The 55,699-nt window shown below is 72.2% G+C and carries 52 protein-coding genes and 1 riboswitch (2 of these 53 only partly in view); of the genes, 38 read left to right on the top strand and 14 right to left on the bottom strand.

From position 1 onward, the window contains the following. On the top strand, window positions 1-1,252 hold the 3' portion of the coding sequence (locus IM697_RS15360; RefSeq protein WP_194048243.1) for a tetratricopeptide repeat protein. It extends 764 nt beyond the left edge of the window; the window shows 1,252 of its 2,016 coding nt (coding positions 765-2,016); the start codon falls outside the window, past its left edge; its stop codon occupies window positions 1,250-1,252. 19 nt (window positions 1,253-1,271) lie between these two features. Here the strand turns inward: IM697_RS15360 and IM697_RS15365 are convergent, their stop codons facing one another. Continuing rightward, window positions 1,272-3,032: a translation initiation factor 2 gene (locus IM697_RS15365; protein WP_228044680.1), complete on the bottom strand. Its 1,761-nt coding sequence runs from the start codon at window positions 3,030-3,032 to the stop codon at window positions 1,272-1,274. A 148-nt stretch (window positions 3,033-3,180) separates the two neighbouring features. On the opposite strand from IM697_RS15365, the gene IM697_RS15370 reads away from it, so the two are divergent. The 4 genes from IM697_RS15370 (at window position 3,181) to IM697_RS15385 (ending at window position 7,498) form a co-directional block, all read left to right on the top strand. Further along, window positions 3,181-3,624 (top strand): hypothetical protein, encoded by a 444-nt coding sequence (locus tag IM697_RS15370; RefSeq protein ID WP_228044682.1) that lies wholly within the window; start codon window positions 3,181-3,183, stop codon window positions 3,622-3,624. A 156-nt stretch (window positions 3,625-3,780) separates the two neighbouring features. Then, window positions 3,781-5,223: a GuaB1 family IMP dehydrogenase-related protein gene (locus tag IM697_RS15375; RefSeq protein WP_194048244.1), complete on the top strand. Its 1,443-nt coding sequence runs from the start codon at window positions 3,781-3,783 to the stop codon at window positions 5,221-5,223. 342 nt (window positions 5,224-5,565) lie between these two features. After that, window positions 5,566-7,035, top strand: a complete 1,470-nt coding sequence (locus IM697_RS15380; RefSeq protein WP_194048245.1) for an amino acid permease — start codon at window positions 5,566-5,568, stop codon at window positions 7,033-7,035. Between the two features lie 10 nt (window positions 7,036-7,045). Beyond that, window positions 7,046-7,498, top strand: a complete 453-nt coding sequence (locus IM697_RS15385; protein ID WP_030947984.1) for an Lrp/AsnC family transcriptional regulator — start codon at window positions 7,046-7,048, stop codon at window positions 7,496-7,498. Here the strand turns inward: IM697_RS15385 and IM697_RS15390 are convergent. Next, window positions 7,491-7,910 carry a hypothetical protein gene (locus IM697_RS15390; RefSeq protein WP_194048246.1) on the bottom strand — a complete coding sequence of 140 codons (420 nt, stop codon included), beginning with the start codon at window positions 7,908-7,910 and terminating at the stop codon, window positions 7,491-7,493. The genes IM697_RS15385 and IM697_RS15390 overlap by 8 nt on opposite strands. Before the next feature lie 78 nt (window positions 7,911-7,988). Continuing rightward, window positions 7,989-8,729 (bottom strand): GntR family transcriptional regulator, encoded by a 741-nt coding sequence (locus tag IM697_RS15395; protein WP_194048247.1) that lies wholly within the window; start codon window positions 8,727-8,729, stop codon window positions 7,989-7,991. Between the two features lie 238 nt (window positions 8,730-8,967). Here IM697_RS15395 and IM697_RS15400 point away from each other — a divergent pair, with 238 nt between their 5' ends. The 6 genes from IM697_RS15400 to IM697_RS15425 all read left to right on the top strand — a co-directional run bounded on the left by IM697_RS15400 (window position 8,968) and on the right by IM697_RS15425 (window position 15,658). Continuing rightward, window positions 8,968-10,125, top strand: a complete 1,158-nt coding sequence (locus IM697_RS15400) for an ABC transporter substrate-binding protein (RefSeq protein WP_194048248.1) — start codon at window positions 8,968-8,970, stop codon at window positions 10,123-10,125. Then, a complete protein-coding gene (locus tag IM697_RS15405; protein WP_194048249.1) occupies window positions 10,122-11,015 on the top strand; it encodes an ABC transporter permease in 894 nt (297 codons plus the stop codon). Before IM697_RS15400 ends, IM697_RS15405 begins: the two co-directional genes overlap by 4 nt. After that, window positions 11,003-11,815, top strand: a complete 813-nt coding sequence (locus IM697_RS15410; RefSeq protein ID WP_194048250.1) for an ABC transporter permease — start codon at window positions 11,003-11,005, stop codon at window positions 11,813-11,815. Before IM697_RS15405 ends, IM697_RS15410 begins: the two co-directional genes overlap by 13 nt. A gap of 3 nt (window positions 11,816-11,818) precedes the next feature. Continuing rightward, window positions 11,819-12,874, top strand: coding sequence for an ABC transporter ATP-binding protein (locus IM697_RS15415; protein ID WP_194048251.1), 1,056 nt, complete (start codon window positions 11,819-11,821; stop codon window positions 12,872-12,874). A gap of 45 nt (window positions 12,875-12,919) precedes the next feature. Continuing rightward, window positions 12,920-14,341 (top strand): HAD-IA family hydrolase, encoded by a 1,422-nt coding sequence (locus IM697_RS15420; protein ID WP_194048252.1) that lies wholly within the window; start codon window positions 12,920-12,922, stop codon window positions 14,339-14,341. Window positions 14,342-14,461: 120 nt separating this feature from the next. Continuing rightward, window positions 14,462-15,658, top strand: a complete 1,197-nt coding sequence (locus tag IM697_RS15425; protein WP_194048253.1) for an MFS transporter — start codon at window positions 14,462-14,464, stop codon at window positions 15,656-15,658. Here the strand turns inward: IM697_RS15425 and IM697_RS15430 are convergent. Next, window positions 15,627-16,169, bottom strand: a complete 543-nt coding sequence (locus IM697_RS15430) for a Repetin (protein ID WP_194048254.1) — start codon at window positions 16,167-16,169, stop codon at window positions 15,627-15,629. The genes IM697_RS15425 and IM697_RS15430 overlap by 32 nt on opposite strands. A gap of 308 nt (window positions 16,170-16,477) precedes the next feature. Here IM697_RS15430 and IM697_RS15435 point away from each other — a divergent pair, with 308 nt between their 5' ends. Both IM697_RS15435 and IM697_RS15440 read left to right on the top strand, forming a co-directional pair. After that, the gene (locus tag IM697_RS15435) at window positions 16,478-17,266 is read left to right on the top strand and encodes a carbon-nitrogen hydrolase family protein (RefSeq protein WP_194048255.1); all 789 of its coding nucleotides are present in this window, start codon (window positions 16,478-16,480) and stop codon (window positions 17,264-17,266) included. Between the two features lie 45 nt (window positions 17,267-17,311). Continuing rightward, window positions 17,312-19,012, top strand: a complete 1,701-nt coding sequence (locus tag IM697_RS15440; protein ID WP_194048256.1) for a flavin monoamine oxidase family protein — start codon at window positions 17,312-17,314, stop codon at window positions 19,010-19,012. A gap of 15 nt (window positions 19,013-19,027) precedes the next feature. On the opposite strand, the gene IM697_RS15445 is transcribed toward IM697_RS15440, so the two are convergent. Both IM697_RS15445 and IM697_RS15450 read right to left on the bottom strand, forming a co-directional pair. Beyond that, on the bottom strand, window positions 19,028-19,957 hold the full coding sequence (locus IM697_RS15445; RefSeq protein ID WP_194048257.1) for an LLM class F420-dependent oxidoreductase: 930 nt from the start codon (window positions 19,955-19,957) through the stop codon (window positions 19,028-19,030). A gap of 119 nt (window positions 19,958-20,076) precedes the next feature. Next, the gene (locus IM697_RS15450) at window positions 20,077-20,763 is read right to left on the bottom strand and encodes a DUF5995 family protein (protein ID WP_194048258.1); all 687 of its coding nucleotides are present in this window, start codon (window positions 20,761-20,763) and stop codon (window positions 20,077-20,079) included. A gap of 173 nt (window positions 20,764-20,936) precedes the next feature. Here IM697_RS15450 and IM697_RS15455 point away from each other — a divergent pair, with 173 nt between their 5' ends. From IM697_RS15455 to IM697_RS15470, 4 genes are all read left to right on the top strand, one after another. After that, on the top strand, window positions 20,937-22,070 hold the full coding sequence (locus tag IM697_RS15455) for a glycoside hydrolase family 6 protein (RefSeq protein WP_194049722.1): 1,134 nt from the start codon (window positions 20,937-20,939) through the stop codon (window positions 22,068-22,070). 66 nt (window positions 22,071-22,136) lie between these two features. Continuing rightward, entirely contained in the window at window positions 22,137-23,282 is a 1,146-nt protein-coding gene (locus tag IM697_RS15460; RefSeq protein WP_194048259.1) for a molybdopterin-dependent oxidoreductase, read from the top strand. Further along, window positions 23,279-23,689 (top strand): hypothetical protein, encoded by a 411-nt coding sequence (locus IM697_RS15465; protein ID WP_228044684.1) that lies wholly within the window; start codon window positions 23,279-23,281, stop codon window positions 23,687-23,689. Before IM697_RS15460 ends, IM697_RS15465 begins: the two co-directional genes overlap by 4 nt. A 406-nt stretch (window positions 23,690-24,095) precedes the next feature. Next, complete coding sequence (locus tag IM697_RS15470; RefSeq protein WP_228044686.1) at window positions 24,096-24,698, top strand: hypothetical protein; 603 nt, start codon at window positions 24,096-24,098, stop codon at window positions 24,696-24,698. 35 nt (window positions 24,699-24,733) lie between these two features. Here the strand turns inward: IM697_RS15470 and IM697_RS15475 are convergent, their stop codons facing one another. Together IM697_RS15475 and IM697_RS15480 are read right to left on the bottom strand one after the other, a co-directional pair. Then, entirely contained in the window at window positions 24,734-25,846 is a 1,113-nt protein-coding gene (locus IM697_RS15475; protein WP_194048261.1) for a sensor histidine kinase, read from the bottom strand. Then, window positions 25,836-26,561, bottom strand: coding sequence for a response regulator transcription factor (locus IM697_RS15480; RefSeq protein WP_194048262.1), 726 nt, complete (start codon window positions 26,559-26,561; stop codon window positions 25,836-25,838). Before IM697_RS15480 ends, IM697_RS15475 begins: the two co-directional genes overlap by 11 nt. A 116-nt stretch (window positions 26,562-26,677) precedes the next feature. On the opposite strand from IM697_RS15480, the gene IM697_RS15485 reads away from it, so the two are divergent. The 4 genes from IM697_RS15485 to IM697_RS15500 are packed head-to-tail and all read left to right on the top strand — an operon-like array spanning window position 26,678 to window position 30,451. Then, on the top strand, window positions 26,678-27,394 hold the full coding sequence (locus IM697_RS15485; RefSeq protein ID WP_407699653.1) for a glycosyltransferase family 2 protein: 717 nt from the start codon (window positions 26,678-26,680) through the stop codon (window positions 27,392-27,394). 11 nt (window positions 27,395-27,405) lie between these two features. After that, window positions 27,406-28,047 carry a TIGR04282 family arsenosugar biosynthesis glycosyltransferase gene (locus IM697_RS15490; protein ID WP_194049723.1) on the top strand — a complete coding sequence of 214 codons (642 nt, stop codon included), beginning with the start codon at window positions 27,406-27,408 and terminating at the stop codon, window positions 28,045-28,047. Further along, window positions 28,044-28,967, top strand: coding sequence for a class I SAM-dependent methyltransferase (locus IM697_RS15495; RefSeq protein WP_194048264.1), 924 nt, complete (start codon window positions 28,044-28,046; stop codon window positions 28,965-28,967). The genes IM697_RS15490 and IM697_RS15495 overlap by 4 nt, the downstream gene beginning before the upstream one ends. Then, window positions 28,964-30,451: a glycosyltransferase 87 family protein gene (locus tag IM697_RS15500; protein ID WP_194048265.1), complete on the top strand. Its 1,488-nt coding sequence runs from the start codon at window positions 28,964-28,966 to the stop codon at window positions 30,449-30,451. The genes IM697_RS15495 and IM697_RS15500 overlap by 4 nt, the downstream gene beginning before the upstream one ends. Before the next feature lie 17 nt (window positions 30,452-30,468). Here the strand turns inward: IM697_RS15500 and IM697_RS15505 are convergent, their stop codons facing one another. Next, window positions 30,469-31,680: an MFS transporter gene (locus IM697_RS15505; RefSeq protein WP_194048266.1), complete on the bottom strand. Its 1,212-nt coding sequence runs from the start codon at window positions 31,678-31,680 to the stop codon at window positions 30,469-30,471. Between the two features lie 150 nt (window positions 31,681-31,830). Between IM697_RS15505 and IM697_RS15510 the strand changes: the two genes are divergently transcribed. Continuing rightward, window positions 31,831-33,105 carry an ROK family transcriptional regulator gene (locus IM697_RS15510; protein ID WP_194048267.1) on the top strand — a complete coding sequence of 425 codons (1,275 nt, stop codon included), beginning with the start codon at window positions 31,831-31,833 and terminating at the stop codon, window positions 33,103-33,105. 319 nt (window positions 33,106-33,424) lie between these two features. Here IM697_RS15510 and IM697_RS15515 read toward each other — a convergent pair whose 3' ends face one another. Beyond that, window positions 33,425-34,180, bottom strand: coding sequence for an SDR family oxidoreductase (locus tag IM697_RS15515; RefSeq protein WP_194048268.1), 756 nt, complete (start codon window positions 34,178-34,180; stop codon window positions 33,425-33,427). A gap of 91 nt (window positions 34,181-34,271) precedes the next feature. Next, entirely contained in the window at window positions 34,272-35,159 is an 888-nt protein-coding gene (locus tag IM697_RS15520) for an RNA polymerase sigma-70 factor (protein ID WP_194048269.1), read from the bottom strand. A gap of 318 nt (window positions 35,160-35,477) precedes the next feature. Continuing rightward, window positions 35,478-35,608: riboswitch (FMN riboswitch) on the top strand. Window positions 35,609-35,754: 146 nt separating this feature from the next. Between IM697_RS15520 and IM697_RS15525 the strand changes: the two genes are divergently transcribed. The 9 genes from IM697_RS15525 (at window position 35,755) to IM697_RS15565 (ending at window position 43,194) form a co-directional block, all read left to right on the top strand. Continuing rightward, on the top strand, window positions 35,755-36,372 hold the full coding sequence (locus IM697_RS15525) for a riboflavin synthase (protein ID WP_194048270.1): 618 nt from the start codon (window positions 35,755-35,757) through the stop codon (window positions 36,370-36,372). Next, window positions 36,369-37,010 (top strand): nicotinamide mononucleotide transporter family protein, encoded by a 642-nt coding sequence (locus IM697_RS15530; RefSeq protein ID WP_194048271.1) that lies wholly within the window; start codon window positions 36,369-36,371, stop codon window positions 37,008-37,010. The genes IM697_RS15525 and IM697_RS15530 overlap by 4 nt, the downstream gene beginning before the upstream one ends. Then, window positions 37,007-38,362 (top strand): bifunctional 3,4-dihydroxy-2-butanone-4-phosphate synthase/GTP cyclohydrolase II, encoded by a 1,356-nt coding sequence (locus tag IM697_RS15535; RefSeq protein WP_194048272.1) that lies wholly within the window; start codon window positions 37,007-37,009, stop codon window positions 38,360-38,362. Before IM697_RS15530 ends, IM697_RS15535 begins: the two co-directional genes overlap by 4 nt. Before the next feature lie 25 nt (window positions 38,363-38,387). Next, window positions 38,388-38,873, top strand: a complete 486-nt coding sequence (gene ribH / locus IM697_RS15540; protein WP_194048273.1) for a 6,7-dimethyl-8-ribityllumazine synthase — start codon at window positions 38,388-38,390, stop codon at window positions 38,871-38,873. 34 nt (window positions 38,874-38,907) lie between these two features. Then, window positions 38,908-39,180 carry a phosphoribosyl-ATP diphosphatase gene (locus IM697_RS15545; RefSeq protein ID WP_031486114.1) on the top strand — a complete coding sequence of 91 codons (273 nt, stop codon included), beginning with the start codon at window positions 38,908-38,910 and terminating at the stop codon, window positions 39,178-39,180. 48 nt (window positions 39,181-39,228) lie between these two features. Then, on the top strand, window positions 39,229-40,080 hold the full coding sequence (gene hisG, locus IM697_RS15550; protein WP_194048274.1) for an ATP phosphoribosyltransferase: 852 nt from the start codon (window positions 39,229-39,231) through the stop codon (window positions 40,078-40,080). Window positions 40,081-40,091: 11 nt separating this feature from the next. Beyond that, window positions 40,092-40,547 (top strand): PH domain-containing protein, encoded by a 456-nt coding sequence (locus tag IM697_RS15555; protein WP_194048275.1) that lies wholly within the window; start codon window positions 40,092-40,094, stop codon window positions 40,545-40,547. 236 nt (window positions 40,548-40,783) lie between these two features. Continuing rightward, window positions 40,784-42,109, top strand: coding sequence for a hemolysin family protein (locus tag IM697_RS15560; protein WP_194048276.1), 1,326 nt, complete (start codon window positions 40,784-40,786; stop codon window positions 42,107-42,109). Next, window positions 42,106-43,194 (top strand): hemolysin family protein, encoded by a 1,089-nt coding sequence (locus tag IM697_RS15565; protein ID WP_194048277.1) that lies wholly within the window; start codon window positions 42,106-42,108, stop codon window positions 43,192-43,194. The genes IM697_RS15560 and IM697_RS15565 overlap by 4 nt, the downstream gene beginning before the upstream one ends. A gap of 61 nt (window positions 43,195-43,255) precedes the next feature. Here IM697_RS15565 and IM697_RS15570 read toward each other — a convergent pair whose 3' ends face one another. Together IM697_RS15570 and IM697_RS15575 are read right to left on the bottom strand one after the other, a co-directional pair. Further along, window positions 43,256-45,121: an AAA family ATPase gene (locus IM697_RS15570; RefSeq protein WP_194048278.1), complete on the bottom strand. Its 1,866-nt coding sequence runs from the start codon at window positions 45,119-45,121 to the stop codon at window positions 43,256-43,258. Window positions 45,122-45,551: 430 nt separating this feature from the next. Then, on the bottom strand, window positions 45,552-46,205 hold the full coding sequence (locus tag IM697_RS15575) for a uridine kinase family protein (protein WP_194048279.1): 654 nt from the start codon (window positions 46,203-46,205) through the stop codon (window positions 45,552-45,554). A 209-nt stretch (window positions 46,206-46,414) separates the two neighbouring features. Between IM697_RS15575 and IM697_RS15580 the strand changes: the two genes are divergently transcribed. From IM697_RS15580 to IM697_RS15600, 5 genes are all read left to right on the top strand, one after another. After that, a complete protein-coding gene (locus IM697_RS15580) occupies window positions 46,415-47,368 on the top strand; it encodes a hypothetical protein (protein ID WP_194048280.1) in 954 nt (317 codons plus the stop codon). Between the two features lie 124 nt (window positions 47,369-47,492). Then, window positions 47,493-48,947, top strand: coding sequence for an amino acid permease (locus tag IM697_RS15585; protein ID WP_228044688.1), 1,455 nt, complete (start codon window positions 47,493-47,495; stop codon window positions 48,945-48,947). A 248-nt stretch (window positions 48,948-49,195) separates the two neighbouring features. Continuing rightward, a complete protein-coding gene (locus IM697_RS15590; RefSeq protein ID WP_194048282.1) occupies window positions 49,196-50,554 on the top strand; it encodes a peptidase C39 family protein in 1,359 nt (452 codons plus the stop codon). A gap of 61 nt (window positions 50,555-50,615) precedes the next feature. Further along, window positions 50,616-50,756: an SCO1431 family membrane protein gene (locus tag IM697_RS15595; RefSeq protein WP_194048283.1), complete on the top strand. Its 141-nt coding sequence runs from the start codon at window positions 50,616-50,618 to the stop codon at window positions 50,754-50,756. Window positions 50,757-50,903: 147 nt separating this feature from the next. Next, a complete protein-coding gene (locus IM697_RS15600; protein WP_194048284.1) occupies window positions 50,904-51,563 on the top strand; it encodes a TetR/AcrR family transcriptional regulator in 660 nt (219 codons plus the stop codon). Window positions 51,564-51,627: 64 nt separating this feature from the next. Here IM697_RS15600 and IM697_RS15605 read toward each other — a convergent pair whose 3' ends face one another. Then, window positions 51,628-52,872: a glycoside hydrolase family 18 protein gene (locus IM697_RS15605; protein WP_194048285.1), complete on the bottom strand. Its 1,245-nt coding sequence runs from the start codon at window positions 52,870-52,872 to the stop codon at window positions 51,628-51,630. A 335-nt stretch (window positions 52,873-53,207) separates the two neighbouring features. On the opposite strand from IM697_RS15605, the gene IM697_RS15610 reads away from it, so the two are divergent. Both IM697_RS15610 and IM697_RS15615 read left to right on the top strand, forming a co-directional pair. Beyond that, window positions 53,208-54,380 carry an acyl-CoA dehydrogenase family protein gene (locus tag IM697_RS15610; protein ID WP_194048286.1) on the top strand — a complete coding sequence of 391 codons (1,173 nt, stop codon included), beginning with the start codon at window positions 53,208-53,210 and terminating at the stop codon, window positions 54,378-54,380. A gap of 417 nt (window positions 54,381-54,797) precedes the next feature. After that, a protein-coding gene (locus IM697_RS15615) for an Rv3169 family protein (protein ID WP_194049724.1) crosses the window boundary here: on the top strand, window positions 54,798-55,699 show its 5' portion. 139 nt of this gene lie beyond the right edge of the window; the window shows 902 of its 1,041 coding nt (coding positions 1-902); the start codon lies at window positions 54,798-54,800; its stop codon lies off the right edge, out of view.

Genomic DNA, 55,699 nt, shown 5'->3' on the forward strand with positions numbered 1-55,699 from the left:
CCGGGCGCTGAGCGACGAGTCCGCACGGTTCTACCGGCTGCTCGCCGGCTTCCCCGGCCCCTCCCTCACCCTCGCGGCGGCCGACGCGCTGCTCGGCCGCGGGGCCGATGCCGCCGAGGACGCGCTCGACGAGTTGCGCGAGGCCGGGCTGCTGACCGGCGGAGAGCACGACGACGGCCGGGTCCGGCTCCCCGAGCCGCTGCGGGCGCACGCGCGGCGGCGGGCGGAGGCCGACGGCGACCCCCGGGAGCGGGCCTCGGCGCGGCGGCGGATCGTGCGGTGGTACCTGCGCCAGGCGCAGCGCGCCGACCTGGTGGCCGCCGGGCCGAGGCTCGCCGTGGCCGCGCGGGTTCCTCACGTGCCCGGCACGCATGACGTGCTGTTCGAGCGCGACGGCGACTCCGGTACGAGGGCCGGGCGCCGGGCGTACCAGTGGCTGGAGGCCGAGCGGCACGCGCTGTTCGAGTGCGTCCGCATCGCGTACGCGGCCGGGGTGGCCGAGGACTGGGGGACGACCGAGGCATGGGCGCTGTGCGAGCCCCTGTGGACCCACTTCCTGGACCACCCGCACTACGCCGACCACATCGACGCGTTCCGCACGGGCGTGGCGGCGGCACAGCGCGGCGGTGACGTCCGTGCCGTCGTCCGCCTGCGCTGCCAGCTGGCCCGCCCCCTGTGGGAGCAGGAGGACTTCGAGGCGGCGGAGGAACAACTGACGGCCGCGCTCGATGCCGTACGGGCCGGTCTCGGAGGCTCCGAGCAGGAGCGGAAACTCGCGGCGAGCGCGACCGAGTTCCACGGGATGCTGCGGGCCGCGCGGGGCGACTGGGCGGCTGCGGCGGCGGACTTCGAGGCATCGGGCGCTGTGCACACGGAGATCCGGAACGCCTACGGCGTGACGCTCCAGACCTACCGCCTGGGCGAGGCCCTGTCCCACCTCGGACAACTGCCGCGGGCGGCGGAACTGCTCACGCGTGCGCGTGCCGAGTTCGCGGCGGGCAACCGGGCGCGCCTCACGGCACGGGCGGAGTTCGCGCTGGCCGGCGTCCTGGCCCGCCTCGACCGGGCCGACGAGGCCCGTGAGCTGTACCGGGCCGCGTTGGAGGGGACGCGGGGCCGGGGCGGTTCCCGCGACGAGGCACGCGTACTGGACGCACTCGCCGACCTCGACGAGCGGGAGGGACGGGACGCGGAGGCGCGGGAGCACCGTGCGGCGGCGGTGGCCGCGCGGGAGCGGAGCGGGCTGGGGTGAGCTCACCGGGGCCGCGGGGCTATACCGGCAGCGCGGCCTCGTCCTCCGTCGCGGGAGCGAGGCGTACGGCGAAGGACCGCTCGCCCAGGGCGCAGGTCAGGGTGCTCGGCGGGCCGTCGGCCTCGGCGGTGACGAGGGCGGCGTGGACGGCGGAGAGGATCGCCGCCGGGTCGGCGTACACCGGGCCGTCCCGCTCCGGGCAGGGCGAGATGTGGGCGGAGAGCAGCGGGCCGGTGCGGGTGCGGAGCAGACACTGCGTGGCCGAGACGATCACCGCAGCGGTACGGCGGCCTCCGGGATGGGCGGTCAGGGTGCGGTCGGTCCAGGCGTCCGCGGTCAGGGTGGTCGCGCCGCCTTGCGCCGTGCCCGGGCGGTCGGCCCTGCGGTGGATGACGGCGGCGCTCTGGAGGTAGCGCCGGTTGGCCGTGCCGGCGTCGGCCGCGAGGTGGTGCGCCGGGGCGGGCGGGGTCAGGTGGGCCGGGTGGCGGGCCACGTGGATGCGGCCCTGCGCATCGTGGTGGACGCGTACCGCGAAGGCCGACGGAGGGGAGGGGGCCGCCGGCGGGGTGGGGAGCAGACGCGGGACGGCGGGGGCGGTCGGGGGTTCCAGGCCGAGGACGGCGTAGAGCTCCTCGCGGAGCCGGTGGAGGCCGTTGCCCTGCTCGGCGAACGCGGTGTCGGCCACGGCGCGCACGCTGCCCGGGCGGTGGGAGCGGAGCGCCTCCGCGAGGGCGGCCGGGGCGGCGGAGACGTCGGTGCCGAGGCGGGGGGAACGGTCCAGCAGGGCTGCCATCGGGCTGCCCGGGAGCAGCTCCTCGCCGCCGTCGTAGGCCGCGAGCAGCGGGCGGTCCAGGGCGGCCGCGTACAGGGCCGCCGAACCGTGGTCGGAGACCAGCACGTCCGCGGCGACGACGACCGAGGCCCACTCCTCGTACGCGGCGGGCAGGAGCAGGCCCGCCCGGCGCGCCGGCTCCAGGTACTGCTCCAGGTCGAAGGTGCCGAGCCGGACCCGCTCGTTCGGGTGCAGGACGAGGGCGAGCTGGTACTCGTCGTACGGCAGCACGGCGGCCAGGTCGGCGGGCAGCGACGGGCGGCGCCTGAGCAGTGACTCCGGGCCCCAGGTCGACACGAGCACGACCAGGCGGCGGGCGCCGGTGCGCAGGGCGGTGCGGAAGTGGTCGCGGCGGTCCGGGGAGGCGGAGTCCAGGAAGCGGTCCAGCAGGGGGTCGCCGACGACCGTGGCGCGGGCGGCCGCCTCCAGGCTGACGGCGGCCAGCCGGGAGACCTGGCTGGGGTGGGCGAACGCGTACAGGTCGGCGAGGAGAGCGCCGTCGGGCCGCAGCAGATGAGCGGGGTCGAGGCCGGACGCGGAGTCCGCGGTGCCCTCGTCGGGGAGCGCCTTGTTGAAGCCGGCGCCGTGCGGGAGGAGGACGCGGGGGCCGCGCAGGGCGTGGAGGTCGCCCTTCGGGCCGGCGGCGAGGACCAGGTCGAAACGGCGGGCCAGGGCCTGGGACCAGGGGAGGGTGCGGGCGCCGGCCCGCTCTATCGCGGTGAGGGCGTCGAGGGAGAAGTCCGAGCCGGGGACCAGGGTGAAGCAGTGCCGGATGCGCCGGTCACCGGCGAAGACGGGGAGCGTGTCGAGCAGCCGGTGCAGTGCGTTCTGCGACCGCGCGGCGAACAGCACGCACCGCTCGACGGCGGCAGCGTCAGCTCCGCGATCGCCCGTCGCCCGTCGCCCGTCGCCCGTCGCCCGTCGCCCGTCGCCCAAGTGTTCGTCCATTCTATTCGTCGTGTACCTGCCGTGTATCGCGTTTGCGCAGATCGGCGGCGCTTTCGCGGGTGCGGTCAGGTGCAGCGTGGCGATGGTATCCGGGGCTCCGTCGGCCCTTCCCGCCCCCCGTCTGATGCGGACATGCAGAATGCGTCCCATGAGTGAGTGGCTGGTCGCGGTTCTCGCCGCGCTGATCGGGGCCGGCGCCGCGCTCGCCGGCAGTGTGATCTCCGCGAGGTCGACGCGCGGGGCGGGGGAGCGGCAGGCCGAGGCGGCGTTGCACACGCTGCGGCTGACGATCGAGGAGCAGCGCGCCACGCGCGTCCACGACCAGCGCCGTCAGGCCTACGTGCGCTTCCTCGAGGCCGCCGACGCGGGCGCCCGCGCGGGCAGGGCATGGGAGGGCCAGCCGACCGATCGGCTGGAGCTGGAGCGGGCCTACACCGTCGTACTCCTGGAGGGGCCGGCGGAGCCGGCGGCCGCTGCCGGTGCCCTGATGCGGTCCCTGCGCGCGGAGCGCGTCGTCCTCGACGAGTTCGACGCGCGCAGGGACGAGTTCCTCGAAGCGGCGCGGGACGCCCTCGCACGGGAACGCGGCTGACTCTCGGCTTGGAGGTTCCTCCCAGAGGGCCTCTGACCTGCTTGGACGATATGACCGTGCATCGCAATCCGGTCAGCATGGGACAATGAAGTACGTGCTCTTCCCCCTGGCTGACCTGTCCGGGGGCCACCTCTGATCGACTGGGATGTGCAGCACGTGCGTTTCCTCAATGACATCCAGCCCGCGTACGACCTGACGTACGACGACGTCTTCATGGTCCCGAGCCGCAGCGCGGTCGGCTCGCGGCAGGGCGTGGACCTCAGCTCCCCGGACGGCACGGGCACCACGATCCCGCTGGTCGTCGCCAACATGACCGCCATCGCGGGGCGGCGGATGGCCGAGACGATGGCCCGGCGCGGCGGCCTCGTGGTCATTCCGCAGGACATCCCGATCGACGTCGTCACGGACGTCATCTCCTGGGTGAAGAGCCGCCACCACGTCCTCGACACCCCGATCATCCTGGCCCCGCACCAGACCGTCGCCGACGCGCTGGCCCTGCTGCCCAAGCGTGCGCACAACGCCGGTGTGGTCGTCGACGAGGACCACAAGCCGATCGGCGTGGTCACCGACTCCGACCTGTCCGGCGTGGACCGCTTCACCCAGCTCGAAGTGGTCATGTCCCGGGACCTGCTGCTCCTCGACGCCGACCAGGACCCGCGCGAGGCCTTCAACACCCTCGACCACCACAACCGGCGCTACGCCCCGGCCGTCGACGCCGATGGCCGCCTCGCCGGCATCCTCACCCGCAAGGGCGCCCTGCGCGCCACGCTGTACACGCCGGCCGTCGACGCGAACGGCAAGCTGCGCATAGCGGCCGCCGTCGGCATCAACGGCGACGTCGCGGGCAAGGCCAAGCAACTGCTCGACGCCGGCGTCGACACCCTCGTCATCGACACGGCGCACGGCCACCAGGAGTCGATGATCGCCGCGATCAGGACGGTGCGGGCGCTCGACCCGCGGGTGCCGATCGTCGCCGGCAACATCGTCGCCGCCGAGGGTGTCCGCGACCTCGTCGAGGCCGGCGCGGACATCGTCAAGGTCGGTGTCGGCCCGGGCGCCATGTGCACGACCCGCATGATGACCGGCGTCGGCCGGCCGCAGTTCTCGGCGGTGCTGGAGTGCGCGGCCGAGGCCAGGAAGTACGGCAAGCACGTGTGGGCCGACGGCGGTGTCCGGCACCCGCGCGATGTCGCCATGGCGCTGGCCGCCGGTGCGTCCAACGTGATGGTCGGGTCCTGGTTCGCCGGCACCTACGAGTCGCCGGGCGACCTCCAGCAGGACGCCGGCGGTCGGCTGTACAAGGAGTCGTTCGGCATGGCGTCGGCGCGGGCGGTGGCCAACCGCACGTCGGAGGAGTCGGCGTACGACCGCGCCCGCAAGGCGCTGTTCGAGGAGGGCATCTCCACCTCCCGTATGTTCCTCGACCCGGCCCGCCCGGGTGTGGAGGACCTGATCGACTCGATCATCGCGGGCGTGCGGTCGTCCTGCACCTACGCGGGCGCCGGCTCCCTGGAGGAGTTCGCCGAGAAGGCCGTCGTCGGCATCCAGAGCGCGGCCGGTTACGCGGAGGGCAAGCCGCTGCACGCCAGCTGGAGCTGATGTCGACGCCCTTGCCCGCGGCCCCCGTTGTTCCCTTCGCCGGGAAGATCGGGGGCCGTTTCGCATGCCGGGGACAGCAGGTGTCCGATCCCGTGGCTGGAGGGCGGAGAGGCCCTGCGCAATGGTCGAAAGCCGTCCTGCAACGAACACCCACCAAGGCCCGAGGAACGCAATGATCTTGCGGCCACGCGCAAGGTTGCTGCATTACAACGGCAACGCCGCTCCTCATAGGCTGTCGCCTCGTACGTAGCGTGGCGGGGACCCCGCTCGGTGGGTTCCTGCTGTCACAGGAGTGCCGCCGGTCCCCGTCGCCCTGAGAGGCAGCGACGAAGGAGTCAGCGCGTGCTCGACCAAGGCGCACCCCCGCAGAACCGCAACCGGACAGGCCCACCGTCCCAGGGCCTGGGCGCGCGGCTGATGCGTCGCAAGCCCGTGGAACGCCTGGTCGCGGAGGGTGGCCAGGGCGAGGGAGGGTCCCTGCGGCGCTCCCTCGGCCTCTGGCAGCTCACCATGATCAGCATCGGTGCCACCCTCGGCACCGGCATCTTCGTCGTCCTCGGCGACGCCGTCCCGGAGGCCGGTCCCGCGGTCACCCTGGCCTTCGTGACAGCCGGTCTCACGGCGCTCTTCTCGGCCCTGTCCTACGCCGAGCTGGCGGGCAGCATCCCGGTCGCCGGCTCCTCGTACTCGTATGCGTACGCAACGATGGGCGAGCTGGTCGCCTGGGTCTGCGGCTGGTGCCTGGTGCTGGAGTACGGGGTGTCGGTGGCCGCCGTAGCCGTCGGCTGGGGCGAGTACCTCAACGAGCTGCTCGACGGGACCATCGGCGTCACCGTCCCGTCCGTGCTGTCCTCCGCGCCCGGCGAGGGCGGGATCATCAACCTGCCCGCGCTGATCGTCGTCCTGCTGGCGATGGTGTTCCTGCTCGGCGGCGTCCGCGAGTCCGCCCGCGCCAACACCATCATGGTCGCCGTCAAGATCGCCGCGCTGGTGCTGTTCTGCGCGGTCGGCTTCATGGGCTTCAAGTCCGGCAACTACGAGGACTTCATGCCGCTCGGCATGGCCGGTGTGAGCGCCGCGGGCGCCACGCTGTTCTTCTCCTACATCGGCTTCGACGCCGCCTCCACCGCCGGTGAGGAGGCCAAGGACCCCAAGCGGGACCTGCCGCGGGCCATCATGCTCTCGCTGATCATCGTGACGGCCCTGTACGTGCTCGTCGCGGGTGTCGCCGTCGGCGCCTGGAACTGGACCAAGTTCGAGGGCTCCGAGGCCTCCCTCGCCGCGATCATGAACGATGTCAGCGGCCAGACCTTCTGGGGCACCCTGCTCGCCCTCGGCGCGGTCATCTCCATCGCGAGCGTCGTGCTGACGGTGCTCTACGGCCAGACCCGCATCCTCTTCGCGATGTCCCGCGACGGCCTGGTGCCGAAGGCGCTCGGCAAGGTCGACCGGAAGACCGGCACCCCGCGCCTGAACACCGTCCTGGTGTCCCTGTTCTGCGGTGTCCTCGCCGCCCTCATCCCGCTGGGCAAGCTCGTCGACGCCACCAGCATCGGCACGCTGTTCGCCTTCGCGCTGGTCAACATCGCGGTGATCGTGCTGCGCGTGAAGCGTCCGGAGCTCGAGCGCACGTTCAGGGTGCCGTTCGGGCCGGTGCTGCCGGTGCTGGGCTTCCTGTTCTGCGCGTACAACATGTTCAGCCTGGACACCGTCACCTGGGTCGTCTTCGGGTTCTGGATGGCCGCCGGTCTCGTGTTCTACTTCGTGTACGGCTATCGCCGTTCCCGTCTCGCCGTGCCAGAAGTGAAGTGAACCACCCGCAGTGCTGAACGATCTCGACGAACGCATCGTGCACGCCCTCGCCGAGGACGCCCGCCGCTCCTACGCGGACATCGGGCAACTGGTCGGCCTGTCCGCGCCCGCCGTGAAGCGGCGCGTGGACCGGCTGCGTGCGACCGGGGCCATCACCGGGTTCACCGTACGGGTGGATCCGTCGGCCCTCGGCTGGGAGACGGAGGGGTTCGTCGAGATCTACTGCCGGCACAACACCTCGCCGGAGACCATCCGGCGGGGGCTGGAGCGGTACCAGGAGGTCGTGGCCGCGTCTACCGTCACCGGGGAGGCGGATGCGGTCGTGCAGGTTTTCGCCTCTGACATGCGGCATTTCGAGCGGGTGCTCGAGCGGATCGCCGGGGAGCCGTTCGTGGAGCGGACCAAGTCGGTGCTGGTGCTTTCGCCTTTGTTGCGGCGGTTTTCTTCTGGGTCGCCTACGTAGTGCTTTGTCTGCAGGTCGGTGGGGGCTGGTCGCGCAGTTCCCCACGCCCCTGTGGGGCGCGTTTGCGGACCCTTCTCAGCATGTGCCGTACGACCAGTGCATGGCCTCCCGTGCCTATGACCAGCCGCCGGTAGAGGGTGCCCGCCCGGCCGGGGAACCTTGCCCGGGTCTGGGCCGTCAAGCGCGTGTGTCCCGAGGTCGCCTCGTCCAGATGGAAGATCAGCGCGTACGTCGAGAAGGGGTGGTGGCCGACCAGGGCCAGTTCGTGGCCCGGGGTCGACACCGCCACCCGGAATCCGCGTGCGCCGTGCATCAGGGCGTCCAGCTCGCGCCAGACGGCGGCGGCGTTCGCCTCGACGGTCGTCGTGTGTTCGTCGATGAACGGCAGGGTGGGGATCTCGGTGGCGTCCATACCCGCAATCCTGGGCGCCGGCCCTCGCGGCGGCCTCCTCCGTCAGGCGGAGCCGGGTAGCCGTTCGGCGGAGGCCGGTCAGTCGGCCGTCTTGCGGGCCAGCGCGTTGTTGCCGATCGAGTTGTGCACGCTGAAGCTCACCGCGTCCGAGCGGTAGCGGTCGTCCGACCACTCCACGGGCCGGCCCTCGCGCGTCGTCGTCACCCGCCGCACCCTCAGCAACGGGCTCGTGCGGCGGATGCCCAGCAGCTCGGCGTCCCGCGCCCCCGCCGCCACGGCGTCGATGACATGCTCGCCGTAGGCGAAGACCAACCCCGTGTCCTCGTAGAGCCGTTGAGTCACGGAGGCGCAGTCGGGCTCGATCGGCTCGACGGCCGGGGAGATCCAGTCGGCGTACACGGTCCGCTCCAGCAGCACCGGCTCGCCGTCCAGTCCGCGCACCCGCAGGACGTGCAACACCGGGGTTCCGGCGCTCAGTTGGAGGCGGACCGCGTCCTCCTTCGTCGCCGGGCGGTACTCCTGCGTCACCACGTGCCCCGTCGCCTCCCGGCCCATCGCCCGCGCCCACTGGGCGAAGCTGCGCAGCTCCGCGAAGCTCTGGCTGCGGCGGCTGGCCAGCACCACGCGGCGGGCGCCCTGGCGGGAGCCGATGAGGCCCTCGGCGGTCAGGGCGGCGACGGCCTGCCGGACCGTGCCGCGCGAGACGCCGTAGTGGGCCGCGAGGTCGGTCTCGGCGGGCAGCAGGCTGCCGACCGTGTACTCCTCGCGGTCGATCGCCCGGCGCAGTTCGTCGGCGATCTCCTCGTGTCGCGCCGTCATGCTTCCCCTCTGAGTCGGTTGCTGTGCACAGCGTGACCAGCCTAATCGAGATCGTCCGGTGCTCCGTGTCAGCCGGGAGTGTGCCAGGAGTGTGCACGAATTCAGGGCGGAGGCTTTCGCCAGTGTTAACGAACGTGTCACCATCGGCGGGCCTACTGGGGCCAACTTGTTCAGACAAGTTCGAGACCTTTCCTGGGCAAGATCCTCCCGCACCCTCGCGCGTCCCCCTGGAGCAACCGTGTCCGTCTCCCTGCCGAGAACCGCCGCCCGCGGCGGTGCCCTCGCCGTCGTAGCCGCGCTCGCCCTGAGCGCCTGTGGCGCCGCCCCCGACAACGCCTCCACCACCGCCGACGGCAAGAGCGCCGCCACCGCCACCTCCGCAGCCGACTTCGGCGGCATGGACAAGCTGGTCGAGGCGGCGAAGAAGGAGGGCACGCTGCACGCCATCGCGCTGCCCCGCGACTGGGCCAACTACGGCGCCCTCATCGACGGGTTCCAGAAGAAGTACGGCATCAAGATCGAGGTCGAGAACCCCGACGGCTCCAGCCAGGACGAGATCAACGCGGTGACCTCGAGGAAGGGGCAGGACCGCGCCCCCGATGTCCTCGACCTCGGCAGCTCCTTCGCGATCAGTGCCGCCCAGCAGGGACTGCTCGCGCCGTACAAGGTGCGGGCCTTCGGCGACATCCCCGAGGAGCAGAAGGACGCGCAGGGACGCTGGTTCAACGACTACGGCGGCTACATCTCCATCGGCTGTGACGCCAAGCGGGTCAAGGAGTGCCCGAAGACCTTCGCCGACCTGCTGAAGCCGCGGTACAAGGGACAGGTCGCCCTCAACGGCAACCCCACCAAGTCCGGCGCGGCCTTCGCCGGCGTGTACGCGGCCGCCCTCGCCGGCGGCGGCTCCTTCGACGACATCCAGCCCGGCGTCGACTTCTTCGCCAAGCTGAAGAAGAACGGCAACTACACGCCCGTCGAGGCGACCCCGGCCACCGTCGAGAAGGGCGAGACGCCGATCACCCTCGACTGGGACTACCTGAACGCCGGGTACGCCGAGGAGTTCAAGTCCAAGGGCGTCGACTGGCAGGTGTCGGTGCCCAGCGACGGCAAGTTCTCGCAGTACTACTCCCAGGCCATCAACAAGGACGCCCCGCACCCCGCGGCCGCCCGCCTGTGGCAGGAGTACCTCTACAGCCCCGAGGGCCAGAACCTGTGGCTCAAGGGATTCGCCCGGCCGGCGCTGATGACCGCCATGGAGAAGGCCGGCACCCTCGACAAGACGGCCGCGGCCAAACTGCCCGAGGTCTCCGGGACGCCCTCCTTCCCGACCGAGGCCCAGCAGAACAAGGCCAAGACGGTCCTCGGGCAGGGCTGGGCGAAGGCCGTCTCCGGATGACGGCCACCGCCGTACGGGTCGACACGGCGCCCGCCGCCGCGGTGCGGCGGCGCCGGTCGCTCGGCTGGCTCGCCGTCGTCCCGCTGCTCGTCCTCACCGCGCTCGCCTTCGGGCTGCCCGCCCTGGCCATGCTGAACGGCGCCTTCAGCGTCAAGGACCCGGCCACGGGGGCGACTTCGTACAGCGCGGAGAACCTGACGGCCTCGCTGCAGGGCGCCTACCTCACGGCCCTGCTCGGCAGCGTCAAGCTGTCCGCCGTCTCCGCCGCGCTCGGGGCGCTGTTCGGTCTGCCGCTCGCCCAGGCCGTGGTGACCTCCCGCTTCCGCGCGCTGCGCGAGGCCGTGCTCACCGCGTCCGGGGTGCTGGCCAACTTCGGCGGTGTCCCGCTGGCCTTCGCCTTCGTCGCCACGCTCGGCAACGCCGGTGTGCTGACCCGGCACCTGGGCCTGACGGACAAGGGCTGGGACCTCTACAGCTTCTGGGGACTGGTCCTGGTCTACCTGTACTTCCTGATCCCGCTGATGGTGCTGACCATCACCCCCGCCCTGGAGGGGCTGCGCGTCCAGTGGCGCGAGGCCGCGCAGAACAACGGCGCCACCACCGTGCAGTACTGGCGGCACGTGGCCCTGCCCGTCCTGCTGCCCACGCTGCTCGGCGGGTTCGTCCTGCTCTTCGGCAGCGCCTTCGCCGCGTACGCCACCGCCGCCGCCATGGTGGGCAGCTCCGTCCCGCTGGTCACCCTGCAGATCGCCGACGCCCTCTCCGGCAACGTCCTGGTCGGGCAGGAGAACGTGGCGCTCGCCCTCAGCCTCGACATGGTCCTGGTCGCCGGACTCGTCATGGCCGTGTACCTGCCCCTGCAACGACGGAGTGCGCGATGGCTCGCCTGAACCTGTGGCGGTGGGGCGTGCTCGGCCTCGCCGGGCTGTACTTCCTGGTGCCGCTGGCCGCGTCGGTCGTCTTCACGGTCGACGTGCCCGGCCGGGGCCTCACCTTCGACGCCTACACCCGGATCTTCTCCACCGAGGGCTTCGTCTCCAGCCTGCTGCTCTCGCTGGAACTGGCCGCCGCCACCATCGCCCTGGTCCTGCTGCTGATGGTGCCCGCCATGGTCGCGCTGCGGCTCGGCGCGCCCCGGCTGCGGCCGGTCGTCGAGATCGTCTGCTCGCTGCCACTGGTGGTGCCGCCGATCGCGTTCGTCGCCGGGATCGGCACGGTCCTCAAGTGGGGGCCCGAGCACCTCTCGCGCACGCCGCTGTTCCAGACCTTCGTCGCGATCCAGAACCCTCACTTCCCGTTCGTGCTGGTCCTGGCCTACGTCGTGATGGCATTGCCGTTCGTGTACCGGGCCCTGGACGCCGGGCTGCGCGCCGTCGACGTCCGCACCCTCGTCGAGGCCGCCCGCAGCTCCGGCGCCGGCTGGCCGCAGGCGCTCGCCCAGGCGGTGCTGCCCAACCTCCGAGGCGCCCTGCTCAACGCCTCCTTCCTCACCCTCGCCCTGGTGCTCGGCGAGTTCACGGTCGCGCAGCTGCTGGGCTTCCAGCCGTTCGCGGTGTGGATCGTGAACGTCAGCGGCTCACAGGCCCAGCTGTCCGTGGCCGTGTCCGTGCTGAGCCTGCTCGTGACCTGGGTGCTGCTGCTCGTGATCGCCGGCTTCGGCGGCCGTACCCGTACTACCTCCCGGGGATGAACCATGACCACGATCGAGAACGCCGCGACCGTCGAATTCCGTGGACTCAGAAGGGAGTTCGGGCCGACCGTCGCTCTCGACGGCCTCGACCTGACCGTCCGGCCGGGTGAGCTGATCGCCCTGCTCGGCCCGTCCGGCTGCGGCAAGACCACCGCCCTGCGGATGCTCGCCGGCTTCGAACACCCCGACTCGGGCGAGGTGTTGGTGGACGGCGAGGACGTCACCCGGGTCCCGGCCCACCGCCGGGACGCCGGCATGGTCTTCCAGTCCTACAGCCTCTTCCCGCACCTCGACGCACTCGACAACGTCGCCTTCGGACTGCGGATGCGGAAGATCCGCACGGCCGAACGGCGGGCGCGTGCCGCCGAGTTGCTGGAGATGGTCGGCCTCGCCGACAAGGGCGGGCGGTTCCCGCACCAGCTCTCCGGCGGCCAGCAGCAGCGCATCGCCCTGGCCCGGGCCCTCGCCCTGCGCCCGCGCGTGCTGCTCCTCGACGAGCCGCTGTCGGCGCTCGACGCCAAGGTGCGGCTGACGCTCCGCGAGGAGATCCGGCGGCTCCAGCGGGAGCTCGGCATCACCACCCTCTTCGTCACCCACGACCAGGAGGAGGCCCTGTCCATGGCCGACCGGGTCGCCGTCATGCGCTCCGGACGGCTCGAGCAGTGCGCTGCCCCGGCCGAGCTGTACGGCCGCCCGGCCACCGCCTTCGTCGCCGAGTTCGTCGGCACGATGAGCCGGATCCCGGGCAAGCTCGTCGAGGACGGCGTGGAGGTGCTGGGACGGCGGCTGCCCGTCGACGGCGACGTGCCCTCGGCCTCCGAGGCCGATGTGCTGGTGCGGCCGGAGGCCGTGGAGGTCCGCGCCGACGACGCCTCCGACGCGCGCGTCGTCGCCACGGCGTTCCTCGGCGCCACCACCCGGCTGACCGTACGGCTCCCCGACGGCACCGAGGTCAAGGCCGACCTGCCCGCCCACGAGGGCGCCGCGCTGGGCGCCGGGGCCGCGGTGAGCGTGTCGCTGCCGGAGCGGCCGGTACTGGTGGCCGAACGTAGCCGCTGACCCCCGTACGACCCACCGAACCCCCCACGCGAGAAAGAGACGACCGTGACTCGACTCCCGCTCCAAGCCGTCCTGTTCGACATGGACGGCACGCTCGTCGACACCGAGCGACTGTGGTGGGAGGCGGTGGAGCGGGTCGCCGGCCGGACCCTGACCGAGGCGGACGAGCCGGACGTGCTCGGCCGGCCCGTCGAGCACACCGCCCACTGGCTGGCCGCGGCCACCGGCGCACCGGCCGCCGCCCTGGCCGACACCCTCCACCGCGAGTTCGCCGACGCCGTCCGCGCCGGCATCGTCCCGCGCCCCGGCGCCCTCGACCTGCTCGACGCCCTGGCCCGCGACGGCATCCCCACGGCCCTGGTCACGGCGTCGCCCCGAGCCGTCGCCGACACCGTCCTCGAAGCCCTCGGCGCGAGCCGCTTCGCGGTCTCCGTCACCGCCGACGACACCGACCGCACCAAGCCCGCCCCCGACCCGTATCTGGCCGCCTGCCACATCCTGGGCGTCGACCCGGCCGGGTGCGTCGCCGTCGAGGACACCGCGACCGGTGTCGCCTCCGCCGAGGCCGCCGGGTGCACGGTGCTCGCGGTGCCCTCGCTCGCGCCCATCGAGGCGGCGCCCGGACGGACCGTCGTGGCGGGCCTGGAGGGCGTGACCCCCTCGGCGCTGCGCTCCCTGCCGCCGCACCGCCTCCGCGTCATGACCTGGAACCTCTGGTACGGCGGCACGAAGATCCACGACCACCGGGCCAAGCAGCTCAAGGTCATCGCCGAGACCGGCGTGGACGTGGTCGGACTCCAGGAGACGTACGGCACGGCGGCGCAGGAGCTCGCCGACGCCCTCGGCTGGTATCACCACCGAGCGGGGGAGAACCTCGGCGTCATCAGCCGGTACCCGATCACGGCCCGCTTCGGGGACCCGGACGTCGGGTTCTACGGGGCGGCCGGTGTGCGGGTCCGCGTGCACGAGGGGGCCGAGGCGGACGTATGGACGGTCCATCTGGACTGCCAGGAGTACGGGCCCTATGTGACCGACGGTGATCCGACCGCCCACGAGGACGTGCGCCTCGCCCAGATGCGGGACGTGCTCGGCCGCGTCGACGACACCGTGCCCGTCGTCCTCGTCGGCGACTTCAACAGCCCCTCCCACCTCGACCGGCCGGACGTCGAGTGGCCGGTGACGAAGGCCGCCGAGGACGCGGGGCTGCGCGACTCCTACCGCGAGGCCCACCCTGATCCGACCGCCCGTCCCGGCCACACCTGGTCGCCGGTCCACCCCGTGCACGAGGACGGCAGCGGGCGCCCGGAGCCGCAGGACCGGATCGACTTCGTCCTGCACCGGGGCCTGCGGGTGCTCGGCTCCGAGACGTACGTCAGCGGTCACCCGCGCCCGTGGCCCGACGTCGAGCACAACGAGTGGCCGTCCGACCACGCGGCCGTGATCACCACATTCTCCCTGCGCGAATGAGCCGGATCCGCCTACCATCGATGCCATGACCTGGCGACATTGATCCACCAGCCGTGCCTCCCGAGGGCCGCCTCGGACGCCGTACCCCCGGCGTCCGAACAGTCCCTGCGGGAAGGCCTCATGACACTCTCACCTGCACGCGTGCCCGCCACCGGTGTCCGGCGGCTGACGACCACGCTGTACGGCTACTCGTTCCTCGACGACTTCGTCCTGCTCTACCCGGTGTACGCGCTGCTGTTCGCCGACACCGGCCTGTCGCTGTGGCAGATCTCCTCCCTGTTCGCCCTGTGGTCGGTCACCGCGGTGGTCCTTGAGGTGCCCTCGGGCGCCTGGGCCGACACCGTGTCGCGTCGCCGGCTGCTGTGGATCGGCCCGCTGCTCACCGCCGTCGGCTTCGCGCTGTGGGTGGTCGTCCCGTCGTACTGGGCCTTCGCGGCCGGCTTCGTCCTGTGGGGCGCCGGCGGCGCGCTCGGCTCCGGTGCGCTGGAGGCGCTGGTGTACGACGAGCTGGACCGGCTCGGCGCCGCCGGGCGGTACGCGCGGATCATGGGCCGGGCCCGGGCCGCCCGGCTGCTGGGCACCGTGGCCTCCATCGGCCTGGCGGGGCCCGTGTTCGCCCAGGGCGGCTACCGGGCCGTCGGTGCCGCGAGCTTCGTGGCCTGTGTGCTGACCGCCGCCATCGCGACGCGGTTCCCCGAGCACCGGATGCGGGCGGAGACCTCCGACGACGGCTGGGCGACGACCCTGCGGACCGGACTCGCCGAGGTCCGCAGGGACCGTACGGTGCGTGGCGCTCTGCTGCTGATCCCCGCCGTGGCCGCGGTGTGGGGCGCGCTCGACGAGTACACCCCGCTGCTGGTCCGGGACATCGGGGTGGCCGAGGCGACGGTGCCCTACCTGATCATGCTGATCTGGGCCGGCGTCACCGCCGGCAGCCTTCTGACCGGACCGGCCGAGCGCCTCGGCACGACCGGGCTCGCGGCGCTGCTCGCGGGCGCCGCACTCGCCCTGGCCGTCGGTGCCGCGGCCCGCTCACTGGCCGGCATCGCCCTGGTGAGCCTCGCCTTCGCCGGGTTCCAGCTGGCCGAGGTGCTCGCCGACGTCCGCCTCCAGCACCGTATCGACGAGTCCCGCCGGGCCACCCTCACCTCCGTGGCGAGCCTGGGCACGGAGCTCGCCACGGTGGCCACATTCGGCGGGTACGCGCTGCTCGGCACGGACGCGGCACACAGCACGGTCTTCGCGGTGCTCGCGGTGCCCTATCTGGTGACGGCCCTGGCGCTGGTCAGAGCTCGGGCTGCCACGGCACGACCGTGAAGTCGCCCGTCCCCTTCGCGACCTTCTCGAAGGGGGCGGAGCTCACGCACCTGGGCGGCTCGCCGCCCGCGCCGGGGCGGCCCGTGGCGGCCCAGCTGTAGCCGAGACGGTCGTGGCGGCCGAGGTCGTGGACGGTGACCCCGACCCGCTTGCCCTTGGCGCCCGGCAGGTCGGAGTCGGTGATGACGCCGGAGACCACGGCGACCTTCCCGCCGGTGACCACGCAGTCGACCTCGGCCCTCGCCCAGGCGCCCCAGTCGTTCAGATAGTGGCTGAACTCGAAGGTGCCGGTGGCCTTCGTCGGGTCGTCGCCGTCCTTCGCCGCCAGATGCGCGTCGAACAAGAACGTGATGTCGTCCCCGGCCGAGCGGTACAGCTTGGCCGTGCCGGTGACCGCGGCGGCCTCGCGCTGCCGCGGCCCGTCCGTCGCGGTGGCGGCGGGGCCGACCGTTCCGGCGGTGAGCAGCAGCAGCGCACAGCACAGCACGACGGTCTTCGTACGGCGGTTCATGGTGGTCCTTTCCGCAGGTCAACCGGACAGCCACCACTCTCGCGGCGGGGCGCCCCGGCCACATCGCACCGAGGACGGGACCGCGCCTCCGCCGCACGGCGGGGACACCCGTGCGCCCCTCCGCTCCGGGGAGGACGCGACCTCCGCCGGAGGGCGCGCAACGAATCGCCGCCGGACCCGTGGCCGACGCAACGAACCGCTCACCGGCGCGCAACGGCTCCTTCTTGTCCGCCCTCGTCAGCCGCCCGTACCGTCTACATGGCCCCAAGTGGTCCCCCTCCGCCCCCTCCGCCCGGTGAGGAACACGCATGCGCACCGCCCTGCTCCAGAGCTCCGGCCGCCCCGGCTCGACCGTCGAGAACCTCAAGGTCCTCGACGAGGCCGCCGGCCGTGCCGCCGCCGCGGGCGCTGGGCTGCTGGTGACGCCGGAGATGTTCCTGACCGGGTACGCGATCGGCGACGACATCGCCCGCCTCGCCGAGCCCGCCGACGGCGACTGCGCGGACGCGATCGCCGAGACCGCGACGCGGCACGGCCTGGCGATCGCCTACGGCTACCCCGAGCGGGCCGGCGAGAGCGTCTTCAACTCCGCCCAGCTGATCTCCGCCGACGGCACCCGGCTCGCCAACTACCGCAAGACCCACCTCTTCGGCTGCTTCGAGCGCGACCACTTCACGCCGGGCGACCAGCAGATCGTCCAGGCCGAGCTCGGCGGCCTCCGGGTCGGCATCCTCATCTGCTACGACGTCGAGTTCCCGGAGAACGTCCGCGCCCACGCCCTCGCCGGCACCGACCTGCTGCTCGTCCCGACGGCGCAGATGCACCCGTTCCAGTTCGTCGCCGAGTCGATGATCCCGGTACGGGCCTTCGAGAACCAGCTGTACGTGGCGTACGTCAACCGGGTCGGCCGGGAAGGGGAGTTCGAGTTCGTCGGGCTCTCCACGCTCGCCGGGCCCGACGGAGTCGCCCGCACCCGCGCGGGCCGCGACGAGGAACTCGTCCTCGCCGACATCGACCCCGTCCTCCTCGCCGCCTCCCGCGAGGCGAACCCGTATCTGAAGGACCGCCGCCCCGGTCTCTACGGGTCCCTCGTCTGAATCCCCCAGCCTTCCCAGCAGCACTCGCAAGGAGTCCGTACCCCCATGACGTCCATGGTGCCCAACGCCGTCCAGCACGCCGACGAGCAGCAGCCGCCGATCACCATGTTCGGCCCGGACTTCCCGTACGCGTACGACGACTTCCTCGCCCACCCGGCGGGGCTCGGCCAGATACCGGCGACCGAGCACGGCACCGAGATCGCGGTCATCGGCGGCGGCCTCTCCGGTGTCGTCGCCGCGTACGAGCTGATGAAGATGGGCCTCAAGCCCGTCGTGTACGAGGCCGACCGGATCGGCGGCCGGCTGCGCACCGTGGGCTTCGACGGCCCGGGCACCGAGGGCCTCAGCGCCGAGATGGGCGCGATGCGGTTCCCGCCGTCCTCCACGGCGCTCCAGCACTACATCGACCTGGTCGGGCTCAAGACCAGCCCCTTCCCCAACCCCCTCGCCGAGGCGACGCCTTCGACCGTCGTCGACCTCAAGGGCGAGTCCCACTACGCCGAGACGATCGACGACCTGCCGCAGGTCTACCGCGATGTCGCCGACGCCTGGAACAAGTGCCTCGAAGAGGGCGCCGACTTCTCCGACATGAACCGTGCGATGCGCGAGCGGGACGTGCCGCGCATCCGCGAGATCTGGTCGAAGCTCGTCGAGAAGCTCGACAACCAGACCTTCTACGGCTTCCTCTGCGACTCCGAGGCCTTCAAGTCCTTCCGGCACCGCGAGATCTTCGGCCAGGTCGGATTCGGGACGGGAGGCTGGGACACCGACTTCCCGAACTCCATCCTGGAGATCCTGCGGGTCGTCTACACCGAGGCCGACGACCACCACCGCGGCATCGTCGGCGGCTCCCAGCAGCTGCCGGTCCGCCTCTGGGAGCGCGAGCCGGAGAAGATCGTCCACTGGACCCACGGCACATCGCTCGCGAGCCTGCACGAGAACGGCGCGCCGCGCCCGGCCGTGACCCGGCTGCACCGCGCCGCCGGCAACCAGATCACCGTGACCGACGCCGACGGCGACATCCGCACCTACAAGGCGGCCATCTTCACCGCCCAGTCCTGGATGCTGCTGTCGAAGATCGCCTGCGACGACTCGCTCTTCCCGATCGACCACTGGACGGCGATCGAGCGCACCCACTACATGGAGAGCTCGAAGCTGTTCGTGCCCGTCGACCGGCCGTTCTGGCTGGACAAGGACGAGGAGACCGGCCGTGACGTCATGTCGATGACGCTGACGGACCGGATGACGCGCGGCACCTACCTCCTCGACGACGGCCCGGACAAGCCCGCGGTGATCTGTCTGTCGTACACCTGGTGCGACGACAGCCTGAAGTGGCTGCCGCTGTCCGCGCACGAGCGGATGGAGGTCATGCTGAAGTCGCTCGGCGAGATCTATCCCAAGGTCGACATTCGCAAGCACATCATCGGCAACCCGGTGACGGTCTCCTGGGAGAACGAGCCCTACTTCATGGGCGCGTTCAAGGCCAACCTGCCCGGCCACTACCGCTACCAGCGGCGCCTGTTCACCCACTTCATGCAGGACCGGCTGCCCGAGGACAAGCGGGGCATCTTCCTCGCCGGCGACGACATCTCGTGGACGGCCGGCTGGGCCGAGGGCGCCGTCCAGACCGCGCTCAACGCGGTCTGGGGCGTGATGCACCACTTCGGCGGCACGACCGACGCGACCAACCCCGGTCCGGGCGACGTCTACGACGAGATCGCCCCGGTCGAACTGCCCGAGGACTGAGCCGGGGCGGGGCCGTCAGATCCCGGCGGCCCGCACCGCCTCGTACACCTCGGCGGCGACGTCCTTGAGTTCCTGGGCGTCGCGTGCCTGGCCCTGGAGCTCGAAGAAGAACTCCTCGAGGCCGTCCACGGCATGCGCGGCCAGGTCCTCGACGATCTGCTCGACGCTGCCCTGGAACGCCGAGCGGTCGGCGCCGTCGTACGCCTTGGGGGTGTACTGGGCGTTGACCCGGACCACGGACCGGATCGGCTCGGTGCGTCCGCGTTCGGCCGCGAGGTCCTGCAACTGCCGCCACTGCGCGGCGAGTTGCTCGGCGCCCATGGCGATCGGCATCCACCCGTCGAGGCGGTCGACGAGCCGGGTCATCGCCTTCTTGCTGTTGCTGGGCACCAGGATCGGGATCGGCCGGGCGGGCTTGGGCGCGACCACGGCCGAGGCGACCTTGGAATGGCGGGTCTCGTAGGACACCGGGTCCGGGCCCCACACGGCCCGGCACACGTCGATCACCTCGTCGAGGGCCTTGCCCCGCTCCTCGAACGGCGCCACGCTCGCCGCCGCGTACTCGTCGAGGGACCACCCGGTGCCGAAGCCGGCCACGACCCGGCCGCCGCTCGCCGCGTCCAGCGTGCCCAGCGCCTTGGCGAGCTGGAACGGGTTGTGCAGCGGGGCGACCAGAACGCTGGTGCCGAGCCGGGCGCGCTCGGTCGCCGACACCGCCAGGGTCAGGGTCACCAGGGGGTCGGGGACGCCGCGGTACATCTGAGGCCACGGCATCCCCTCGATGCCGTACAGGCCCTGGGTCTGGGGTTCCGGGAACAGGGCCCGCTCATAGACCCACAGGCTCTCGTAACCGATCCGCTCGGCCGTGCGCGCCACGTCCGGCACGTCGCGGCCGATGTCGTACTGCTGTGCTTGGGGAAGGCTGAGCCCCAGCCGAATGGGCATCCGTACGCTCCTTTGCGTCGGTCCGTCACAGATTCTGGGCGGCTCGTCACAGACGGTTCAATCGTCAACTTAGCCCGAGTACCCGCGGGGGGCGGGTGTACCGCGCGGTGTGGCCGAGATCAGTCCGCCAGTGGCGTGAGCAGCATGCGTCCCGCGAACCCCACCGCCGCGTCCAGCCGCTCGGTGAACCCCTGCGCGACGTCCGGGAGCCCGCGCAGCGCCCACAGCGCCCGCGCCGCCGACCAGGTGGCGTCCCGGGCCCGCTCCAGGCTCCACGAGCCCAGCAGATGGGTCAGCGGGTCGGCGATCTGGAGCAGATCGGGGCCCGGCATCAGATCTTCGCGGATGCGCTCCTCCAACGAGACGAGGAGATCACCCACCCGGTCGAACTCGTCCTCCAGCTCGACGGGTTCGCAGCCGAGGCTACGACAGGCGTCCACCACGGCGAGCGCCAGATCGTGGCCGATGTGCGCGTTGATGCCCGCGAGCGCGAACTGCAACGGCCGTACCCCCGGATGCCGGCGCATCTGGAACAGCGGCCGCCAGCAGGCGGGCGGGCGACGCTCGTCCTCGGCCGCCGCCACGGCCGCGAGATACCGCTCCGCGAACCGCACGTCCAGCGTGATCGCCGCCCGCGCGTCCGGGAACCGGGCGCCGTCGACGTGCCGGTCGACCTCCTCCGTGACGGTGAGGTAGACGCGGTTGAAGACGGCGACGCCGTCACGCTCGGGCAGGGTCGCGTCGAGGGCGCGCATACGGGAGATGACGGCGTCCACGGCTGTGGTGAATTGTTCGCATTGCGCCATGGGGGCAATGTCCCAGCTTTAGGCTGGCCGCGCTGTCGGCGGGCCCGGCGCTTCCCCAGAACGGGGGAACGCGCTCGCTGTGGGGGAGGGGGAGCAGGACCGTGCCAGGCTTACGTGCCCAGCGACGGGCCGCGCGCAGGGCCGAGCGCAGGAGGGCGGCCCGGCGCGGCGCCATGGTGGTGGCGGCCTCGGTCGTCGTCGCCGTCGGCGCGGTGACCGGGACGCTGTCGGCGCTCGACGACACAAGGCCCACCGACGAGGCGGGGCCGCCCCGGGTGACCCGCTCGCCGAGCCTGGACTCCCTGCCGCTCCCGCCGTCCGCCTCCCCGTCGGCCCCACGGTCGCCCTCGCCGACGTCCGTCTCGCCGACCCCCACGCCGAAGCGGAGCACCGCCACGCCCTCGCCGGCCGGCACCGAGCGGAAGCAGCGGACGGCCGTGGCGTCCCCCCGCCTCTACCGCCACCCCGACTCCCAGGTGCTGGAGTGGGTCCGCGACAACCCCGCCGATCCGCGCCACGCCGTCATCCAGTCCCGTATCGCCGCCCAGCCGGCCGCGGTGTGGTTCGCCGACTTCACGCCGGACACCATCACCGCCCGGGTCCGCGCGGTCACCTCCGGAGGGTCGGCGCTGGGGCGGGTGCCGGTCGTCGTGCCGTACGCGATACCGGACCGCGACTGCGGCGGCTACTCCGAGGGCGGGGCGCCGAGCCTTGACGCCTACGACGCCTGGATCGACCGGTTCGCCGCCGGGCTCGGCTCCGGCGACGTCATCGTCGTCCTGGAGCCCGACTCCATCGCCCAGTCCGAATGCCTCTCCGCCGGTGCCCGCGCCGACCGCTTCGCCTCCCTCGCCCGCGCGGGCCGCGTCCTCAAGGAGGCGAACCCCAAGGCGCGCGTGTACTACGACGCCGGGCACTCCGGCTGGAACGCGCCCGGCAAGCAGGCGGAGCTGCTGCGGCAGGCCGGCGCCGCCTCGACCGCGTCGTCCGACGGCGTCTTCAGCAACGTCTCCAATTTCCACACCACAGCCGACGAGATCGCCCACGACCGTCAGGTCCTCGACGCCCTCGGCGGCCCCGCCTCGCTCGGCGCCGTCATCGACACCAGCCGCAACGGCGCCGGGGCCCCGGCCGACGGCGAGTGGTGCGACCCCGCCGGCCGCAAGCTGGGCCGGGCACCGACGACGGCGACCGGCGAGGCGCGGATCGACGCCTACCTGTGGGTGAAGCTGCCGGGGGAGTCGGACGGCTGCAAGGGGAAGCCGGGGACCTTCACGGCGTCGTACGCCTACGACCTGGCGCGGTGACCCCGGCCGTGACGTCCCTGGTCCGTAAGGGTTCGTTTGTTCCGCCACGGCCGCGCGCCGGGTGGGATGGAGGGCATGAAACTGCGTGTCTCCCCACCGGTGTTCCGCGGCAGACTGCATGACGCCCGCACGGCGACCGTGCTCGGCCGCTGGCTGGGACCGGCGTTCGTCGTCTGCTTCGCCACCGGTCTGATCAGCCACTTCATGCAGCACCCGCCGGGCTGGCTGGCCAACGACATCCCGAGCCGCCCCGCCTGGGGATACCGGCTCACCCAGGGCCTGCACGTCGCCTCCGGCATCGCGGCGATCCCGCTGCTGCTGGCGAAGTTGTGGACGGTGTATCCGCGGTTGTTCCAGTGGCCGCCGTTCACGTCGGTCAAGCACGTCCTGGAGCGGCTGTCGGTCGCGGTGCTGGTGGCCGGCGCCGTCTTCGAGCTGGCGACCGGGCTGCTCAACGCGGCCCAGTGGTACCCGTGGCCGTTCTCGTTCGTGCCGGTGCACTATGCGGTGGCGTGGGTGGTCGTCGGGGCGCTGGTGCTGCACATCGCGGTCAAGGCACCGGAGATCAGGGCGCACTGGACCCGCCGGTCGCCGGGGACGCTCGCCCTGCCCGCGCAGGACGGCCCCGACCGGCGTTCGCTGCTGGCCGCGGTGGGTGCGGCCGTGGGGGCCGTCACGCTCACCACCGTGGGGCAGTCGTTCACCCCGCTGAAGGACTTCCTGCTGTTCGCGCCCCGGCACCCGGACGAGGGGCCGCAAGGGCTGCCGGTCAACCGGACCGCCGCCGCGGCCGGCGTCGGCCGGATCGCCGACGAGGAGTACCGCCTGGTGGTGGCCGGACCGCGGCCGTACACCGTGACGCTGGACGAGCTGCGCGCGCTGCCGCAGCACGAGGTGGAGCTGCCGATCGCGTGTGTGGAGGGCTGGAGCAAATCGGCGCGCTGGACCGGCGTACGCGTCGTGGACCTGCTGGAGCGCGCGGGCGCGCCGACGCGGGCGCGGGTGCGCGTGGTGTCGCTGCAACTGCGCGGCGGATACCGGGTCTCGGAGATGGGGCACGAACACGCCGGCGATCCGCTGACGCTGCTCGCCCTGCGGCTGAACGGCGAGGAACTCGACCCCGACCACGGCTATCCGGCGCGGCTCATCGCCCCCAACCGGCCGGGTGTGCTGCAGACCAAGTGGGTCGGCCGGCTGGAGGTGCTGGCATGAAGGCGCTGCGGGTGGCGGTGGGCCTGGCCGGTGTGGCGCTCATGGGCGTCGGGGTGTCCCTGCTGACGGAAGTCCGGGCCCTGTGGGACGTGTTGGTGTGGCTCGGCGGGGCGGTCGTCCTGCACGACGCGGTGATCGCCCCGCTGGTGCTGCTGGCCGGGCTGCTGCTGGTGCGTGGCGGCCTGCGCGGGCCGGTCCGCGGCGCCCTCCTGGTCGCGGGCGCGCTGACGGCGGTGGCACTGCCAATGCTGCTCCGTCCGGGGAGGACGGCCAACCCGTCGGTGCTGCCGCTGGACTATCCGCGCAACTGGCTGATCGCGCTGGTGACGGTGGCCGCGGTGGCGGGGTTCTGGGTGGCCGTGCGGGGGTTGGTGGGGAGGGGGCGTCGGCCGTCTGATGATGGGTGACGCCTTTCCTCTGGCCGTCCGGCTGGGGTGTCTTGCGGGTGTTTTACGGGTTGCGGACGGGTGGGTCGGGGTGGTGCGGTGGCGGGGTTCTGGGCGGCTGTGCGGGGGTTGGTGGGGTGGGGGTGCCGGCGGTCTGATGGTGGGTGACGCCTCTGGCCGTTCGGTGGGGTGTCTTGCGGGTGTTTACGGGTTGTGGACGGGTGGGTCGGGGTGGTGCGGTGGCGGGGTTCTGGGTGGTTGTGCGGGGGTTGGTGGGGTGGGGGTGCCGGCGGTCTGATGGTGGGTGACGCCTCTGGCCGTTCGGTGGGGTGTCTTACGGGTGTCTTACGCGTCGCGGACGGCCCCGTCAGCGCGGTGGGTGGCCGCCTAGCGTGACCGGATGCGATCCTTCCGTACCCTTCGCGTGATGGCCGTGGTGACGGCCGCTCCGCTGCTGCTGGCCGCCGCGGGGGTGATACATCCCCGGCATCTGACGGCGACGACGGCAGACGACTGGGCGGGACTGCACATCGTCCTGCTGCCTGTCTTCCCCTTCCTCGTGCTCGGACTGCTGGTCCCCTTGTGGGGCAGGCCGCGGCGCGATGCGGAGGGGGCACTGACGGTGCTCTCCTGGGCCGGATCCCTGTGCTTCGCCGCGTACTACTCCGGCCTGGACGCGGTGGCCGGCATCTCCGCCGGCACCGTGGTGGAACACGGCGTCCGCGGGGCGGCCGGACGACTGTTCGCCACCGGCGACGAGTTGGGGCGGATCGGGGTGTACGGGCTGGCCGTGGCCTCGCTCGCGACCTGCGCGGTGCTGTGGCGACGGCACGGGGTGCGGGTGCTGCCGGGTGCTGTCGTGCTGCTCGCCGCCTGTTGGTCGTTCGTCGACAGCCACATCTTCTGGCCGAGGGGCGTGTACACCATGGTCGGCTTCGCTGTGGCGTTCGCCCTGCTGACGGTGGCGGGGGCGCACCGCCCCGCCGAGGACGCGCGGACGGCGGGAAGCCCTCGTCGGAGCCGGGCATGACGTGGCCCGGCCCTCGGCGCTGTTCCCCGGCCTGATCAGAAGGCCGCCGGCAGATGCACCTCGAACCGGCAGCCGCCCGGTACGTTGCTCACGGCCGCGCGCCCCTGATGGGCCTCCACGATGCCGCGCACGATGGCCAGCCCGAGCCCCGCGCCGGCCGGCGGCGTCCGGGCGTCGGTGCCGCGCCAGCCGGTGTCGAAGACCCGGGGGAGGTCCTCCGGGGGGATGCCGCCGCAGCCGTCGGTCACCGACAGCACGACCCGGTCGGCCGTCCGGCGCGCCGCCACGGCGACCGTGCCGTCGGCGGGCGTGCGGCGGATCGCGTTGACCAGCAGGTTGGCCAGGACGCGGGACATCTCACGACCGTCCACCTCCACCGGCACGGGTTCGACCCCGTCGCCCACGAGCCGTACGCCGTGTTCCCTGGCCAGGGCGTCGACGCCGGAGATGGCGTCGCCGACGAGGTCGTAGACCGACATCCGGGCAGGGGACAGCGTGAGCACACCGGCCTGGATGCGGGAGAGTTCGAACAGGTCGCTGACCATGGCGCTCATCCGGCCGACCTCCGTACGGATGCGGGTGTGGTAGACGCGCGGATCGGCGACCATGCCGTCCTCGAGGGCCTCGGTCATCGCCTGCAGACCGGCCAGCGGGGTGCGCAGGTCGTGGGAGATCCAGGCGACCAGTTCGCGCCGTGAGGCCTCCAGGGTCCGCTCCCGTTCCCGGGAGGCGGCGAGCTTGGCGCTGGTCGCGGCCAACTGACGGCTGAGCTCGGCGAGTTCGGCGGTGGGCGCGGCGGTGGGCGGGCTGAAACTGCCGTCGTCCCCGAGGGCGCGGGTGGCCTCGGCCAGCTCCCGGCTGCCCTTCACGACACTGCGGCCCAGCAGCAGGGCCACGGCCAGCGAGACGACGGCGGCCATGAAGCACACCGTCGTCACCACCCACAGGTCGTGGTCGGACAGGAACATCGCCCACGACACGAGCAGGGTTCCGGCGAGCATCGCCGCCACGGTGACGGCGGCGACCACGGCCAGGGACACGGCGACGGACCGGTTGCGCAGCGCCCGCAGGACCGCGACGCCCAGCAGCCCGGCGCCCGCCGCGCCGATCGCCGAGAGGAGCGTGATGAGAAGCACGTCAGTGACCACGGCCGGCCTCGCCCTCTTGCGGCAGGGGAGCGTCGAAGCGGTAGCCGAGACCCCACACGGTGCTGATCAGTCGAGGCTGGGCCGGGTCGTCCTCGACCTTCTCGCGCAGCCGGCGCACATGCACGGTGACGGTCGACAGATCGCCGAACTCCCACCCCCAGACCCGCTGCATCAGCTCCTCCCGGCTCGTGGCCTGCCCGGGGTGCCGGAGGAAGAACTCCAGCAGGTCGAACTCCCGGATCGTGAGGGCGAGTTCCGCGCCGTCGCGGGCGGCGCGCCGGGCGGTGGGGTGCAGCGCGAGCGGCCCGGCCCGCAGCCATGGCTCCGGCTGCTCGGCCCGGACGGACGTGGCCGCGCCGGCCCGGCGGAGCACGGACTCGACCCGCAGCACCAGTTCCCGGGGGCTGAACGGCTTGGTGACGTAGTCGTCCGCGCCGACCTCCAGGCCGAGGACGCGGTCCTCCTCGTCGCCCCGTGCGGTCAGCATGATCACCGGGAGCGGGCCGGCGGTCCGGATACGGCGGCAGACCTCCAGCCCGTCCATGCCGGGCAGCATCAGGTCCAGCACCACGAGGTCGGGTGGCAGGGCGGAGGCCTGGGCCACCGCGGTCGGGCCGTCGGCGGCCACGTCGACGCTGAATCCCGCCCGGTCCAGATAGCCGGCGACCACCTCGGAGACGGTCGGATCGTCGTCCACGACGAGTATGTGTTTCATCTGACCGAGTCTCACGGCAGGAGAGCGCCGCGATCGGAGGCTGCGCGCGACGTCAGTGATCCGTAAGGTCATGGGATCCCTTTTGTCTGTTTTATATCCGTAGGGTGAGTGAGGTGATCGAGACTTCCCCCTCCTCCGTGGACGTCGTGCTCCCCTGCCTCGACGAGGCCGAGGCCCTGCCGTGGGTGCTGGAACGGATCCCGCCCGGCTGGCGCGCGATCGTCGTCGACAACGGTTCCACCGACGGCTCTCCGGACCTCGCCCGCAGTCTGGGGGCGCATGTGGTCCATGAGCCGCGGCGCGGCTTCGGCGCCGCCTGCCACGCGGGCCTGACCGCCGCCACGGCCGACGTCGTCTGCTTCTGCGACTGCGACGCCTCCCTCGACCCCGCACTGCTGCCCACCGTGGCCGGCCCCGTCCTCGACGGTTCCGCGGACCTCGTGCTCGGCCGTCGCCGGCCCACCGCCCGCGGCGCCTGGCCACTGCACGCCCGGCTGGCCAACCTGGAGTTGGCCCGTCTCGTCCGCCGCCGCACCGGCCTGCGCCTGCACGACCTGGGCCCGATGCGCGCGGCCCGCCGGGAGTCCCTGTCGGCCCTGGGCCTGACCGACCGGCGCTCCGGCTATCCGCTGCAGATGGTGACGCGCGCCGCCGACGCCGGCTGGCGGGTGGCGGAGACCGACGTGCCCTACCTGCCTCGTACCGGCCGCTCGAAGGTCACCGGCACCTGGCGCGGCACCTGGCAGGCCGTACGCGACATGCGGGCCGTCCTCGCCGAGCAGCCGCCCGCCGCCCCCGCCCCCGCCCCCGCCCTCGCGGGAGGCGCCCGATGAACTCCCTCCGTATGAACGCCGGTTCGCTCACCGTGCTGGTCATCGCGAAGGAGCCGGTGCCCGGCCGGGTCAAGACCCGCCTCACCCCGCCGTACACCCCGCGGGAGGCCGCCGCCCTGGCCGAGGCCGCCCTGACCGACACGCTCCACACCGTGCTCCGGGTCCCCGCCCGGCGCCGGATCCTCGTCCTCGACGGCACCCCCGGCCCCTGGCTGCCGCCCGGCTTCGAGGTCGTGCCCCAGACGTCCGGCGGCCTCGACGAGCGCATCGCCGCCGCCTTCGAACTCTGCGACGCCGGCCCGGCGTTGCTGGTCGGCATGGACACCCCGCAGTTCACCGCCGACCTGCTGGCCGAGGTCGGCCGCGACGGGTACGACGCCTGGTTCGGCCCGGCCGCCGACGGCGGATTCTGGGCCCTGGGCCTGACGGACCCGTCCCGCGCCGGGGCCCTCGTGCGGGGCGTCCCGATGTCCACCGACCGCACCGGGGCCCTGCAACGCCGCAGGCTCACGGAGGCGGGGCTGACGGTCCGTGACCTGCCGCCGCTGCGTGACGTGGACACCGCCGCCGACGCCGCCTCGGTGGTCGCCGGCTGCCCGCCCGGATCCCGCTTCGCCGCCGCCATGGCCCGGCTCGCGGAGCCCGTCCGATGAGCGGCACGGCGCACGGGACGCGCACAGCCGTCGCCGGGCGGACCGAGCCGGCGCAGCGAACCAGGCCGGAGGAGAACCTCGTGCACGCCACGCTGCCCTCCCATCTCCAGCGGCCCGCGCACGCGGAGCGCACCGACCGCCGCACGCCCGTCGACGCGGGCAGGCCCTGGACGGACGACCCCTACGACCGGGCCCTGCGCACCGGCCGCGGCCCGCTGTACCTGCGCCGCATGGCACCGCACACCGACGGGGCGGCCGAACTGCTGCCGCTGGACGTGGAGCGCTTCTGCGCCCCGCCCGACGCCGCCGACACCCGTGTGCTGCACCAATGCACCGGCCCCGTCCTGGACGTCGGCTGCGGTCCGGGACGCCTGGTGGCCGCCCTGGCGGACCGGGGGATGACGGCGCTCGGCGTGGACGTCAGCCAGGCCGCCGTCGCCCTGACCCGCCGCCGAGGCGGAGCCGCCCTGCAGTGCTCCGTCTTCGACCCGCTGCCCAGAGAAGGCCGCTGGGACACGGTCCTGCTGATGGACGGCAACATCGGCATCGGGGGCGACCCGACGGCGCTGCTCGCCCGCCTGCGTGAGCTGCTCCGCCCCGGCGGGTGCCTGCTGGCCGAGGCCGCGCCGCAGGACGTGGACGAACGCCTCACCGTCCGCGTCGAGGACGCCCACGGCCGTCACGGACGCCCCTTTCCCTGGGCCCGCGTCGGCACCACCGCCCTGCTGCACGCCGCCGACGCCACCGGATGGATCCTCACCGGCCGGTGGACGACCGACGACCGCCCCTTCCTCGAACTCCGCCGCCCGAACGCGGAGTTCGACGCCGGAGGTCCCCTGCGACGCGGAGGGGCCGCACGCCCCGCACGCCCCGGAGGGACCGTACGACCCACGCCCCACGGAGGGCCGCACCGCCCATGACCGACGTCGCCGCCTCGCACCGGCAGCAGCACCCCGGGCCCGACGCCGCACCCCCGTCCCCGCGCCCCTCCGCACGGAGTGCTCGCCTCCGCGTCGCCGTGATCGCGGCCCTGCTCGCCGCCCTGACCGCCGTTGTCGTCGGCACCCTCCAGGCCGGCGACACCGGCCGCCTGCTGGCCGGATACGGCGTCGCCTGGGCCCTGTTCGCCGCCGCCGTGTGGGCCGTACGCAAGGTCCCGGCCCGTGCCGCGACCGTCCTCGTCCTCGTCGGCTCGGCCGCGATCGCCCTGGCCGGGCTCACCGCGCAGCCGCGCACCAGCAACGACATGTACCGCTACGCCTGGGACGGCCGCGTCCAGGCCGCGGGGATCTCCCCCTACGCCCACCCGCCCGCCGCACCCGAACTCGCCCATCTGCGCGACCCGTGGCTGTTCCCCACACAGGAAGCCTGCGAGGGCTCGGGGCTCACCCACATGAGCAGCGGCCTGTGCGTCCGTATGAACCGGCCCGCCGTCCCCACCATCTACCCCCCGGTCGCCGAGGGCTGGTACCTCGCCGTGCACACGCTGTCCCCGCCGGACAGCCGCCACAAGCCGCTCCAGGTCGGCGGCGCCGTCCTCGCCTTCGGCACGACCCTCGCCCTGCTCCACGTCCTGCGCCGGCGCGGCGACCCCCGGCGCGCCCCGGCCCGGGCCGCGCTGTGGGCCTGGTGCCCGGCGGTCACCCTGGAAGCGGTCAACAACGCCCACATCGACACCCTCGGCGTCCTGTTCGTCGTCCTCGCGCTCGGCACCGCCACCGCGGGGACCCGCCGTGGCGCACTGCTCGGCGCCGCGATCGCGGTGAAGCTGCTGCCCGTCCTCGCCCTGCCCGGCGCACTGTCCGGACAGCGCGGCCCGGCCCGCGTCCTGCGCGTCGCCGCGGCCGCCGTCGCCGTCGTGGCCCTCGCGTACCTGCCCTACGTCGTGGCCTCCGGCGCGGGCGTCCTCGGCTACCTGCCCGGTTACCTCCACGAGGAGGGCTACGAACCCGGCCACGTACGCCGCTTCGCCCTGCTGCGGCTCCTGCTGCCGGACGCGGCCGCCGGAGTGACCGCGGCCGCGCTGCTGGCGCTGACCGGCCTGTACGTGTGGTGGCGCGGGGACCCGGCCCGGCCCTGGCGCGGCGCCCTGCTGCTCACGGGCGTCGCCCTGCTGCTCTTCTCCCCGAACTACCCCTGGTACTCCCTGCTCGTGATCGCCCTCGTGGCCCTGGACGGCCGCTGGGAATGGCTGGCCGTCAGCCTCGCCGGCACCGCCCTCTACCTCGTCGGCGGCCTCCTGCCCGGCTTCCCCCTCCAGGCCTGGGCCTACGGCACCGCGGCCATCGTGATCGCGGCCGGCGCCTGGCTGCGCTTGGGTGGGGCACGCCGGATCCGGGTGCGCGGCAGCAGCCGCTCGACCGCTCGTTCCTGGGGCCGGACGCGGGCCGATCAGGGGTGCTGAAGCTCCGCCCGGACCGGTCAGGGCCGTGGGTCGGGTACCGCCGCGTCCGGCTTGCTGACCTTCGGGCGGTCGCGGTCGCCCGCGCGCAGGACGCCCGCGAAGATGGCGAGTCCGGACGCCAGCAGGGTGACCAGGCAGAACGACACCATCAGGCTGGTCGCCTGGGCGATCCCGCCGATCGCGCTCGGGGCGATCAGACCCGAGGTGTACGTGATCGTCGCGACACCCGCGATGGCCAGCGAGGGGTTGGGGCCGCTGCGGCCCGCCGCCGCGAAGCACAGCGGCACGACCACGGCGATGCCCAGACCCAGCAGCGCGAACCCGGTCATCGCCAGGGCCGGCCGGTCCGACACGACGATGAGCAGCCCGCCGAGGGTGGCGAGGATTCCGCTGAACCGGACCGTGCGCACCGCGCCGTAACGGTCCACCACCTTGTCGCCGGCGAGCCGGGCGATCGCCATGGTGAGCGTGAAGCCGGTCGTGCAGGCCGCCGCGAGACCGGCCGAGGTGTCGAGCTGGTCCCGGAGATACACCGCCGACCAGTCCAGGCTCGCGCCCTCCGCGAAGACCGCACAGAACCCGACCGCGCCGATGAGCAGCGCGGACCTGGGCGGCAGCGCGAACCGGGGCGGCGGCTCCTCGTCCTCGGCGGGCTGCAGGTCGAGCACCCACCGGCAGGCCGCCACCCCGAGAAGCGTGAGCGTCACCGCCGCGAGCGCGTGGTGCAGCCGGGCGTCCGAGCCCAGGTGCGCCGCGAGCGTGCCGGCCGCCGAGCCGGTCAGGGCGCCCGCGCTCCACATGCCGTGCAGGCCCGACATGATCGACCGGTCGAGGCGGTTCTCGACCTCGACGCCGAGCGCGTTCATCGCCACGTCCGCCATGCCCGCCGTGGCGCCGTAGACGAACAGGGCCAGGCACAGGGTCAGCAGGTTGGGGGCCAGGGAGGGCAGGATCAGGGCGAGCGTCCACAGGGCGATCAGTCCGCGCAGGGCGTTCCGGGCGCCGAAGCGGTGGCTGATGCTGCCGGCCAGCGGCATCGCCAGGGACGCGCCGAGCGCGGGGAAGGCGAGCGCGAGGCCCAACTGCCCGGCGCTGACCCCGGCATGGTCCTGGATCCACGGCACGCGCGTCGCGAACGAGCCGGTCACGGCACCGTGCACGGCGAAGACGGCGCCCACGGCGTACCGGGCACGCCTGACTTCGCGCAGGTCGTAGACCATCCCACTCATTGTGCGGCCCCTCCGGTCCTCGCTCTGTGCTCGGGTCGGGCGTAAACTATCAGGGACCCTGCCTGATAGATAGGGGATTTCCGGGCCGGTGGTCGCTGCCGAACTCCCGGCCGCGTACGGCCCGGCCCCGCCATCTGGAAGGATCCCGGCATGCCCGCATCCCCGAGCACCGCCCGGGCCATCAACGACCGGCTCGCCCTACGACTGCTCCAGCAGGAGGGTCCGTTGACGGCGGGTCAGCTCAAGCAGCTGACCGGACTGTCCCGGCCGACCGTCGCCGACCTCGTCGACCGCCTCACGGACGCCGGCCTGATAGCGGTCGTCGGCGAGGCCGGCGAGCAGCGGCGCGGGCCGAACGCCAAGCTGTACGGCATCGTCGCCGACCTCGCCCAGCTGGCGGCGCTGGACGTCCGTACCGAGGGCCTCTCCGTGGTCGTGTCCGACCTGGTCGGGGCCGTGCTCGCCGAGGCGTCGGTGCCGATCGCCGGTGACAGCGGGACCGGGCCCGCCGTGGAGCAGGCGGTGACGCTGGTGGAACGGGTCGTGAAGGAGGCGGGGGCGGACCGGCTCCACACGGTGGGCATAGGCGCCCCGGGCCTGATCGACCCGGCGAGCGGTGAGCTGCGTGACTCCACCGGCCTGCCGGAATGGCACCGCCGCCTGGTCGCGACGCTTCAGGAACGGCTCCCCGAGGCCCGCGTCACCGTCGAGAACGAGACCAACCTCGCCGCCCTCGCCGAACAGCGCGACGGCGTCGCCCGCGACCGGGACACCTTCGTCCTGCTGTGGCTGGGCCATGGCACCGGCGCGGCCGTGGTCCTCGACGGCGCCCTGCGCCGCGGCGCCTCCGGCGGCACCGGCGAGATCGGGTTCCTGCCGGTGCCGGGGACGGTGGGGCTGCCGTCGGCGGTGGACTGCGAGGGCGGGTTCCACTCACTGGCCGGGTCGGCGGGGATCGTGGAGCTGGCGGGGGCGTACGGGTTCACCGTCGAGGGCGCGTCCGTGCGCGAGCCCGTTGCCGCGGAGGTGGTGGGGGAGGCGGTGGCGCTGGTCGCGGAGGCGAGCGGCGGGGAAGCGGGAGGTGGCCCGCCGGACCCCGACGGTCCGACGGCCGCAGCAGCGCCCGTCCCCCGTGACGCGGCCTCCGCCGCCCGCTTCCTCGACGCCCTCGCCGACCGCCTCGCCATCGGTGTCGCCTCCGTCGTCGCCATCCTCGACCCTGGCTGTGTGGTCCTCGGCGGGGAGGTCGGACAGGCCGGCGGGGAGCCGCTGGCCGCACGGGTGGAGGAGCGGATCCGCCGGATGTCACCGCTCGCCACCGTCGTACGGCCCAGCGGCCTGGGCGGCGGCGCCGTCCTGCGTGGGGCACTGCTCACGGCGCGCGACGCGGCCCAGGAGGAGCTGTTCGCGCCGCCCGACCGCTGACCGTCCCGGCAGAAGCCCCGGCCGTGCCGCGCATGATCGGTCAGTCGCCTCCCACCCCCCGGCCCCGCGGCTCCCCGGCCCGAGCAACACCCGACTCGCGCTGCGAACCATTGGCTGGGCGCCTCGTCCACCCTGGGCTGTCGCTTTGGTGGGGGCGTGGGGCGGGTTGTGGGTCGTCGGTCGGTCGTCCTGCCTGCTCCTGGGCTGTCGCTTTGGTGGGGAGTCCTGAGGCGGGTCGTGAGTCGTCGGTCAGTCGCCCTTCCCGCCCTTGGACCGCCGCCCCGGCGGGAAGCCTCGGGGTCGGGCTGCGAGACGCCGGTCAGACGCCGCGACCACCCCCGGACCGCCGCCCCAGGAACTCCTCGAAGGTCCCCTTGCCCACGGCATGCTCCGGTGCCAGATGGCCTCCCGAGCGGAAGCCCTGGTACCCCTTGCCCCACAGCGGCACCTTCACGACGAGTCGCTTGCGGCCGGTCGCCTTGAGGTAGGCGCGGGCCAGGGAGTCGAAGGTTCGCACCTCGGGGCCGCCCATGTCCTCGACCCGCCCCGCCGGAGCCGCCACGGCCAGCTCGGCGAGCCGGTCAGCGACCTCCGCCACCTCGATGGGCTGGTCCTTCACATGGGCCGGGAGCAGCATGACCGGCAGCTTGGCCATGGCCCCCAGCACCCGCGCCACCAGGTCGTGGAACTGCGTCGCACGCAGCACGGTCCAGCCCAGCCCCGACTCCTCGACCAACTGCTCCACGGCGAGCTTGGCCTTGTAGTAGCCGAACGGCACGCGGTCGACGCCGACGATCGAGATGTAGACCAGATGCCGTACGGCCGCCCTCCGCGCCGCCGCGATCAGCTGCCGTGCCGCCTCCTCGTCCCCGCCACCCGGCGAGCTCGCGCAGTGCACGATCGTGTCCACGCCCGCCAGCGCCTCGTCCAGACCGGGACCGCCCTTGCGCAGATCGACGGCGTACGGCTGGGAGTGCCGGCTGAGCACCCGCACCTCGTGCCCGTCCGCGCGCAGCCGCTCGGTGACGAGCCGGCCGAGCGTGCCGGTGCCGCCGGTCACCAGGATCGTGGTCATGCTGTTCAGTCCCTTCGGGCGCCGGGCACTCCCGGTTGGAGCGCCCCTCGTCAGCTGAGACCGAGTACCCCGTGCGAAATGTGACAGCCCGCTATGCCCGCGCGAGCTGACGGCGTACGAAGTCCAGCTTGTCCGGGTTCATCACGGCCCGCGCATGCGTGATCAGGCCGTCCCGCAGCTCGAACGCCGCGACCCAGAGCAGCGTGTCCCCCGCCCACGCGGCCAGCGCGATCGCACCGTTGATCTCGACAGCCGCGACGTCCACGCCGGCCAGGAACTTCTGTGTCACGCCCAGCACGAAGCGGGACACCTTCTCACGGCCCTCGACCGGCCGCCGGGCCGCCGACACCTTGCCACCGCTGTCGCTCGACCAGACCACGTCGGCCGCCAGCAGCTTCTCCAGCCGGGCCAGATCACCGTCCCGTGCCGCTGCGACGAAGGACGCGACGAGTTCCTCCTGCCGCTCGGGACTCGACTCGAACCGCGAGCGCGGCTCACCCACCCGCTGGACCGCCCGCCGGTAGAGCTGGCGGCAGTTCGCCTCGGTCAGCTCCAGCGCCTCGGCGATCTCCCGGTGGCCGTAACCGAACGCCTCCCGCAGCACGTACACCGCCCGCTCGGTCGGTGTGAGCCGCTCCAGGAGCACCAGCATCGCCAGGGACACGGCGTCCCGCTGCTCGGCGGACTCCAGCGGCCCCAGCGTGCCGTCCGAGGTGATCACCGGCTCCGGCAGCCAGGGGCCCACGTACTGCTCGCGCCGGGCCCTCGCGGAGGTCAGCCGGCTCAGGCAGAGGTTGGTGACGACCTTGGCGAGCCAGGCCGCCGGATGCTCGATCCCGTCGCGGTCGGCGCCGCTGAAACGCAGATACGCGTCCTGGACGGTGTCCTCGGCCTCCTCGGCGGAGCCGAGCATGCGATACGCGAGGCCGAACAGCCGGGAACGGTGGGTCTCGAACTCTTCGGCGATCGCGGTCGTCATGCCCTCACCCTGCCAGAGCGCCGTCGGCACGAAGGTGGGGGACCCGGCGGCGGGCAAGGGCCGTCGTCACCGCCGCCGGGTCGTCTGCGGGGGCTCCACTGGAAGAGGGGTCCGAGGACGAGGAGGTTCCCGCACCCTAGAGAGGACTAGACCACAGCGTCAATAGGTACGGACCAGCATCAATGCCATTTCCATGGAAGGCAGTTGGGTGCGCCGGGGGCGGCCGTGGAAGTCCAGCGAGGGAGCCTGTGAGGCAACCCACACCCTTCGCCTGTATGGACATCGATCAGGCGTGGCACACTGGCCCTGTACCAGAAGCAGCGCACTCCGGGGTCGGTGAAAGTCCGAACCGGCGGTTACAGTCCGCGACCCGGTCGCCTCCAGCGGCCGGTTGACCAGGTGAAATTCCTGGACCGACGGTTAAAGTCCGGATGGGAGGCAGTGCGCGGCGGGCGGGCATTCATGCGCGCCGCCGTACCGGTTCGTCCATGAGGCGAGCCCTGTCCGGCGTCGCCCCGGTGCTCTCGCTCGTACATTCTGTCGTCATCGACAGGCCCCGGAGTCCGTGCCCGAATGAGGCAGGAGGACCCGGGAAGTGTTCACCGGAATCGTCGAAGAGCTGGGCGAGGTCACCGCCGTCGAGATCCTCGACGACGCCTGTCGCTTCCGAGTGCGCGGCCCCGTCGTCACCGACGGCGCGAAGCACGGCGACTCCATCGCGGTGAACGGCGTCTGCCTCACGGTCGTCGACCACGAGGGCGACGAGTTCACCGCCGATGTCATGGCCGAGACCCTCAACCGCTCCAGCCTGGGCGTCCTCACCGTCGGCTCCCGCGTCAACCTGGAGCGCCCCACCGCCGTGGGCGCGCGCCTCGGCGGGCACATCGTGCAGGGCCACGTCGACGGCACCGGCGAGGTGCTGGAGCGCAAGCCCTCCGACAACTGGGAGATCGTGAAGGTCTCGCTCCCCGCGGACCTGTCCCGGTACGTCGTCGAGAAGGGCTCCATCACCGTCGACGGCATCAGCCTGACCGTGGTCGACGCCGGCCCCGACTACTTCACCGTCAGCCTCATCCCCACCACCCTCGATCTGACCACCCTGGGCCACAAGCAGCCCGGCGACCCGGTCAACCTGGAGGTCGACGTCATCGCCAAGTACGTCGAGCGGATGCTGGGCGACCGGATCTCCTCCGAAGGGGCGGCGGGCCGGTGAACTCGCTGAACTCCGAGGCCTTCGCCCTGTTCGGCCAGCACATCCTCTGGTCGGACATGGTCGGCAACCTCTTCGGTCTCGCCGCCCTCGCCCTCGGCTGGCGGCGCTCCATATGGACCTGGCCCGTGCAGTTCCTCGCCGGCCTGATCCTCTTCGGCGCCTTCTTCGGCCATCTGACCGGCAGCGCCGGCAAGCAGGCGATCGTCATGCTCGTCGCCCTGTACGGCTGGTGGCAGTGGCAGCGCGGCAAGGACCAGGGGGCGGACGGCCACATCAGCGTCCGGTTCGCCACCTGGCGCGAGCGCGGGGCGATGGCCGCCGCGGCCGCCGTGGGCACCGTCTCGGTGGCGCTGCTCTTCGAGGCGTACCCGACCCTGTCCTGGGACCCCTGGCCGGACGCCTACATCTTCGTCGGCACCGTCGTCGCCATGTACGCCCAGGCGCGCGGCATGGTCGAGTTCTGGTTCGCCTGGCTGCTCGTCGACCTGGTCGGCGTGCCCCTCAACTTCGCCAACGGCTACGCCTTCTCCGGCTTCGTCTACGTCATCTACGGCGCACTCGTCCTGTGGGGCATGCGCGACTGGTGGCTGCGCTCCCGCAACGACGCGCGGCCCGTCCTGGAAGGAGCGCCGGCATGACCGCGGCACCGATTCTGTACAGCACCGAGGGCGTCGAGGACCTCACGCTCGACCCGATCGAGCGGGCCATCGCCGACATCGCGGCCGGCCGCCCGGTCGTGGTCGTCGACGACGAGGACCGGGAGAACGAGGGCGACCTCGTCATCGCCGCCGAGCACGCGACCCCCGAGATCGTCGCCTTCATGATGAGCGAGTGCCGCGGCCTGATCTGCGCGCCCATGGAGCCCGAGGAGCTGGACCGGCTCGAACTGCCGCAGATGGTCGCGGACAACACCGAGTCGATGAAGACCGCCTTCACGGTCTCCGTGGACGCCTCCGCCGCCCACGGTGTGACCACGGGCATCTCGGCCTCCGACCGGGCCACCACGCTGCAGCTCCTCGCGAGCGGCAAGGCGGAGCCGTCGGACCTCGTCCGCCCCGGCCACATCTTCCCGCTGCGCGCCCGGCCCGGTGGCGTGCTGGTCCGCGACGGCCACACCGAGGCCGCCGTCGACCTCGCCCGGCTCGCCGGCCTGCGCCCGGCCGGCGCCATCGTCGAGATCGCCGGCGAGGACGGCGAGATGCTGCGGCTGCCCGAGCTGATCCCGTTCGCCCGCAAGCACGGCCTGACCATCGTCTCCATCGAGGACCTGATCGCCTACCGCCGCGACGCCGAGCGCCCGCAGCCGGTCGAGCGGCAGCCGGTCCAGCAGGAGCCGGCCCCGGCCGCGCCGCCCACCGTGCGCCGCGAGGCCGAGGTCCACCTGCCCACCGCCCACGGCGCCTTCACGGCGTACGGCTACCGATCCACCGCCGACGGCGTCGAGCATGTCGCGCTCGTGCACGGCGAGATCGGCGACGGCGAGGACGTCGTCGTCCGCGTGCACTCCGAATGCCTCACCGGGGACGTCTTCCACTCCCTGCGCTGCGACTGCGGCCCCCAGCTCCGGGCGGCCCTGGAGCGCATCCAGGACGAGGGCCGCGGCGTCGTCGTCTATCTGCGTGGACACGAGGGCCGCGGCATCGGCCTGATGTCCAAGCTGCGCGCCTACGAACTCCAGGAGCGCGGCCGCGACACCCTGGACGCCAACCTCGAACTGGGCCTGCCCGCCGACGCCCGCGACTACGGCGCCGGCGCACGGATCCTGGCCGACCTCGGCGTGCGCAGCGTGCGCCTGCTGACCAACAACCCCGACAAGACCGCCGCCCTGCTCGGCCACGGCATCGAGGTCACCGAGCGGGAGCCGATGCCCGTGACCGCGGGCGAGCACAACCTGACCTACCTGCGCACCAAGCGCGACCGGATGGGGCACGACCTGCCCTGGCTGGACGCCGCCCCCGAGGCCGCGCTGTCCCCCTGCACCAACCAGTAAGAGCACACCGAGGAGACTCAAGAACGTGAGCGGCAAGGGCGCACCGGAGCTGTCCGTACGCAATGTGGGCGACCTGCGGGTCGCGGTCATCGCGGCACAGTGGCACGAGAAGGTGATGGACGGACTGGTGGACGGCGCCCTGCGCGCCCTGCACGACCTGGGGATCGACGAGCCGACCCTGCTGCGGGTCCCCGGCAGTTGGGAGCTGCCGGTGGTCGCCAAGGTCCTCGCGGGCCGCGGCTACGACGCGATCGTGGCCCTCGGCGTCGTCATCCGCGGCGGCACCCCCCACTTCGAGTACGTCTGCCAGGGCGTGACCCAGGGCCTGACCCAGGTCTCGGTCGAGACCGGCGTCCCGGTCGGCTTCGGCGTGCTGACCTGCGACACCGAGGAGCAGGCCCTGGACCGGGCCGGTATCGAGGGGTCCACCGAGGACAAGGGGCACGAGGCGGTGACCGCGGCGGTGGCCACCGCCGCGACTCTCCGCTCAGTATCTGAACCGTGGCGCTAGGTGGACCGGCACTACGCGTAAAGTGGGCGCCACCATGTCCAAGAAGACGTTCGAGGAGCTCTTCACCGAGCTCCAGCACAAGGCCGCAAACGGCGACCCCGCCACCTCCCGCACCGCCGAACTCGTCGGCAAGGGCGTCCACGCCATCGGCAAGAAGGTCGTCGAGGAGGCCGCCGAGGTCTGGATGGCCGCCGAGTACGAGGGCAAGGAAGCGGCAGCCGAGGAGATCTCCCAGCTGCTGTACCACGTCCAGGTGATGATGGTCGCCCGCGGGATCTCCCTGGACGACGTCTACGCCCACCTCTGAGCACCACCGCCCCGCACACCGTAAGAGCGAACGAAGGAAGCCGACCTCATGCTGCGCATCGCCGTCCCCAACAAGGGTTCACTGTCCGGCCCTGCGGCGGAGATGCTGCATGAGGCCGGCTACCAGCAGCGGCGCGAGTCCAAGGAACTGCGGATCGTCGACCCCGAGAACGACGTCGAGTTCTTCTACCTGCGCCCCCGCGACATCGCCATCTACGTCGCCTCCGGCCAGCTCGACATCGGCATCACCGGGCGTGACCTGCTGATCGACTCCGGCGCCAACGCCGAGGAGATCCTGCCGCTCGGCTTCGCCCGCTCCACCTTCCGCTTCGCCACCAGGCCCGGCACCGTCGGCGACGACCTGGCGGACCTCAACGGCAAGACCGTCGCCACCTCCTACGAGGGCATCGTCGCCAAGCACCTCGCCGACAACGGCATCGACGCCTCCGTCGTCCACCTCGACGGCGCCGTCGAGACCGCCATCCAGCTCGGTGTCGCCCAGGTCATCGCGGACGTCGTCGAGACCGGCACCTCGCTGCGCAACGCCGGACTGGAGGTCGTCGGCGAGCCGATCATGAAGTCCGAGGCCGTCGTCATCCGCCGCACCGGCGCGGACGGCGAGGAGCCCAAGGTGCAGCAGTTCCTGCGCCGCCTCCAGGGCGTCCTGGTCGCCCGGACGTACGTGATGATGGACTACGACTGCCGCGTCGAGCAGCTCGAGAACGCCGTCGCCCTCACCCCGGGCCTGGAGTCCCCGACCGTCTCGCCGCTGCACAACGAGGGCTGGGTCGCCGTCCGTGCGATGGTCCCCGCCAAGGAAGCCCAGCGCATCATGGACGACCTGTACGACATCGGCGCCCGGGCCATCCTGACCACGGCCATCCACGCCTGCCGTCTGTAGAGAGCACTGCGATGTCCGAACTGCCTGCCCTTCCCGTCACGTTCCGGCCGGGCCGCACCCGGGCCGTCCTGCTCACCGCGGGCGCCGCGATCTTCGTCGTCATCACGGCGGTCGCGCTGCTCCTGGAGAAGCTCGGCCCGGGGGAGCGCCTCAGCTTCATCCTCACCGGCGCGCTGATGTTCGGCGCGCTGGCCATGCTGGCGCGCGTGAGGGTCGTCGCCGACGAGTCCGGCGTCACCGTGGTGAACATCGCCACCAAACGCCGTCTGGACTGGGCCGAGATCCTCCAGGTGAACCTCCGCCCGGGTGACCCCTGGGTGTTCCTCGATCTCAGCGACGGCACCAGCCTGCCCGCGCTCGGCATCCAGCCGGGCATCGCCAAGCAGCGCGCCATCGCCGACGCGCGCACCCTGCGGGCGCTCGCCGAGGCCCGTGCCATCAGGGAGCCCGAGGACCATGAGGGCTGACTCGGACGGCCATCGGGCGCACAGGGAGACGTTCACCCTGACGTAAATCGCGATGTCTTGATTAATCTGTTGGCGGAGGCGTTTTCGTGGCGCCTCCGCCACTGATGTTCCGACCTGAAGTTCCAACCGGTCTTCAGAGGCCCCCTGCTACCCGAGGAGTGATTCCCTCCAGCGATGGACGGATCGTCCTGTAGTACCTGCGCCGCCCCCTCCCGACATACCGGGGCGGCGGCATCATGAGCATCCCCCTGCTGCTCCTGGCAGCCGCGTTCCTCCTGATTCTCGCCAACGGCTTCTTCGTGGCCGCCGAGTTCGGCCTGGTCACGGTCGAGGCGACGGACGCCGAGAAGGCCGCCGCGGAAGGCGACCGACGGGCCCGCCGGGTCGTCGAGTCGCTCAAGGAACTGTCCTTCCAGCTCTCCGGCACCCAGCTCGGCATCACCATCACCTCCCTCGTGGTCGGCATGCTCGCCGAACCGGCGCTGGCCGACCTGCTGGGCGGCCCGTTCACGGCGATCGGCGTCCCCGAGGGCGCGGTGTCCGGTGTCGCCGTGGTCGTCGGCATGCTGCTGGCCTCGGCCGTGCAGATGGTGATCGGCGAACTCGTGCCCAAGAACTGGGCGGTGTCCCGGCCGATGCAGGTCGCGCGCTTCGTCGCCGGCCCGCAGCACGTCTTCGCACGGCTGTTCCGCCCGGTGATCGCCGCGCTGAACTCCGTCGCCAACCGCCTCGTCCGCGCGCTGGGCATCGAGCCCGCCGAGGAGCTGGCCTCCGCTCGCACCCCCGGCGAACTCGTCTCCCTGGCCCGGCACTCCGCCCAGGCCGGCGCCCTCGAACAGGACACGGCGGATCTCTTCGTACGGACCCTGTCGCTCGGCGAGCTCACCGCGCAGCACGTCATGACCCCGCGCGTGAAGGTCAGCGCGCTGCAGTCGTCGGCCACCGCCGAGGACGTGGTGAACCTGACCCGCGCGACCGGTCTGTCCCGCTTCCCGGTCTACCGGGAGAAGATCGACGAGATCGTCGGCATGGTCCATCTGAAGGACGCCCTGGCGATCCGTTCGGGTGAACGTCTGCGCACCCCGGTCGGCCGTATCGCCCGCCCCGCGCTGCTGGTCCCCGAGACCCTGCCGGTCCAGCCGCTCCTCGCCCAGCTGCGCAGTGAGCAGCCCATCGCCGTCGTCGTCGACGAGTACGGCGGCACGGCCGGCGTGGTCACGCTGGAGGACATCGTCGAGGAGATCGTCGGCGAGGTCCGCGACGAGCACGACGGCCAGGACCTGCCGGAACTCGCCGCCGCCCCGCCGGAGGACGGCCGCCCGGCGTGGGACGCCGACGGCAGCTGCCGAGTCGACATCCTCCAGCGCATAGGACTCGACGTGCCCGAGGGGCCGTACGAGACCGTCGCCGGACTGGTCGCCGACCTGCTCGGGCGCATCCCGGCCGTCGGCGACAAGGCGGAGCTGCCGGGCTGGCGGCTGTCGGTGCGCCGGGTCGGCCACTACCGCGCCGAGCGCGTCCGCCTGGTGCGGACCGGGGCCGTGGTGGAGGTCGCCCGATGAGCGTGCTCCAACTCGTCTTCGCCGCACTGCTCGTGCTCGCCAACGGCTTCTTCGTCGGCGCCGAGTTCGCCCTCGTCTCGGTCCGCCGCAGCCAGATCGAACCGCTCGGCACCGCACGGGCCCGCAAGGTTCTGTACGGCCTGGAGCGGCTGCCGGAGATGATGGCGGCGGCCCAGTTCGGCATCACCGTCTGCTCGCTGACGCTCGGCGCGGTCGCGGAGCCCACGGTGGCGCACCTGCTGGAGCCGCTGTTCGAGTGGATCCACCTTCCGGACGGCATGATCCACCCGCTCACCTATGTCATCGCGCTCGCCGCGGTGGTCTTCTTCCACCTGGTCATCGGCGAGATGCTGCCGAAGAACCTGGCGATGGCGGCGCCGGAGAAGGTCGCGCTGTGGCTCAGCCCCGGCCTGGTCTACTTCGCCCGCTTCTGCCGGCCGATCACCGTGGCCCTCGGCGCCGTCGCCCAGGCCATCCTGCGGCTGTTCCGTGTCGAGCCGAAGGACGAGGTCGAGGCGGTGTTCACCAGCGAGCAGCTCAACCGGCTCGTCGAGGACTCCGGCCAGGCCGGTCTGCTCGACCCGGAGGAGCAGGAGCGCCTGGAGGACGCCCTGGAGCTGGGCTCCCGCCCGGTGACGGATGTGCTGCTCAAGCGCGAGTCCCTGGTCACCGTCAGCCCCTCGGTCACCCCCGGCCAGATCGTCGCGCTCACCGCCCGCACCGGGTACTCCCGCTTCCCGGTGGCGGCGGAGACCGGCGCCTTCATGGGCTATCTGCATGTGAAGGACGTACTGGACCTGGAGGAGTCGGAGCGCGCGGTGCCCCAGCAGGTCTGGCACCCGATGACGACCCTGCGCTCCGAACTCCCCCTGGACGACGCCCTGACGGTGATGCGCCGCGCCGCGACCCATCTGGCCCAGGTGGCCGACGCGTCCGGCAAGGTCCTGGGTCTCGTCGCCCTGGAGGACGTACTGGAACTCCTGGTGGGCGAGGTACGGGATCCGGCGCACCGGGAGTTGCCGGAGGTGCGGGTCACGGCGCCGCGACTGAGCAGCGGGGAGCCGGAGGGGGCGTTGGCGGGGTAGCAAGTGCCCGGCGCTGGTGCGGGCAGGTGGCTGGATCGCCCGCCCGCGCCGGCTCCGCCTTCTACGTGGCCGACGGATCCTGCGGACCCCTGCCCGACAGCACTTCCCCATACGCCTGCATCAGATCCGGCAACCGAAGTGTCGACAAGTCGTCCCTCGTCAACGCCCCCGGATAAGTCGTCAACCGCAGATCCCGGTACGCACAGCTCTTCTCGTACAGCGTCCGCAGGAACCGCCCGTTGCCCAGCTCGTCGATCCACCCCTGATCGACCACGTGCCCGGCGATCGACCGCAGCTCCTCCAGCGCCTCCTCGTCCCACACGTCCCCGTTCTCCGCGGCCAGCACCTCGCCGATCGAGGTGAGCTCAAGAGGCCGGTACGACGGGAAGTCCACCCGGGTCGTGAAGCGCGAGGACAGACCGGGGTTCGCGGCCAGCAGCCGGTCCATGCCCTCGGGATAGCCGGCGAGGATCACCACCAGGTGGTCCCGGTTGTCCTCGGCCCGCTTCAGCAGCACCTGAAGGGCCTCGTCGCCGTACGCGTCGCCCTTGCCGTAGCCGGTGTTGGACAGGGAGTACGCCTCGTCCACGAACAGCACGCCACCGAGCGCGGAGTCGATGAGTTCGTTGGCCTTCACGGCCGTCTGGCCCAGATACTCGCCGACCAGATCGGCCCGCTGGGCCTCCACGAGATGGTCGCCGCCGAGCAGCCCGAGGGCGTAGAAGACCCGGCCCAGGATGCGCGCGACCGTGGTCTTGCCGGTGCCCGAGGGGCCGGAGAAGACGAAGTGCCGTTTCGGCGGCTGCACCGGCAGCCCCTGCCCGGCCCGCAGCCGGGCCATGTTCAACTGGGCGGACAGCGCCTTGACCTGGCGCTTGACGGGCTCGAGCCCCACCATGCGCTCGAGCTCGGCGAGCGCCTCCTCGAGTAACTGCGGATCGGTCGGCCCGGCGGGCAGCGGCTGCGACGGTACGCCCGTCTTCTGGCGCACCGCCGGATCCACCGCCGACGACAGCGGCCCGTTCGGCGGCAGGTCCGGGTCGGACAGCTTCAGGTCCCGGCCCTCGGTGCCGAACAGCGGGTCCAGCCCGTCGGTCCCGTCGCCCATGTCCCCGCCGAACCCGGTGAGCGTGATCGCCGCGAGGTCGGTCGGGTCGTCGTACCCGTCGCCCTCGGCGATGGCCGCGAGCCGGGCCGAGGTGTCCATGAAGGCGGGGTCGACGCGATGCACGGCGCGGTACAGGGGGAGCGCGGCCGCCGACCGGCCCGTGCCCTCGTGCGCCCGCGCCAGCCAGTACCGCAGCTCCTTGCGCTGCGGCTGCTCACTGCGGCACCGCATCAGCGCGGCCGACAGCAGGGGCTCGGCCTGCCCGTACATCTCCAGCCGCACCCGCGCCATGCCGCCGAACAGGCCGGCCTCGATGCCGAGCATCGGATCGTCGAGCAGCGGGTCGGTGTGGCGTACGAGCTGCTCCCAGTCCTTCACCAGATACGCGCGGCAGGCGTGCAGGAAGCGGACCTGGTGGTCGGTGTCCACGGGCGGGAGCCCGGCGAGCGCCCGGTCCAGCTCCGGGACGTGCCGGCCGTCCAGCCAGTGCGAGGCGTGCGCCAGCAGCAGATCGCGGGGGCTCTCCAGCACCGGCTGCACCCACCAGCCCAGCCAGTACCAGGAGTTGAGCGTGCGCCGGTGCCGGGCGCGCTGCTCCCCGAAGCGCTCCCGGTGCCGGAACATCCGCAGCAGCGCCGTCGTCGTGTCGACGCGCAGCGCGTGCAGGCCGAGCCAGCCGTCGGCCATCCCGGGATCGATCCGCACCGCGGTGCGGAACTCCTCCTCCGCCTGCGGATACGCCCCCATCGTGTAGGCATCCACACCTCGCAGCCAGGCGAGGTCGGCCGGGGCCTCGGGGCCCTGCGTGCCGAAGTCCATCACGTCCCCCACAAACCGTGCCCCCGTCGGTTGACCGGCCGCCCGCCCGCCGGCCACCTTGATCGAACGGCCGTACCGTGGACCGGAGTTGCAACGGTGCGCAGAGCAGCCGTCCGTAGGTCGCACCGAGGGCATCGTACCTGCGAGGGAGGGGCCCGCCCCAGGGTGCCGCACCGGCCGTTTGGCGAGGTGGGAGCAGATCCGGGGGAGCGCGCTCGGTGACCGAGGGTGAGCAAATCGCGCCTCTCGGCGCCCGGAAAAAGGGGGTGAGGGCAGAACGAAGCCCCCGATCACGGGGGAACAACCGGGGGCTTCGCGTCTTCGGGCGGTCTCGAATGACCGCACATTGAGAACGTAAGTCCTGTACGGCCCCCGGGTCAAGCCGAGTTGAGGCACTCCGGGAACTTGGCCGACGGGGTTCTTCACAAGTTCAGCACATTGCCGATGGGTCGTCACCCTGTGTGATGAGCTGGTCCGGTCCAACGGTCCCGGCAGGCCCAGGAACCACCTCATATCCCATTCCGCACTGTCGAACCAGAAGGTCGGCGAAGGGCCTGGAAGGGTCGTCGGCGAAGTGTCTGCGCTCCGCCCTGACCCAGCGGTCCCAGAACTCCCGCTGCTCCTCCCCGTCCCGTGAACGCCCCCGGGCCCAGGAGTCCTCGTGCGGCAGCTCCATCCAGGCCAGCTCGGCGAGATACGGACGCAGCGCGCGGCGGCCGGCGCCGACGCCCTCGATGACGATCACCGGGGCGGGCGGCAGGGGCAGCGGCGGTCCGAATCGGCGGGCCCGCCAGTCGTAGGGGGTGTAGTGGGCGGTCTCGCCGCGCGCGAGCGGTGCGATCACCTGGGTCAGCAGGCGCTCGGTCCACTCGAACAGCTCGTCGTGGCTGGCGATGTCGTCGAGGTGCAGCACCGGGGCGTCGTCCAGTGCCCGGGCCAACTGCCCGGCGAACGTGGACTTTCCGGAGCCGGCGTGCCCGTCGACGCCGATCAGGCGGACGGGGCCGCAGGACGGGGGGAGACGGCGGAGCCGGGTGGCGAGGACGTGAATCGTTTTTCCCGAAAGCGAAGCGGAGGTGGGCATATTTCGTTGGAACATTCTAGTAGCGGGTGAAAGCGGATGCGGCGACGAGAAGAGAAAAGGTGTCGCTTTGAACTAGCCGGCCGCTGTCCGCAATGTTGCCGAAAAACTCCGGCCACCACAGTGAAATCGACGTTCCGGTTGAGGCCCACGCTGAGTAGGGTGCCTGGTGCGCAACTGTGGGATGACGCAACGGGGATGGGCTGGGACGCATGGCCGCGGGGTTATTCGAAGGGCAGTATGTGTGGCATCCGGCGGCCGACGACCGCGTGCTGGCGAGCGTATGCGTCGATGTCCGGGCCGGGCGCTATCTGAGCGCGCGCGACGCCCTGGCCGAAACCCGCGGCGACTTCCGGCTGCGGGCCCACCGCTCCCTGGTGCTCGCCTCGGAGGCCGCCGACTCCGACCTCGTCGAGCGCTGGCTGGCGGAGGAGCCCGGCCCCGAGGCCGCGCTGATGTGGGCGCGGGTCGCCGTGCTGCGGGCGCTGCGCGCGGCCGACGCGCGTGACCCGCGCACCGAGGCGCTGGAGCGGATAGCGCTGGCCGCCTGCGACCGGGCGGCGACGGAGGGCGGCGCCGATCCCACGCCCTGGGTGGCCAAGCTGGCCATGGCCCGGCTGCACCGGCTGCGCGAACAGGCGCCGCGCGGACTGCTGACCGCACCGCCCGGACCGTGGCGCCTGTTTGCGCACGTCCTCTCGCTCGACCCCTGGCACCGCGAGGCCCACCATCGCTTCCTGGCCACTTTCTTCCCCCGCTACGGCGGCTCCGTGACCGCCGCCTGGGACGTCGCCGCCTTCCTCGGCCAGCGCGCGCCCGCCGACTCACCGCTGCGCCTGCTTCCGCTGGTCGCCCTCGTCGAGTGCTACGACCCCACCCAGCTGCTCGCCGACCGGGTCTGGGAGCAGCCGCAGTGGCGCGCGACCGCGCTGGCGATCCACCACAACTGGCTGCCCACGGTGGCCGGCTATCCCTTCACTCCGGTCCTGGACCTGGCCTACCTCGCGCATGCCCTGGTCATGGCCGGGTGCGAGACGCAGGCGCGCGCCGTCTTCACGGCGATGGGCCCCTACGCCTCGCGCATGCCCTGGTCCGTCTTCGGCGACCCGGCCGAGCAGCTGTCCCGGGCGCGCCGCGCCTGCGGACTGCCCGTACCGACCGCCTGACGGACCGCCACCCCCCACCGAGAGAAAGGTCCGGCCCGTGCCACAACGGATATCCGCACCGCGCGCCCGAGCGCGCGGGGGAGCGGATCCGATCGCGCTCGACGATGACGCCACGCTGCATGCGATGGGTTATCCGAGAAAACTCACACGGCGCTTTCAGGCGTTCGACAACTTCGCCATCTCGTTCACCATCATCAACATCATCTCGGGTATCTTCTCGGGCTTCGGGTTCGGTCTGAACGCGGGCGGCCCGAGCATTCTCGTCTTCGGCTGGATCGGCGTCTCCGTCATGGTGCTCTTCGTGGGAGCAGCGATGGCGGAAGTCGCCTCGGCCTATCCGACGAGCGGTGCACTGTATTTCTCCGCCGGGAAACTCGCCAAACGGCACAAGGGCGCCTGGTCCTGGTACACCGGCTGGCTGAACTTCGTGGGCCAGGTCGGCGGCACCGCCGCCACCGGGTACGCCGCCGCCACCTTCATCCAGGCCTTCATCGCCCTCCAGTGGCCCTCGTACGAGGCGACCGGCCACCGCACGGTGCTGATCACGGCCCTGATCATCGTGGTGCAGGGGCTCGCCAACACCTACACCGTGCAACTGGTCGCCGTACTGAACCGGATCTCCGTGTGGTGGCTGCTCAGCGGACTCGTGGTGATCGTGACCGCCCTGATCGTGATTCCCGATCACCATCAGCCGGCTTCCTACGTCACGCATTTCGCCAACAACACCGGTTTCACCAGCGCCCTTTACGGCGGGATGCTCGGACTGCTGGTGACGAGCTGGACCTTCACCGGCTTCGACGGCAGTTTCCACATGTCGGAGGAAACGGTCCGCGCGACGGTGAACGCGCCGAAGGGGATCACCCGGGCGATCGGATACTCGGCAATCGCGGGACTGCTGCTGATGCTCGCATTGGTCTACAGCATTCGCGATGAGGACCGGGTGGCGAGTGCCGACGCACCGCCCGTGCAGATCCTGATCGACGGCCTCGGCGTGGGCACCGCCAAGGTGCTGCTGCTGATCGTGATCGGGGCGATGCTCTTCTGCGGCCTGGCCAATCTCACCAGCAACACCCGGCAGATCTTCGCCTTCTCGCGGGACGGCGCGATGCCCGGCTCCCGCTGGTGGCACTCGGTCTCGCCGCGCACCCGCACGCCCGTCAAGGCGGTGTGGCTGGCCGTCTGCTGCTCACTGGCGCTCGTGATGCCCGGCTGGTGGTCGCACACGGCGTTCACGGCCATCGTCAGTGTCAACGTGGTCGGGCTGTTCCTCGCCTACGCCGTGCCGATCCTGCTGAGGCTGCGGCTCGGCGACGAGTTCCAGCCGGGCCCCTGGCACCTGGGCCGCTGGGGCAGGCCGGTCGGGATCGTCGCGGTGACCTGGATCGTGCTCAGCAGCGTGCTGTTCATGCTGCCGCAGTCCGCGCCGGTGACCGTCGACTCGTTCAACTACGCGCCGGTCGCCCTGGCCGTCGTCCTGGCAGTGGCCACGGCGTGGTGGTTCACCACCGCCCGGCGCCGCTTCCACGGCCCGGTCAGCTACGGCCGTCCCGACGAGGTCGCGGCGATGGACCTGGTCTGACGGGCTGTCATCGGCCCCGGTGCACACCGCGGCGGCGGTGCGCACCGGGGGCCCGGCTCGCTCATCTCGCCCCTCCTGTAAGGGGGTTGGGGCCGCCGGGCACCCGTTCCGACGCCAGTGGTCGACACCAATATTCGTAGCCACGCCAGGGGGCCGAAGTGCTGGTAGCGGCCGCCCTGTGGGGTCATAGTTGGCGGACAGCCGTGCACAGGAGCCGCCCGACTCGGACACCTGGGGGTCTTCCGCCCATGAGCAGCGCCGAACAGCCGTCCCGCAGAACCGTCCTCGCCGCCGCGGTCGTCGCGGCCGTGGCGGGCGGCGCGAGCCCGGCGGCCGCCGCCGACGAGCCGGCCGATGCCGTCACCGACACCCCGGCCCGCACCGTCGACAACCGCGCCTGGACCACGTACGCCGACTGGCGCACCGGCACCGCGAACGGCACCCGTACCGTCGCCGGCAAGCGCCCCGGCATCGTGATCGCCACGCCCGCCGGCACCACCGACTACACGGACCCGCACACCGGCCGGACCGCCCGCTGGGAGTACGCGACCTGGACGTCCCCCGTCCACCGCCTCTCCGTCCCCGCGACCGAGGCGATCGCCTCCTGGAACGCCCACACCCCCGAGGGCACCTGGCTCCAGATCGAGCTGCGGGGCACGTACTCCGACGGCACCGCCACCCCCTGGTACGTGATGGGCCGCTGGGCCGCGGGCGACCAGGACATCCGCCGGACCTCGGTGGACGACCAGAGCGACGGCAGGAGCAGCGTCTGGACCGACACGCTCGCCATCGACGACCCGGCGACCGGGCTGCGCCTCACCGCATACCGGCTGCGGCTGACCCTGTACCGCGAGCCCGGTACGAAGCTCACCCCCAGGGTCTGGCGGGTCGGCGCCATGGGCTCCGACGTCCCCGACCGCTTCACCGTCCCGGCCTCCACCCCCGGCCTCGCCCGGGAGCTGATCGTCCCGCGTTACTCGCAGGAGATCCACATCGGCCAGTACCCGGAGTACGACAACGGCGGCGAGGCCTGGTGCAGCCCCACCTCCTCGCAGATGATCGTCGAGTACTGGGGCGCCCGGCTCACCCCCGAACAGCTGGCCTGGGTCGACCCGTCGTTCGCGGACCCGCAGGTCTGCCACGCGGCCCGGTTCACCTTCGACCACCAGTACGAGGGCTGCGGAAACTGGCCGTTCAACGCCGCCTACGCGGCCACCTTCGAGGGCCTGCAGGGCGTCGTCACCCGGCTCGGCTCGCTCACCGACGTGGAGAGGCTGATCGCGGCGGGCATCCCGGCCATCACGTCCCAGTCCTTCCTGGAGTCGGAGCTCACCGGGGCGGGGTACGGCACCGCCGGGCATCTGATGACCGTCATCGGCTTCACCGCCGACGGCGACGTGATCGCCAACGACCCGAACTCACCGAGCAACGAGGCGGTGCGGCGCGTCTACCAGCGGCGCGAGTGGGAGAACATCTGGTTGCGGACCAAGCGGTACAACGCCCAGGGCAAGGTGGTCTCCGGGACCGGAGGCGTCTGCTACCTCTACTTCCCGGCGCGTCCGACCCCGGGCCAGCGGGCCGCGCTCGCCGCCGTGGGGGTGCGCTGAGCGGGCGGACGTGAGGAACGTCTCTGCCGCACGGGCCGCTCGCGGTGGCAGGGTGGGGCACATGACCGCGCACTCCGCCATCGCCGCCCGGGTCCGCACCGGCGGTCCCGAGGGAGACGGCCCGAAGATCGTCGAGCACATCATGGGCTGGACCCTCGTCGTGGTCGTCGCGATGCTCGTCACTCAGCTCGGCCTGTTGTGACCTGACACACATTGAGCCGCTTGTCGGACATATGTCGACCCTGTTGTTCAAAAGTCCTGTCAAAGTCGACCAGACTCGAACGAGCAGTCGGTGAAGGTCTGCCATACTGCGGATGTCCCGCCGCCCGTTGAAACAACAGGGTCGAAATTGAATATTAGTCAACAGCGCGACGCGGCCCGTCCCCGGGCTCGCGGCACCGAACGCTCGGTGGCGCGCCGTGCCGAACTCATCGCCATCGGGCGGAAGCTGTTCGCCGACACGTCGTACGACGCGCTCTCCATGGACGACATCGCCCGCCAGGCCCATGTCGCCAAGGGGCTCATCTACTACTACTTCCAGTCCAAGCGCGGCTACTACCTGGCGATCATCCAGGACTCCGTGGCCGACCTGGTCACCTATGCGGCGAGCGGCATCGAACTGGAGCCGGTGGACCGGGTCCACCGCACCATCGACAGCTATCTGCGCTACGCCGAGCACAACCAGGCCGCCTACCGGGCCATCGTCAGCGGCGGTGTGGGCTTCGACACCGAGGTGCACGCGATCCGGGACGGCGTGCGCGAGGCGATCGTCGCGACCATCGCCGAGGGGGCGTACGGCCGCACCGACATCGCCCCGCTGGCCCGCATGGGCCTGCTGGCCTGGGTGTGCAGCGTGGAGGGCGCCACCCTCGACTGGATGGACCACCCCGAGCTGCCCCGGGACACCATGCGCGAACTGCTGGTCAGGACGCTCGGCGGCGCCATGCGCGCCATCGAGGAACTGGACCCCGACTACCGGGCCCCGGAACCGGCTCGCCGGGACGACTGACCCCGGACGGGCCCCAGGGGGCGGAGGTCTCGTGGCCCTCCGCCCCGTGCCCCCGTGGGACCGGCTAGTCGATCGCCTTGATCAGCTCACCGTTCGCCGTGTCCCCGCTCAGTTCCCAGAAGAACGTTCCGCCGAGGCCCTGCTGGTTCTTGTACGTCATCTTCGTCGCGATGGTCGCGGGGGTGTCGTAACTCCACCAGTCGCTCCCGCACTTGGCGTACGCGGTGCCGCCCACCGTGCCGGTCGCCGGGCACTTGGACCTGAGCACCTTGTAGTCCTCGATGCCGGCCTCGTAGGTGCCGGCAGCCGCCCCCGTCGCCGTGCCGCCGGGCGCCGACTGGGTGACGCCGGTCCAGCCGCGGCCGTAGAAGCCGACGCCGAGCAGCAGCTTGGACGAGGGGATGCCGAGGCCCTTGAGCTTGGCGATGGTCGCCGAGGAGTGGAAGTCCGCCTTCGGGATGCCGGAGTAGGAGTTCAGCGCCGAGTGCGGAGCCGTCGGTCCGGTCGCGTCCCAGGCGCCGAAGAAGTCGTACGTCATCGGGTTGTACCAGTCGACGTACTGCGCCGCGCCCGCGTAGTCCGCCGCGTCGATCTTGCCGCCGCTCGTCGCGTCGGCCGTGATCGCCGCGGTGACCAGGTTGCCGGAGCCGAACTTGGCGCGCACCGCCGACATCAGGTTCCGGAACGCCTCCCGCCCGCTGGTGTCACAGGTGGCGCCGCAGGCGTTCGGGTACTCCCAGTCGATGTCGATCCCGTCGAAGACATCCGCCCACCTGGAGTTCTCGACCAGGTCGTAGCAGGACTGGGCGAACGCGGCCGGGTCGCGCGCGGCCTCGCCGAAGCCGCTCGACCAGGTCCAGCCGCCGAAGGACCACAGGACCTTCAGCCCCGGGTGCCTCTTCTTCAGCTCGCGGAGCTGGTTGAAGGTGCCGCGCAGCGGCTGGTCCCAGGTGTCGGCGACGCCGTCCACGGACTCGGCCGCAGTGTAGGTGCGTTCGGTCGCCGCGAAGGAGTCGCCGATCGCGCACTTGCCGCCGGTGACATTGCCGAAGGCGTAATTGATGTGGGTGAGCTTCGCGGCCGAGCCCGACGTCTCGATGTTCTTGACGTAGTACTCGCGGTCGTAGGTGCCCCATTCGGTGAAGTAGCCGATGACCTTGGAGCCCGCGGCGAGCCGGGGCTTCGCGGCCGTGGGGGTGTCGGCGGTGGCGGTGCCCGCGCCGGCGAGCAGCCCGGCGCCGAGGACGGCCGCGCACGCGGCGGACACGAGCGCCCGCAGCCGGATGCGCGGGCGGTGCGAGATGTGCATCGGGTGTCTCCTCGTGGGGGAGAGGGGAGCATGCTCCGATTGGCATGAACGCGCTGATGCGTTGACCCGTCACCGTAGGAGGACTAGACCAGTACGTCAATGGTTCGGACCAATTTCGGGACCGTGGATAACTTGCCGGATACTCTTTTGAGTGAGCGGTCGTTAACTGGTGACGCGATGCCTCCGATCGGGCATACTCACAGCGCACAGCCGCTGGTCAGCAGCTTCCGAGACCCGGGAATGCGAGCATCGGCCCGGCACCAGTGAGACCCCGGCGCAGCCGCCCCACCCAAGGCGGATGTGCGCCGATGTGCCCGACAGGGAGGATCGTCGCCATGCCCGACCGCGCCCCGCAGCCGGTGGACCGTCAACTGCCCACGGACGAGGCCCGGGATCTGCTCTCGCTCGTCCGCGACATCGCGCAGCGCGAGATCGCCCCGAAGGCGGCCGAGGAGGAGGACGCCGGACGCTTCCCGCGCGAGGTCTTCACCCTGCTCTCCGAATCCGGACTGCTCGGCCTGCCGTACGACGCCGAATACGGCGGCGGCGACCAGCCATACGAGGTCTACCTCCAGGTCCTCGAAGAGCTCGCCGCGGCCCGCCTCACCGCCGGCCTCGGCGTCAGCGTGCACACCCTCGCCTCCTACGCCCTGGCCACCTACGGCACCAAGCAGCAGCAGGTCGAGCACCTTCCCGCGATGCTCGGCGGCGGGCTCCTCGGCGCCTACTGCCTCTCCGAGCCGTCGTCGGGCTCGGACGCGGCCTCGTTGCGTACGAAGGCCGTGCGGGACGGCGACGACTGGGTGATCACCGGCACCAAGGCCTGGATCACTCATGGCGGCATCGCCGACTTCTACACCGTCATGGCCCGCACTGGCGAGGACGGCCCGCGCGGGATCACCGCCTTCCTGGTGCCCGGGGACGCGGCCGGCCTGAGTGCGGCGGCGCCCGAGAAGAAGATGGGCATGAAGGGATCGCCCACGGCCCAGGTCCACTTCGACGGCGTGCGGGTGTCCGACGACCGGCGGCTCGGCGACGAGGGCCAGGGCTTCGCCATCGCCCTGTCCGCGCTCGACTCCGGCCGGCTCGGCATCGCGGCCTGCGCGATCGGCGTGGCACAGGCGGCGCTCGACGAGGCGGTGGCGTACGCGACCGAGCGCCGGCAGTTCGGCAAGCGGATCGCCGACTTCCAGGGACTGCGCTTCATGCTCGCCGACATGGCGACCCAGATCGAGGCCGGCCGTGCGCTGTACCTCGCGGCGGCACGGCTGCGTGACGCGGGTCGGCCGTTCGCCAAGCAGGCGGCGATGGCCAAGCTGCACTGCACCGACGCGGCGATGAAGGTCACCACCGACGCCGTCCAGGTCCTCGGCGGGTACGGCTACACCGCGGACTTCCCGGCCGAGCGCTATATGCGCGAGGCCAAGGTCCTGCAGATCGTCGAGGGCACCAACCAGATTCAGCGGATGGTCATCGCCCGTCACCTAGCTGGTCCCGAGGGACGCTGAACTGGCCGTGTTTCACCGTCGGCGCCGCGAGCCGGATCCACTCCGGGTCGTGGCGCCCCGGCAGCGTGCGGCCGCGGTCGGCCCACATGCGCATCAGGGCCTGATAGATCGGCGGATCCGACTGCTGCGGGGGTGCCGGCGGCTGAAGCGTTCCTGCGGGCCGGGGAACGAAGACGCGGCGCTGGGGCCCGGTCCCGTAGTAGGTGTGGGGCATACCAGGGCAACGCGGAGGTGGTGGGACAAGTCACCGTCAGTCGGATTCGGCCGTGAGTTCGCCGGCGTCCGGCTCCCCCTCTGGCCACTTGCCCGCGCCTGACGTACCGTCAGCCCAGCCCGCCTCCAGGGAGGTTTGCCGTGGCCGACGACGACCGACCGGTACCGCTCGACGAGTACCCGGTGCACCAGGTGCCCCTGTCCATGAAGCACGTCGCGACCGGCGACCGGAACGCCTACGACCGCTGCATCTTCCACGTCCTCGACCACCAGGGGCGGGCCCTGCTCATCCTCGGCCTCGGGGTCTACCCGAACGTCGGGGTGATCGACGCCTACGCGACCCTGCGGGTGGGCGACACCCTGCACGCCGTACGGGCCTCGGACGCGCTCGGCGACGACCGGATGCGGCTCGTCGTCGGACCGCTGCGGATCGAGGTCGCCGAGCCACTGCGCCGGCTGCGGTTGGTCTGCGACGACGACGCGCTGTCGTACGACCTGGCCTGGACCGCCGACTTCCCCGCGCTGTGGGAACCCCATCACGTCCAGCGCCGCGGGGACCGGCTCACCCTCGAAGGGCGGCGCTTCGTGCAGGCGGGGAGCGTGGCGGGCGTGATCCGCGCCGCCGGTGAGGAGTTCCGGGTCGACGCCGGCGAGTGGACCGGCACGCGTGACCGCAGCTGGGGCGTGCGGCCCATACCGGGGGAGGAGGGCGGGCGGCTCGCCGAGGAGCATCCGACCGAGGGCTTCCACTGGATCTGGTGCCCGGTGCGCTTCGAGGACCGGTTCCTGATGGTGATCGTCCAGGAGGACGCGGACGGACACCGCTCACTGAACGAGGCAACCCTGGTCCGCCCCGGCCACCGCGACCGCCAACTCGGCTGGCCCCAGCCCGAGATCACCTACCGTCCGGGCACCCGCCACCCCGAACGCGCCCTTATCCACCTCGGCGACGTCCGCAAGCCGCGGGAACTGGAGGTGGAGATCCTCACCTCCTCCCCGCTCGCCGTCGGCGCCGGCTATCCGCCCGCCGACGACTGGCAGCACGGCACATGGCGGGGACGCGGCTGGACCGACCGCCGCACCTACGACCTCACCGAGGCCCACCC

Source organism: Streptomyces ferrugineus, from assembly GCF_015160855.1.
GTDB classification, from domain to species: domain Bacteria; phylum Actinomycetota; class Actinomycetes; order Streptomycetales; family Streptomycetaceae; genus Streptomyces; species Streptomyces ferrugineus.

Coding starts and splice junctions, on each gene's coding strand:
- IM697_RS15365 (WP_228044680.1), bottom strand. CDS start 3,032: ATGGACGAACACTTGGGCGACGGGCGACGGGCGACGGGCGACGGGCGA.
- IM697_RS15370 (WP_228044682.1), top strand. CDS start 3,181: ATGAGTGAGTGGCTGGTCGCGGTTCTCGCCGCGCTGATCGGGGCCGGC.
- IM697_RS15390 (WP_194048246.1), bottom strand. CDS start 7,910: ATGGACGCCACCGAGATCCCCACCCTGCCGTTCATCGACGAACACACG.
- IM697_RS15395 (WP_194048247.1), bottom strand. CDS start 8,729: ATGACGGCGCGACACGAGGAGATCGCCGACGAACTGCGCCGGGCGATC.
- IM697_RS15405 (WP_194048249.1), top strand. CDS start 10,122: ATGACGGCCACCGCCGTACGGGTCGACACGGCGCCCGCCGCCGCGGTG.
- IM697_RS15410 (WP_194048250.1), top strand. CDS start 11,003: ATGGCTCGCCTGAACCTGTGGCGGTGGGGCGTGCTCGGCCTCGCCGGG.
- IM697_RS15415 (WP_194048251.1), top strand. CDS start 11,819: ATGACCACGATCGAGAACGCCGCGACCGTCGAATTCCGTGGACTCAGA.
- IM697_RS15425 (WP_194048253.1), top strand. CDS start 14,462: ATGACACTCTCACCTGCACGCGTGCCCGCCACCGGTGTCCGGCGGCTG.
- IM697_RS15430 (WP_194048254.1), bottom strand. CDS start 16,169: ATGAACCGCCGTACGAAGACCGTCGTGCTGTGCTGTGCGCTGCTGCTG.
- IM697_RS15435 (WP_194048255.1), top strand. CDS start 16,478: ATGCGCACCGCCCTGCTCCAGAGCTCCGGCCGCCCCGGCTCGACCGTC.
- IM697_RS15440 (WP_194048256.1), top strand. CDS start 17,312: ATGACGTCCATGGTGCCCAACGCCGTCCAGCACGCCGACGAGCAGCAG.
- IM697_RS15445 (WP_194048257.1), bottom strand. CDS start 19,957: ATGCCCATTCGGCTGGGGCTCAGCCTTCCCCAAGCACAGCAGTACGAC.
- IM697_RS15450 (WP_194048258.1), bottom strand. CDS start 20,763: ATGGCGCAATGCGAACAATTCACCACAGCCGTGGACGCCGTCATCTCC.
- IM697_RS15455 (WP_194049722.1), top strand. CDS start 20,937: ATGGTGGTGGCGGCCTCGGTCGTCGTCGCCGTCGGCGCGGTGACCGGG.
- IM697_RS15460 (WP_194048259.1), top strand. CDS start 22,137: ATGGAGGGCATGAAACTGCGTGTCTCCCCACCGGTGTTCCGCGGCAGA.
- IM697_RS15465 (WP_228044684.1), top strand. CDS start 23,279: ATGAAGGCGCTGCGGGTGGCGGTGGGCCTGGCCGGTGTGGCGCTCATG.
- IM697_RS15470 (WP_228044686.1), top strand. CDS start 24,096: ATGGCCGTGGTGACGGCCGCTCCGCTGCTGCTGGCCGCCGCGGGGGTG.
- IM697_RS15480 (WP_194048262.1), bottom strand. CDS start 26,561: ATGAAACACATACTCGTCGTGGACGACGATCCGACCGTCTCCGAGGTG.
- IM697_RS15490 (WP_194049723.1), top strand. CDS start 27,406: ATGAACGCCGGTTCGCTCACCGTGCTGGTCATCGCGAAGGAGCCGGTG.
- IM697_RS15495 (WP_194048264.1), top strand. CDS start 28,044: ATGAGCGGCACGGCGCACGGGACGCGCACAGCCGTCGCCGGGCGGACC.
- IM697_RS15500 (WP_194048265.1), top strand. CDS start 28,964: ATGACCGACGTCGCCGCCTCGCACCGGCAGCAGCACCCCGGGCCCGAC.
- IM697_RS15505 (WP_194048266.1), bottom strand. CDS start 31,680: ATGAGTGGGATGGTCTACGACCTGCGCGAAGTCAGGCGTGCCCGGTAC.
- IM697_RS15510 (WP_194048267.1), top strand. CDS start 31,831: ATGCCCGCATCCCCGAGCACCGCCCGGGCCATCAACGACCGGCTCGCC.
- IM697_RS15515 (WP_194048268.1), bottom strand. CDS start 34,180: ATGACCACGATCCTGGTGACCGGCGGCACCGGCACGCTCGGCCGGCTC.
- IM697_RS15520 (WP_194048269.1), bottom strand. CDS start 35,159: ATGACGACCGCGATCGCCGAAGAGTTCGAGACCCACCGTTCCCGGCTG.
- IM697_RS15535 (WP_194048272.1), top strand. CDS start 37,007: ATGACCGCGGCACCGATTCTGTACAGCACCGAGGGCGTCGAGGACCTC.
- IM697_RS15545 (WP_031486114.1), top strand. CDS start 38,908: ATGTCCAAGAAGACGTTCGAGGAGCTCTTCACCGAGCTCCAGCACAAG.
- hisG (WP_194048274.1), top strand. CDS start 39,229: ATGCTGCGCATCGCCGTCCCCAACAAGGGTTCACTGTCCGGCCCTGCG.
- IM697_RS15555 (WP_194048275.1), top strand. CDS start 40,092: ATGTCCGAACTGCCTGCCCTTCCCGTCACGTTCCGGCCGGGCCGCACC.
- IM697_RS15560 (WP_194048276.1), top strand. CDS start 40,784: ATGAGCATCCCCCTGCTGCTCCTGGCAGCCGCGTTCCTCCTGATTCTC.
- IM697_RS15565 (WP_194048277.1), top strand. CDS start 42,106: ATGAGCGTGCTCCAACTCGTCTTCGCCGCACTGCTCGTGCTCGCCAAC.
- IM697_RS15570 (WP_194048278.1), bottom strand. CDS start 45,121: ATGGACTTCGGCACGCAGGGCCCCGAGGCCCCGGCCGACCTCGCCTGG.
- IM697_RS15575 (WP_194048279.1), bottom strand. CDS start 46,205: ATGCCCACCTCCGCTTCGCTTTCGGGAAAAACGATTCACGTCCTCGCC.
- IM697_RS15580 (WP_194048280.1), top strand. CDS start 46,415: ATGGCCGCGGGGTTATTCGAAGGGCAGTATGTGTGGCATCCGGCGGCC.
- IM697_RS15585 (WP_228044688.1), top strand. CDS start 47,493: ATGGGTTATCCGAGAAAACTCACACGGCGCTTTCAGGCGTTCGACAAC.
- IM697_RS15590 (WP_194048282.1), top strand. CDS start 49,196: ATGAGCAGCGCCGAACAGCCGTCCCGCAGAACCGTCCTCGCCGCCGCG.
- IM697_RS15595 (WP_194048283.1), top strand. CDS start 50,616: ATGACCGCGCACTCCGCCATCGCCGCCCGGGTCCGCACCGGCGGTCCC.
- IM697_RS15605 (WP_194048285.1), bottom strand. CDS start 52,872: ATGCACATCTCGCACCGCCCGCGCATCCGGCTGCGGGCGCTCGTGTCC.
- IM697_RS15610 (WP_194048286.1), top strand. CDS start 53,208: ATGCCCGACCGCGCCCCGCAGCCGGTGGACCGTCAACTGCCCACGGAC.